General features: G+C 36.1%; 57 protein-coding genes, 2 tRNA genes and 2 rRNA genes (1 of these 61 running past the window's edge). 1 reads left to right on the top strand and 60 read right to left on the bottom strand.

The genetic code is table 11. From position 1 onward, the window contains the following. The 47 genes from lysS to metG form a co-directional block, all read right to left on the bottom strand. Positions 1-745: the start of a lysine--tRNA ligase gene (lysS, locus tag I7822_RS26400; protein ID WP_207982042.1), read on the bottom strand. It extends 755 nt beyond the left edge of the window; 745 of the gene's 1,500 nt are visible here — the first part of the coding sequence; the start codon lies at positions 743-745; its stop codon lies off the left edge, out of view. 134 nt (positions 746-879) lie between these two features. Then, positions 880-1,881 carry a tRNA dihydrouridine synthase DusB gene (gene dusB, locus I7822_RS26395; protein ID WP_207982041.1) on the bottom strand — a complete coding sequence of 334 codons (1,002 nt, stop codon included), beginning with the start codon at positions 1,879-1,881 and terminating at the stop codon, positions 880-882. 27 nt (positions 1,882-1,908) lie between these two features. Then, positions 1,909-2,112, bottom strand: a complete 204-nt coding sequence (locus I7822_RS26390; protein WP_066333393.1) for a helix-turn-helix domain-containing protein — start codon at positions 2,110-2,112, stop codon at positions 1,909-1,911. Continuing rightward, entirely contained in the window at positions 2,064-2,591 is a 528-nt protein-coding gene (folK, locus tag I7822_RS26385; RefSeq protein WP_207982040.1) for a 2-amino-4-hydroxy-6-hydroxymethyldihydropteridine diphosphokinase, read from the bottom strand. The genes I7822_RS26390 and folK overlap by 49 nt, the downstream gene beginning before the upstream one ends. Continuing rightward, complete coding sequence (gene folB, locus I7822_RS26380) at positions 2,588-2,950, bottom strand: dihydroneopterin aldolase (protein WP_207982043.1); 363 nt, start codon at positions 2,948-2,950, stop codon at positions 2,588-2,590. Before folB ends, folK begins: the two co-directional genes overlap by 4 nt. Then, positions 2,943-3,794, bottom strand: coding sequence for a dihydropteroate synthase (gene folP, locus I7822_RS26375; protein WP_207982039.1), 852 nt, complete (start codon positions 3,792-3,794; stop codon positions 2,943-2,945). Before folP ends, folB begins: the two co-directional genes overlap by 8 nt. 15 nt (positions 3,795-3,809) lie before the next feature. Continuing rightward, positions 3,810-4,670 (bottom strand): aminodeoxychorismate lyase, encoded by an 861-nt coding sequence (gene pabC, locus I7822_RS26370; RefSeq protein ID WP_207982038.1) that lies wholly within the window; start codon positions 4,668-4,670, stop codon positions 3,810-3,812. 1 nt (position 4,671) lies between these two features. Next, on the bottom strand, positions 4,672-5,259 hold the full coding sequence (gene pabA, locus I7822_RS26365; RefSeq protein ID WP_207982037.1) for an aminodeoxychorismate/anthranilate synthase component II: 588 nt from the start codon (positions 5,257-5,259) through the stop codon (positions 4,672-4,674). A gap of 10 nt (positions 5,260-5,269) precedes the next feature. Next, positions 5,270-6,688: an anthranilate synthase component I family protein gene (locus I7822_RS26360; RefSeq protein ID WP_207982036.1), complete on the bottom strand. Its 1,419-nt coding sequence runs from the start codon at positions 6,686-6,688 to the stop codon at positions 5,270-5,272. Positions 6,689-7,084: 396 nt separating this feature from the next. After that, positions 7,085-8,008, bottom strand: a complete 924-nt coding sequence (cysK, locus tag I7822_RS26355) for a cysteine synthase A (RefSeq protein WP_207982035.1) — start codon at positions 8,006-8,008, stop codon at positions 7,085-7,087. Positions 8,009-8,115: 107 nt separating this feature from the next. After that, positions 8,116-8,991: a peptidyl-prolyl cis-trans isomerase gene (locus tag I7822_RS26350; RefSeq protein WP_207982034.1), complete on the bottom strand. Its 876-nt coding sequence runs from the start codon at positions 8,989-8,991 to the stop codon at positions 8,116-8,118. A gap of 31 nt (positions 8,992-9,022) precedes the next feature. Next, positions 9,023-9,901 carry an Hsp33 family molecular chaperone HslO gene (hslO, locus tag I7822_RS26345; RefSeq protein ID WP_307847892.1) on the bottom strand — a complete coding sequence of 293 codons (879 nt, stop codon included), beginning with the start codon at positions 9,899-9,901 and terminating at the stop codon, positions 9,023-9,025. A 119-nt stretch (positions 9,902-10,020) separates the two neighbouring features. After that, positions 10,021-10,815 carry a type III pantothenate kinase gene (locus tag I7822_RS26340; protein WP_207982032.1) on the bottom strand — a complete coding sequence of 265 codons (795 nt, stop codon included), beginning with the start codon at positions 10,813-10,815 and terminating at the stop codon, positions 10,021-10,023. A gap of 109 nt (positions 10,816-10,924) precedes the next feature. Next, on the bottom strand, positions 10,925-12,865 hold the full coding sequence (ftsH, locus tag I7822_RS26335; protein ID WP_207982031.1) for an ATP-dependent zinc metalloprotease FtsH: 1,941 nt from the start codon (positions 12,863-12,865) through the stop codon (positions 10,925-10,927). A 108-nt stretch (positions 12,866-12,973) separates the two neighbouring features. Beyond that, positions 12,974-13,510 carry a hypoxanthine phosphoribosyltransferase gene (gene hpt, locus I7822_RS26330; RefSeq protein ID WP_207982030.1) on the bottom strand — a complete coding sequence of 179 codons (537 nt, stop codon included), beginning with the start codon at positions 13,508-13,510 and terminating at the stop codon, positions 12,974-12,976. Positions 13,511-13,531: 21 nt separating this feature from the next. Beyond that, a complete protein-coding gene (gene tilS / locus I7822_RS26325) occupies positions 13,532-14,917 on the bottom strand; it encodes a tRNA lysidine(34) synthetase TilS (protein ID WP_207982029.1) in 1,386 nt (461 codons plus the stop codon). A 133-nt stretch (positions 14,918-15,050) separates the two neighbouring features. Then, positions 15,051-16,094 carry a serine/threonine protein kinase PrkT gene (prkT, locus tag I7822_RS26320; protein ID WP_207982028.1) on the bottom strand — a complete coding sequence of 348 codons (1,044 nt, stop codon included), beginning with the start codon at positions 16,092-16,094 and terminating at the stop codon, positions 15,051-15,053. Next, positions 16,060-16,797, bottom strand: coding sequence for a VWA domain-containing protein (locus I7822_RS26315; protein ID WP_207982027.1), 738 nt, complete (start codon positions 16,795-16,797; stop codon positions 16,060-16,062). The genes prkT and I7822_RS26315 overlap by 35 nt, the downstream gene beginning before the upstream one ends. A gap of 118 nt (positions 16,798-16,915) precedes the next feature. Then, complete coding sequence (gene spoIIE / locus I7822_RS26310; RefSeq protein WP_207982026.1) at positions 16,916-19,387, bottom strand: stage II sporulation protein E; 2,472 nt, start codon at positions 19,385-19,387, stop codon at positions 16,916-16,918. A 251-nt stretch (positions 19,388-19,638) separates the two neighbouring features. Further along, positions 19,639-19,710, bottom strand: a tRNA-Glu gene (locus tag I7822_RS26305). Between the two features lie 110 nt (positions 19,711-19,820). Continuing rightward, positions 19,821-19,897, bottom strand: a tRNA-Met gene (locus I7822_RS26300). Between the two features lie 340 nt (positions 19,898-20,237). Continuing rightward, positions 20,238-20,699, bottom strand: coding sequence for a S1 domain-containing RNA-binding protein (locus tag I7822_RS26295; RefSeq protein WP_207982025.1), 462 nt, complete (start codon positions 20,697-20,699; stop codon positions 20,238-20,240). Positions 20,700-20,786: 87 nt separating this feature from the next. Then, on the bottom strand, positions 20,787-21,155 hold the full coding sequence (locus I7822_RS26290) for an FtsB family cell division protein (protein WP_207982024.1): 369 nt from the start codon (positions 21,153-21,155) through the stop codon (positions 20,787-20,789). A gap of 11 nt (positions 21,156-21,166) precedes the next feature. Next, positions 21,167-21,802, bottom strand: a complete 636-nt coding sequence (gene yabQ / locus I7822_RS26285) for a spore cortex biosynthesis protein YabQ (RefSeq protein WP_207982023.1) — start codon at positions 21,800-21,802, stop codon at positions 21,167-21,169. Then, positions 21,799-22,110, bottom strand: coding sequence for a sporulation protein YabP (gene yabP, locus I7822_RS26280; RefSeq protein ID WP_207982022.1), 312 nt, complete (start codon positions 22,108-22,110; stop codon positions 21,799-21,801). The genes yabQ and yabP overlap by 4 nt, the downstream gene beginning before the upstream one ends. A 338-nt stretch (positions 22,111-22,448) precedes the next feature. Further along, positions 22,449-22,712, bottom strand: a complete 264-nt coding sequence (locus tag I7822_RS26275) for an RNA-binding S4 domain-containing protein (protein ID WP_207982021.1) — start codon at positions 22,710-22,712, stop codon at positions 22,449-22,451. A gap of 17 nt (positions 22,713-22,729) precedes the next feature. Then, positions 22,730-24,190, bottom strand: a complete 1,461-nt coding sequence (gene yabN / locus I7822_RS26270) for a bifunctional methyltransferase/pyrophosphohydrolase YabN (RefSeq protein ID WP_207982020.1) — start codon at positions 24,188-24,190, stop codon at positions 22,730-22,732. Between the two features lie 18 nt (positions 24,191-24,208). Beyond that, positions 24,209-25,786: a putative polysaccharide biosynthesis protein gene (locus tag I7822_RS26265; RefSeq protein ID WP_207982019.1), complete on the bottom strand. Its 1,578-nt coding sequence runs from the start codon at positions 25,784-25,786 to the stop codon at positions 24,209-24,211. Between the two features lie 246 nt (positions 25,787-26,032). After that, complete coding sequence (gene spoVT / locus I7822_RS26260) at positions 26,033-26,569, bottom strand: stage V sporulation protein T (RefSeq protein WP_207982018.1); 537 nt, start codon at positions 26,567-26,569, stop codon at positions 26,033-26,035. A 285-nt stretch (positions 26,570-26,854) separates the two neighbouring features. Continuing rightward, positions 26,855-30,385: a transcription-repair coupling factor gene (gene mfd, locus I7822_RS26255; RefSeq protein ID WP_207982017.1), complete on the bottom strand. Its 3,531-nt coding sequence runs from the start codon at positions 30,383-30,385 to the stop codon at positions 26,855-26,857. A gap of 154 nt (positions 30,386-30,539) precedes the next feature. Next, positions 30,540-30,770: an anti-sigma-F factor Fin gene (gene fin, locus I7822_RS26250; RefSeq protein ID WP_066333502.1), complete on the bottom strand. Its 231-nt coding sequence runs from the start codon at positions 30,768-30,770 to the stop codon at positions 30,540-30,542. A 91-nt stretch (positions 30,771-30,861) separates the two neighbouring features. Next, complete coding sequence (gene pth, locus I7822_RS26245) at positions 30,862-31,419, bottom strand: aminoacyl-tRNA hydrolase (protein ID WP_207982016.1); 558 nt, start codon at positions 31,417-31,419, stop codon at positions 30,862-30,864. Positions 31,420-31,944: 525 nt separating this feature from the next. Continuing rightward, the gene (locus tag I7822_RS26240) at positions 31,945-32,571 is read right to left on the bottom strand and encodes a 50S ribosomal protein L25/general stress protein Ctc (RefSeq protein WP_207982015.1); all 627 of its coding nucleotides are present in this window, start codon (positions 32,569-32,571) and stop codon (positions 31,945-31,947) included. 536 nt (positions 32,572-33,107) lie between these two features. Further along, positions 33,108-34,061 (bottom strand): ribose-phosphate diphosphokinase, encoded by a 954-nt coding sequence (locus I7822_RS26235; protein ID WP_207982014.1) that lies wholly within the window; start codon positions 34,059-34,061, stop codon positions 33,108-33,110. A 19-nt stretch (positions 34,062-34,080) separates the two neighbouring features. Continuing rightward, positions 34,081-35,457 carry a bifunctional UDP-N-acetylglucosamine diphosphorylase/glucosamine-1-phosphate N-acetyltransferase GlmU gene (glmU, locus tag I7822_RS26230; protein WP_207982013.1) on the bottom strand — a complete coding sequence of 459 codons (1,377 nt, stop codon included), beginning with the start codon at positions 35,455-35,457 and terminating at the stop codon, positions 34,081-34,083. 578 nt (positions 35,458-36,035) lie between these two features. Beyond that, on the bottom strand, positions 36,036-36,326 hold the full coding sequence (spoVG, locus tag I7822_RS26225) for a septation regulator SpoVG (RefSeq protein ID WP_046517517.1): 291 nt from the start codon (positions 36,324-36,326) through the stop codon (positions 36,036-36,038). 258 nt (positions 36,327-36,584) lie between these two features. Next, positions 36,585-36,959, bottom strand: coding sequence for a RidA family protein (locus tag I7822_RS26220; RefSeq protein WP_207982012.1), 375 nt, complete (start codon positions 36,957-36,959; stop codon positions 36,585-36,587). Position 36,960: 1 nt separating this feature from the next. After that, on the bottom strand, positions 36,961-37,806 hold the full coding sequence (gene purR / locus I7822_RS26215) for a pur operon repressor (RefSeq protein WP_066333527.1): 846 nt from the start codon (positions 37,804-37,806) through the stop codon (positions 36,961-36,963). A 59-nt stretch (positions 37,807-37,865) separates the two neighbouring features. After that, the gene (ispE, locus tag I7822_RS26210; RefSeq protein ID WP_207982011.1) at positions 37,866-38,735 is read right to left on the bottom strand and encodes a 4-(cytidine 5'-diphospho)-2-C-methyl-D-erythritol kinase; all 870 of its coding nucleotides are present in this window, start codon (positions 38,733-38,735) and stop codon (positions 37,866-37,868) included. 381 nt (positions 38,736-39,116) lie between these two features. After that, positions 39,117-39,305, bottom strand: coding sequence for a small, acid-soluble spore protein, alpha/beta type (locus tag I7822_RS26205; protein WP_207982010.1), 189 nt, complete (start codon positions 39,303-39,305; stop codon positions 39,117-39,119). A 357-nt stretch (positions 39,306-39,662) separates the two neighbouring features. Further along, a complete protein-coding gene (gene veg, locus I7822_RS26200; RefSeq protein ID WP_026562427.1) occupies positions 39,663-39,932 on the bottom strand; it encodes a biofilm formation stimulator Veg in 270 nt (89 codons plus the stop codon). 403 nt (positions 39,933-40,335) lie between these two features. Then, entirely contained in the window at positions 40,336-41,217 is an 882-nt protein-coding gene (gene yabG / locus I7822_RS26195; RefSeq protein ID WP_207982009.1) for a sporulation peptidase YabG, read from the bottom strand. Between the two features lie 355 nt (positions 41,218-41,572). After that, a complete protein-coding gene (gene rsmA / locus I7822_RS26190) occupies positions 41,573-42,457 on the bottom strand; it encodes a 16S rRNA (adenine(1518)-N(6)/adenine(1519)-N(6))-dimethyltransferase RsmA (protein ID WP_207982008.1) in 885 nt (294 codons plus the stop codon). After that, complete coding sequence (gene rnmV, locus I7822_RS26185) at positions 42,457-43,014, bottom strand: ribonuclease M5 (protein WP_207982007.1); 558 nt, start codon at positions 43,012-43,014, stop codon at positions 42,457-42,459. Before rnmV ends, rsmA begins: the two co-directional genes overlap by 1 nt. Before the next feature lie 242 nt (positions 43,015-43,256). After that, positions 43,257-44,450: a G5 and 3D domain-containing protein gene (locus I7822_RS26180; RefSeq protein WP_207982006.1), complete on the bottom strand. Its 1,194-nt coding sequence runs from the start codon at positions 44,448-44,450 to the stop codon at positions 43,257-43,259. Positions 44,451-44,691: 241 nt separating this feature from the next. Further along, positions 44,692-45,462 carry a TatD family hydrolase gene (locus I7822_RS26175; RefSeq protein WP_207982005.1) on the bottom strand — a complete coding sequence of 257 codons (771 nt, stop codon included), beginning with the start codon at positions 45,460-45,462 and terminating at the stop codon, positions 44,692-44,694. Positions 45,463-45,544: 82 nt separating this feature from the next. After that, entirely contained in the window at positions 45,545-47,527 is a 1,983-nt protein-coding gene (metG, locus tag I7822_RS26170) for a methionine--tRNA ligase (RefSeq protein WP_207982004.1), read from the bottom strand. Between the two features lie 711 nt (positions 47,528-48,238). On the opposite strand from metG, the gene abrB reads away from it, so the two are divergent. Beyond that, the gene (gene abrB / locus I7822_RS26165) at positions 48,239-48,520 is read left to right on the top strand and encodes a transition state genes transcriptional regulator AbrB (RefSeq protein WP_066333556.1); all 282 of its coding nucleotides are present in this window, start codon (positions 48,239-48,241) and stop codon (positions 48,518-48,520) included. 242 nt (positions 48,521-48,762) lie between these two features. On the opposite strand, the gene rsmI is transcribed toward abrB, so the two are convergent. From rsmI to I7822_RS26100, 13 genes are all read right to left on the bottom strand, one after another. Next, positions 48,763-49,644 (bottom strand): 16S rRNA (cytidine(1402)-2'-O)-methyltransferase, encoded by an 882-nt coding sequence (rsmI, locus tag I7822_RS26160; protein ID WP_207982003.1) that lies wholly within the window; start codon positions 49,642-49,644, stop codon positions 48,763-48,765. 7 nt (positions 49,645-49,651) lie between these two features. Further along, a complete protein-coding gene (locus tag I7822_RS26155; RefSeq protein ID WP_207982002.1) occupies positions 49,652-49,924 on the bottom strand; it encodes a GIY-YIG nuclease family protein in 273 nt (90 codons plus the stop codon). Between the two features lie 60 nt (positions 49,925-49,984). Beyond that, positions 49,985-50,740, bottom strand: coding sequence for a tRNA1(Val) (adenine(37)-N6)-methyltransferase (locus I7822_RS26150; RefSeq protein ID WP_307847891.1), 756 nt, complete (start codon positions 50,738-50,740; stop codon positions 49,985-49,987). Between the two features lie 195 nt (positions 50,741-50,935). Next, the gene (gene yabA / locus I7822_RS26145) at positions 50,936-51,307 is read right to left on the bottom strand and encodes a DNA replication initiation control protein YabA (protein ID WP_207982000.1); all 372 of its coding nucleotides are present in this window, start codon (positions 51,305-51,307) and stop codon (positions 50,936-50,938) included. A gap of 13 nt (positions 51,308-51,320) precedes the next feature. Beyond that, entirely contained in the window at positions 51,321-52,148 is an 828-nt protein-coding gene (ricT, locus tag I7822_RS26140) for a competence/sporulation regulator complex protein RicT (protein ID WP_207981999.1), read from the bottom strand. 2 nt (positions 52,149-52,150) lie between these two features. Then, a complete protein-coding gene (holB, locus tag I7822_RS26135; protein ID WP_207981998.1) occupies positions 52,151-53,143 on the bottom strand; it encodes a DNA polymerase III subunit delta' in 993 nt (330 codons plus the stop codon). A 15-nt stretch (positions 53,144-53,158) separates the two neighbouring features. Next, positions 53,159-53,599: a YaaR family protein gene (locus I7822_RS26130; protein WP_207981997.1), complete on the bottom strand. Its 441-nt coding sequence runs from the start codon at positions 53,597-53,599 to the stop codon at positions 53,159-53,161. 68 nt (positions 53,600-53,667) lie between these two features. Then, positions 53,668-53,997 carry a cyclic di-AMP receptor DarA gene (gene darA, locus I7822_RS26125; RefSeq protein WP_207981996.1) on the bottom strand — a complete coding sequence of 110 codons (330 nt, stop codon included), beginning with the start codon at positions 53,995-53,997 and terminating at the stop codon, positions 53,668-53,670. Positions 53,998-54,079: 82 nt separating this feature from the next. After that, entirely contained in the window at positions 54,080-54,709 is a 630-nt protein-coding gene (gene tmk, locus I7822_RS26120; protein ID WP_207981995.1) for a dTMP kinase, read from the bottom strand. Between the two features lie 5 nt (positions 54,710-54,714). After that, complete coding sequence (locus I7822_RS26115) at positions 54,715-56,157, bottom strand: aminotransferase class I/II-fold pyridoxal phosphate-dependent enzyme (RefSeq protein ID WP_207981994.1); 1,443 nt, start codon at positions 56,155-56,157, stop codon at positions 54,715-54,717. Positions 56,158-56,323: 166 nt separating this feature from the next. Beyond that, positions 56,324-56,527, bottom strand: coding sequence for a sigma factor G inhibitor Gin (locus tag I7822_RS26110; protein ID WP_243459689.1), 204 nt, complete (start codon positions 56,525-56,527; stop codon positions 56,324-56,326). Positions 56,528-57,218: 691 nt separating this feature from the next. Next, positions 57,219-57,334: ribosomal RNA gene (gene rrf, locus I7822_RS26105) — 5S ribosomal RNA — on the bottom strand. A 211-nt stretch (positions 57,335-57,545) separates the two neighbouring features. Beyond that, a 23S ribosomal RNA gene (locus I7822_RS26100) occupies positions 57,546-57,671 on the bottom strand; the annotation flags it as partial.

The following is a 57,671-nucleotide window of genomic DNA, read 5'->3' as shown; positions in this document are numbered from 1 at the left end:
CTAATCCACCGACAATTAAACGTTTCAAGTGAAGTTCAATAGCTATACGCATGTATAAAGGCATATCCAATGCATTATGGTGAGTAATAAACGGACGAGCAGAAGCACCACCAGGAATTGCATGCATAGTAGGTGTTTCAACTTCCAAATATCCTTGGTCATCTAAATAGCGACGCATCGCTTGAATAATTTTACTACGAGTAATAAAAGTCTTTTTACTTTCAGGACTCATAATTAGATCAACGTATCTTTGACGATAACGTTGCTCAATATCTTTTAAACCATGGAATTTATCTGGTAATGGTCTTAGAGATTTCGTTAACAGTTCAAAAGTTTTAACTTTAATTGATAGCTCTCCTACTTGTGTCTTAAACACAACACCAGTTACACCGATAATATCACCAAGATCTGCTGTATTAAAAATTTCATAGGCCTCTTCACCAATCGCGTCCTTACGAACATAGATTTGAATTTGACCAGATAAATCTTGGATATGTGCGAAACCCGCTTTTCCTTTTCCACGCTTAGTCATAATACGACCTGCTATCGTAACAGAAACAGCCTTTTCTTCTAGTACTTCTTTATCGAATTCGTTATATGAAGCAAGAATATCAGCTGTTTGATGAGATCTTTCAAAGCGTTTACCAAATGGGTCTAATCCTTTTTCCTTTAAAGTATGTAGTTTCTCACGTCTAACCTTTAACTGGTCAGTTAATTCTTCTTGATTCAATTCATCGTGACTCATAATTAACAACTCCTATTGTTTACTAAATAAAAAGCAGAAAACTGCCAGGGGATACTGGCAGTAAAACAACATAACGTTAACCAATAAAGTGAGAATTCATTTAGTGGGGTTTCCCACTGAATCTCGCCTAATACTTATCCAACTTGACTAGCACTTTCTTGTTTCGCTTCAATTTCTAAAACAAACTCATCTAATAGTGTAACAAGTTCGTCTCTTGTATTCATTAAATTAATTTCATTTCTTACTTTCGCATTACCTCTAATACCTTTAATGTACCAAGCAGCATGCTTTCTCATTTCTCGGACTGCTATATTCTCATTTTTAAGAGCTATTAAACGGTCTAGGTGGAGTTTGCAAATCTCCATTTTCTCGCGTACACCTGGCTCATCCATTAATTCACCAGTTTCTAGATACTTAACTGTACGATAAATCATCCAAGGGTTTCCTAATGCAGCACGACCAATCATGACACCATCTACACCTGTTTCGTCAAGCATACGCTTAGCGTCCATCGGTGTCGTGACATCACCGTTCCCAATAACTGGAATATTTACAGATTCCTTTACCTCTTTAATGATATCCCAATTTGCAGTTCCTTCATACATTTGTACTCGTGTACGTCCATGTACTGCTACTGCCTTACCGCCTGCTCGCTCAACTGCTTGGGCATTTCTAACAGCATAAATATGCTCATCATCCCAGCCCATGCGCATTTTTACTGTTACTGGCTTCTCTACAGCTTCCACCACAGCAGAAACCATATCATAGATTTTATTCGGATCTAATAGCCATTTTGCACCTGCATCACATTTCGTTATCTTCGGGACTGGACACCCCATATTTATGTCTATAATATCAGCCGTTGTATTTTTATCAACAAATCTAGCTGCCTCTACTAATGTTTCTTTCTCGCCACCAAAGATTTGTAGGCTTAAAGGTTTTTCACGCTCATCAATATAAAGCATACCCATTGTTTTTGCATTATTATATAAAATTGCTTTATCACTAACCATTTCTGCACAAACTAAGCCAGCACCAAATTCTTTAACCGTTAGACGGAAGGCTGCGTTACATACACCAGCCATTGGAGCTAATACGACTCTATTTTTCAATTCGATATCACCAATGTTAAACATACTTCTACCCTCCTATCCTTTTGTTGTTTAATTCGGAGTTAGCTCTTCTACTGATACATTAAGAGCTTTAGCTACTTCTTCAATAAATTTTTTGTTGGGTTCACGATTGCCTCTTTCTATTTCACCTAGAACAGAAACAGAAACACCAAGATCCTTCGCAAAACTCTCTTGGGTAAAGCCTTTTAACTTTCTAAAAGCGCGAATACGTCTACCCCATTTTTCTGCTTCCATATTCGTACTCCTTCTTTATCTTGTAATTGATCTATGATAGATGAAAGTGGTTCTTCTATAGTAGGAATGCAGATGTTCTTGTTTAGTTCAAACAATGGAATTAAAACAAAGGCACGTTCATACATTCTTGGGTGTGGAACAATAAGATGCTCTGCTTCAATATTTTCATGATTATAAAGCAAAATGTCAAGGTCTAATGTTCGAGGACCCCATTTTACCTCACGTTTTCGATCAAGAAATATTTCGGTTTCTTGCAACACATTTAATAGTTCAAATGCTGAAAGATCAGTGTTTATCTTAATCACCATATTTAAAAATTGATCTTGATCTGTATAGCCAATTGGATCTGTTTCATAAATTGAGGAAATATCTTCTACATGTATCGAAGGGTGAAGATGCAACTTTCGAATGGCCATTTTTAAATATTCTTCACGGTTTCCCATATTTGATCCAAGTGCAACATACGCTTCTATCTTCATGTCCTACCCCTTTTGATTTCAACAGCTACTTCTTTATAATGACCTGGTATCGGCGGATCAGGTTTTATCATTTTTACCGTACAATATTGAACAATGTTAAAATCAGCGAATATTTCCTTGGCAATTTGTTCAGCAACTGCTTCCACAAGCTTGTATGGTTTACCCTCTACAATTTTTTTACAACAATTATAGAGTGATGCATAATTTACAGTATGCTCTAAATCGTCTGATTCCCCTGCATTTTTCAAATCTAATTCTACAGTTAAATCAACTCGAAATCTTTGACCAAGTTTATTCTCTTCCTTAAAAACTCCATGATACCCATAGAACTCCATACCATTTACATGAATTTTATCGATGACCTTGTCCCCCTTTTCCAAGCATTGCATCCATCATTTTAGCCATTCTTGACATCTCTAACACATCATGAATTCGTATAATTTGGCATCCTTTTTCAATTCCTAAGCAAATGGTTGCTCCGGTTCCTTCAAGTCGTTCAATTGGAGGTAAATCTAAAACATGTCCGATAAAAGATTTTCTTGATGTACCTAATAATACAGGATAACCTAACTGAACAAAAGAATCTAAATGTCTCATCACCAGTAAATTATCTTCCATCGTTTTTGCAAAACCTACGCCCGGGTCTAGAATGATTTTTTCATCCTTTACTCCAGCATCCTTTACAAGTTTAACGGACTCCATTAAATCAACAATCATATCTGGAATTAATTGATCATAGTCACGATTATTACGGTTATGCATAAGGATAATTGGTACATCATAAGTTGCAGCTACATTACCCATATCAGGATCTGCCTTTGCACCCCAAATATCATTGATGATTGTTGCACCTGCTTCAATGGCTTGCTTAGCAACCTCAGCTTTATACGTATCAATAGAGATCGGTACATCTATTTCCTTGGCCAGCATACGAATTACCGGTATGGTTCGTTCTATTTCCTGTTCAACTGATACTGGATCAAAACCAGGCCTTGTTGATTCTCCCCCGATATCAATAATATCAGCACCATTTTTAATCATTTGCTTAGCATGAAAAATAGCCTTATCTATATCGACATACTTACCACCATCAGAAAAGGAATCAGGTGTTGTATTTAAAATCCCCATTATTTGAGTTTTTCCACTGTAATCAAGTGTATATTTTCCACATTGAATTGTTTGTTGTTTCGTTGCAAATTTCATTTTTCATCCAGTCCTTTATAACTGATCTATACTTAATAGTTTCGACCGATAATGACAATATAACTCACTGATCTTCTGTACAATTATTCCATTATAGCCCTCGAAAACATATTCATCCACTTTCTTTACTGGAACAACCTCTTGGGAGGAATTTGTGATCATCACTTCGGTTGCATCTAATAATTCTCTTTTCGAGTAAAAACCTTCGCGAATCGGAATCCCAAGCTTATTTAAGCATTTAATGACAAATTGTCTAGTAATACCGTTTAATATACCTGTTTCTATAGAAGGGGTGTACACAATATCTTCCTTCACCCAAAAAATATTTGAAACAATCCCTTCTGCAACATACCCTTGCTCAGTTAAAAAAATCCCTTCCATATCAGGAGATTCTCGTAATTCACGCTTTCCCAATATATTATTTAAATAGTGATGGGATTTTAATCTTTGTGTCCCTTCAGGTGTATTTCTACGCAGCTGTAAAATAGCAGTATTTTTTTCTGCATTCTGAATCGGGGGTGCCTTACGTAAGAAACAAAGAACAGTTGGATGATTATACGGTTGCAAAAGCTTACCTACCTCGCCATTTCCTGCAGAAATATTTAAACGGACAGTAACATCCTCTTCCTCTAGATGATTTAACCGGAGCAGTTGCTGAAGCATTTCATACACATACTCAGCGTCAACCCTATAAGAGATTTCTAACTCATCCAAGGCATGTTGCAGTCTAGTTAAATGGTCATTAAGAAGAAAAGGGAAACCTTTGTACATCCTGAAGGTTTCAAAGGCTCCTAAGCCATAAAGAAAGCCATGATCGAATGGAGAAATCGTGGCTTCAGTATCTTTAATAAACTGTGAGTTGTAATATATATACACGTTACGAACTCTTTTCTACTAATTTATATTGATTGATAAAGTTCTTTAATAAATCTTTACCAAATGACGTCATAATTGATTCAGGATGAAATTGAACACCTTCGATAGGCAATGTTTTATGACGGATCGCCATAATTTCATTTTCATCTGTCCAAGCTGTTACCTCTAAGCAATCCGGCAAGGTCTCATTCTTCACAATTAACGAGTGATAGCGAGTTGCTGTAAATGGATTGTCCATATCCTTGAATAATGTTTCTCCATTGTGGTTTATCTCTGATGTTTTTCCATGCATTAGTCGTTCTGCACGCACAACGTCCCCACCAAATACTTGAGCAATGGACTGATGTCCGAGACACACACCAAATATAGGAATTTTTCCAGCAAAATACTCAATTGCTTCCATGCTAATTCCTGCTTCATTTGGACTACATGGTCCTGGAGAAATCATAAGAAATTGCGGATTTAGCTCTTCAATTTCCGAAATGGTGATTTCGTCGTTACGCTTTACAACCAACTCTTCTCCAAGCTCACCCAAATATTGCACTAAATTAAACGTAAAAGAATCATAATTATCAATCATTAAAATCACTATACTCACCTCAGCCTAATATTTTCTCTTCTTTACTCAACTCAATTGCCTTAATCATAGCTCTTGCCTTTTTTAAAGACTCTTTATATTCATACTCTGGATTGGAATCAATAACAATACCTGCTCCAGATTGTACATACCCATAACCATCTTTAGCCAGTAACGTACGAATGACGATATTTAGCTCCATGTTTTCATCAAAGCCAATCCAACCTATGGAACCAGTATAAATCCCTCGCCTTGTAGGCTCTAGCTCCTCGATTATTTCCATGGTTCTCACTTTAGGTGCTCCTGTTATTGTACCACCAGGAAAGGTCGCTTTGATAACATCTGCATAATTTGCTTCTTTTTTTAAATTCCCTTTTACATTTGAAACGATATGCATTACATGTGAATACTTCTCAATAACCATAAATTCATCAACATGGACAGATCCATACTCACAAACTCTTCCTAAGTCATTTCTCTCTAAATCAACAAGCATGACATGCTCGGCTCTTTCCTTCTCATTTTCAATTAATTCATTTGCAAGTCTCGTATCCTCTTCTTCATTCTTGCCTCTAGACCTTGTCCCAGCAATTGGCCGGGTACTTACGGAGCTACCTTGTTTTTTCACCAATAGCTCAGGTGATCCACTCACAATTTGAAACTCGGGAAAATGCAAATATCCCATATAAGGAGAAGGATTAAGCTTTCGTAATACTTCATAGATCTCGAGTGGATGATTATCTTCTAATTGAAAGTGCTGTCTAATAGACAAATTCACTTGAAACACATCGCCTTGAGAAATATATTGTTTAATTTTTTCAACTGCTTTCATGAATGAGGCTTTAGTGAAGGTAATTGGATCTTTAGTAGCTGCTCTGTGCACTTCATTTACATGTTCGTGTATATTCGGCTCATTGGTCCAATTTTCCTTCATCTTTTGCAACTTTGCTCGTGCAGTCTGTTCTTCCTGCTTATCGTAATAATGTGTTATTAACCAAAGCTTGGATGTGTGATGGTCAAAAACAGCGACATCATCAAAAAGCAAAAAATACAGATCAGGCGTTTCTAAATCGTCAATTGCCACACTAGGTAGCTTTTCAAAATACCTAACACAGTCATAACTCATAAAGCCAATCGCTCCACCTTGAAAATCTGGTAAGCTTGGATCTGTTACAGTTTGAAATTGACGAAACCAATTATGAAAAAGATCAAGTGGCTCCCCTTCTAAAACATTCATACCTTGTTTATCGGTGATGAAAAGTTGATGGTTTTTACCCTTTACAGTAGCAATCGGTCTTATACCAGCAATGCTGTATCTACCACCTCGACCGCTTTCCAAAAATGCATGCTGATCTTCATCTCTTGTTAAATACTTATATTGGTCAAAAAAGTTGCCCTTATAATCAAAACTTATGCTTAAAGATGCCCTTCGTTGCTGCATGACAAATCTCTCCTTTAAAACTCTTACTTACATTTTACATAAATGTGCGGGAGAAACCATAATGATTTTATTATTTTATTTAAAAAGTAGGCTCTGTTAAATTTGGTTGTTGATTTCCGCTGTAGGCGTTCGCTTTCTGCGGATGGTCTGGGGGCCTCCTCGGTGCTTTGCACCTGCGTGAGTCTCCCTTGGACTCGCTCTCCCACAGGAGTCTCACATATCCGCAACAATTCAACAAAGTGCCAATATCAACAGTGAGCTTTAACAGAGCCAAAAAGTAAGACCTAGTGCTTTTAGTATGCTGCAATCCTTAATGCATATAATGATATAAAGAAAAGAGGTTGACCTTTTTAGTCAAACCTCTTTCCAAGCTATTTTACGGGTATTAAACCGATATTAATCGAATTGGTATAATGGAGTACTTAAGTAACGCTCTCCATTACTAGGAAGCACTGCAAGAACCTTCTTACCTTTTCCAAGCTCTTTTGCTACCTTTAACGCAGCGAAAATTGCCGCACCTGATGAAATCCCACCTAGAATTCCTTCTTCTTTAGCTGCTCTTCTAGCTGTTTCAAACGCTTCTTCATTTTTAACAGTAATAACTTCATCATAAATATTTGTATTTAAAGTATCTGGAACAAATCCTGTACCGATACCTTGGATTTTATGCGGACCTGGTTTTCCACCCGAAAGGATTGCAGAATCTGCAGGTTCTAATCCATAAATTTTTATTGATGGATAGTTCTCTTTAAGGACTGAGCCTACTCCTGTAATTGTTCCACCTGTACCAATTCCAGAGATGAAGGCATCTAATTGCTCACCCATTTGTGACACAACTTCCTTACCTGTTGTTAAGCGGTGAATTTCAGGATTTGCTTCATTTTTGAATTGTTGAGGCATAAAGTAGCCGTACTTTTTTGATAGCTCTTCTGCTTTGCGAATCGATCCTGATATACCTTCAGAACCTGGAGTTAGAACAAGTTCAGCTCCATAAGCACGCAACAAGTTTCTACGCTCCATACTCATTGTGTCAGGCATAACGATAATAGCTTTTAGACCTTTAGCAGCTGCTACCATCGCAAGTCCAATACCAGTGTTTCCACTAGTTGGCTCAATGATTGTATCTCCATCTTTTAAATCACCGCTTTTCTCAGCAGCTTCAATCATAGCAAGAGCAATACGATCTTTGACACTACTACCTGGATTCATAAATTCAAGCTTTAAGTAAACATCAGCACTATTATCATCTACAAGTCTATTTAACTTTACAATTGGTGTTTCCCCGATTAATTCATGTATAGAATTTGCTACGCGTGCCATATTCTTCCTCCTCTATCCCGAGTAAATTTATTGGATTTATATGTAATATAACAATTATTTTCATAATTGTCAAAACCTTTTATGCTATTTGAACTATTTTTTGCTACTTACTTTCCATAAAACCAAGTAACATTCAATTCTTCCCACAATGGTTCAACTGTCACAGAACCATCCATCTGCTCTAGAGCAATTTGTCTCCGGATTTGTCCCTTTACATCCTCATAGCTGTAGGATTTCCCTTCAAGCCTTTCATGAAGTAAAATAACTGCATATCCTGTTTCGACCTCGAATGGTTCGCTCCATTCTCCTTCACTTAACTTAGGCGCTATTTCGAGGTACTCACTAGAAATAAACTCATTATCGTTCGAAACAAATCCAATATCACCACCTGAATTAGCAGTAAATTCATCAAGTGATTTTTCCAGGGCTAGCGCTTCAAAGCTAGAACCACCATTAAGCTCCTCAACGATTAAGTCTGCTTCATTTTCTGTTTTCACAATTATATGTGATAAATGATAGGATTCATCTATATTATATAAATCTTTATTCGTTTCATAAAAAGCCTTCATTTCCTTTTCAGGAATAGATACATCTCTAGTAAGGATCTCCTCTAACAAGATGCTATACCGTATCTGATCTCTCCAAGTGCCTTCGTCCAAGGAATTATACATTGATTTATAGACAGCTAACTCTCGTTCAATTACCTCATCAGAAACGGTAATTTTATATTTATCTGCTAGCTCTTCCACTACTCGATTATTAATTAATTCCTTTAATGTATCCTTCCCAAAACGAGACTCAAGCTCTGCCATCCATTGTTCTCTTGTAATGGAGGTTTCCCCAATAGTAGCAATTGTTTCACTTGTCTGGTCATTACTCGAAACAGGAATAACATTCCTTTCCTTCGATAGAAAGTAGCCAACTGTAAAGCAATTTATGATAACCAAACAAAAGATAATACTCCATAACGTTTTTCCGTTCAATTTCTCCACTCCTAGTAATTCACCAGATCATTTATTTCGCTTCTTTCTTTAGTTCCTCTAGATCCTCTCTAGTTAGCTTATAGATCTCATTGCAAAAATGACATTGTGCCTCAGCTTTACCTTCCTCATTAATCATGGACTGTATTTCTTCCTCACCTAAACTTACAATGGCATTCTCAATACGTTCCTTAGAACACTGACACTTAAATTTTACTGGTTGCTTTTCTAAAATTTTGACATTGCTTTGTCCAAGAACCTCTTCTAAAATTTCTTCTGGAGTTAGCCCGCGTTGTATTAACTTTGAAATAGGATCAATTTTGCTAAGCCTTTCTTCTATTTTTGTAATTGTTTCGTCATCTGTCCCAGGTAGTAGCTGAATGATAAATCCACCTGAAGCTAAAATTGTATTATCAGGATTTACTAGGACTCCAACTCCAACTGATGATGGAATTTGTTCAGATGTAACCAAATAATAAGTGAAATCCTCACCAAGCTCTCCTGATACAATTGGTACTTGTCCAGAGAAATGATCCTTTAGGCCGAGATCCTTTACAATTGTTAGATTTCCCTCTGTACCTACAGCTCTAGCAACGTCAAGCTTTCCTTTATTATTTAACTCAAAATGAGTTTGAGGGTTCGTTACATATCCACGTACCTCTCCTTTAGAGTTACTATCTACTAAAATTACCCCTATTGGTCCGCCGCCCTCAACTTTAATGGTAAGCTTAGCGTTCCCTTTTAACATTGAACCCATCATAACCCCTGCCGTCATAGCTCGTCCTAAGGCAGCAGATGCAGTTGGCCATGTTTGATGTCTTTTTTGAGCCTCAGAGATTGTCTCAGTTGTCCTTGCCGCATAAGCTCTTACTTGGTCATTATATGCTAATGCCTTTATCAAATAATCCATGATGTTAGACTCCCTTCAATTTCAAGACCAATATAACGCCTTCAAGTAATGTTTCGTACAAAAGCCCGGTAATATTCTATTTAAAAACTACTTATAACAGTAGTTTTAACCAGAGCCAAATTTCATAAACTGTGTTCTGTTCCCAATTCCTTTAATGTGTTTCGTTCATAAATTAGCTGTAAACCTCTTAGTGTTAAAAATGGGTCAACAATATCAATACAATCTGATTCTTTAGCGATTAATGACGCTAGACCACCTGTTGCAATAACTTTTGGTACTTCCTTTGATTGTTCTTTAATTCTTTTAACAATTCCCTCTACTTGTCCTACATATCCATATAAAATTCCAGCTTGCATCGCACTCACAGTATTCTTACCGATTATGTTATTCGGTCTCGTAATTTCTATTCTTGGTAGTTTTGCAGCTCTAGAATAGAGGGCTTCAGTAGAAATATTGATACCAGGTGCAATTGCCCCACCCATATATTGCTTATGTTCATTGATGTAACAATATGTAGTAGCTGTACCAAAATCAACAATAATTAGTGGACTGCCATAATCTTGTATACCAGCAACAGCATTCACGATACGATCTGCCCCAACTTCACGAGGATTTTCGTATTTAATATCCAAGCCTGTTTTTATTCCTGGCCCTACAACCAATGGTTTAACATCAAAATACTTCATGCACATTCTTTCAAGCGCAAACATAATTGGCGGTACAACAGAAGAAATGATAATCCCCTCTATTTGTTTAAATGGAAGACCTTCGTGTTCAAATAACCCCTTTATTACCATACCAAACTCGTCTTCCGTTTTATTACGACTTGTTTCTATTCTCCAATGATGCTTTAACACATCCTGATCATATACCCCTAATACAGTATTAGTATTTCCTACATCCAATACAAGAATCATCAGTATCACCACTTTATAATATTTCTTTTTACTAGTTTACATATTCCTTTTCATTTTATCAAAAAAAAGATCGATGACATATTAGTTTGCCATCGATCTTTCATCTTTATTATGATTTTTCAGAAGAATCCTCTTCATCTTTTTTCGTTTGAATATTTACTTTCACATTATCTGATTTTGCATCCTGATTTTGGCTTTCGTTCACAACTACCGGACGGTCAGGAAGCTTCCCATGCTCAACAAGGCTTGCTATTTGAGCTGCATCAAGGGTTTCAATTTCTAATAATGTTTGTGCCACCAATTCTAGCTTTTCACGATTTTCAGTTAAAATTTGGCGAGCACGCTCATAGCTTTCTTTAATAAAGCGTTGAATTTCCATATCAATTTCATGTGCAATTGCATCACTATAGTTTTGCTCATTATGAAGGTCACGTCCTAAAAACACTTGACCACCTTGTGATTGACCGAATTGCAACGGACCAAGCTTTTCACTCATACCGTATTCAGTAACCATTTTCCTTGCTATACCTGTTGCTCTTTGGAAATCATTATGTGCCCCAGTACTAACTTCTCCGAAGACAATTTCCTCTGCAACACGACCACCAAGCAAACCAGTAATTTTATCTAAAAGCTCTGGTTTTGTCATAAAGTATCGATCTTCTTTTGGAAGCATGACAGCATATCCACCAGCTTGGCCACGAGGAACAATTGTAACCTTATGTACCATATCAGCTTCATCGAGTACAACCCCAATAATGGTATGTCCAGCTTCATGATAAGCAACAATATTTCGTTCTTTCTTAGAGATAACACGACTCTTTTTAGCAGGACCAGCAATAACGCGATCTGTTGCTTCGTCAAGATCTGTATTATCAATTTTCTTTTTATCCCGTCTAGCAGCAACTAGAGCTGCTTCATTTAAAAGGTTTTCTAAATCAGCACCAGAAAAACCTGGAGTCCGAGCAGCAATTGCTTTTAAATCAACAGATTCATCTAAAGGCTTATTACGAGAATGTACCTTTAAGACAGCTTCACGACCTGTTACATCTGGTCGATCTACAGTAATTTGACGGTCAAAACGTCCCGGACGTAATAATGCTGGGTCAAGAATATCTGGTCTATTAGTTGCTGCAACAATGATAATACCTTCGTTTGCACCAAAACCATCCATTTCAACTAGTAACTGATTAAGTGTTTGTTCACGCTCATCGTGACCTCCACCTAAACCTGCACCACGTTGACGTCCAACTGCATCAATTTCATCAATGAAAATGATACATGGGGCATTCTTTTTCGCATTCTCAAATAAATCACGAACACGGGATGCACCGACACCGACAAACATTTCAACGAAATCAGAACCACTGATTGAGAAGAATGGCACTCCTGCTTCACCGGCAACAGCTCTTGCAAGTAAGGTCTTACCAGTACCTGGAGGTCCAACTAATAGGACACCCTTTGGAATTCTTGCACCTAACTCTGCAAATTTACGAGGATCTTTTAAGAATTCAACTACCTCAACAAGCTCTTGCTTTTCTTCATCTGCACCAGCTACATCTTTAAACCTAACCTTCTTCTTTTCTTCGCTATATAGCTTAGCTTTACTTTTACCAAAATTCATTACACGACTGCCGCCGCCTTGAGCTTGGTTAAGCAAGAAGAAGAATAAAATAAAGATAATAATGAATGGGATAATGGATGTGAAAAATGTAACCCATCCACTTGTTTCCTCAGCAGGAGCAACATCAAGTTCTTTGACGTTATTTGCCTCAGCTGCTTTGTCAACTCGATCTAGCCCTTGTTCTGTTGGTATATATGTTAAAAAGGTTTCGTCTTCATCATAGCCCTTCATTTTACCTCTAACTTCAAATACACCACGAACCGGCTGTACCGTCATCTCTGTTACATTCCCATTATTTAAGTCAGAAATGAAAGTATTATACGTTATTTGTTCCGTTTTAGGATTAGCACCAGTAAAGAAGCTTACAACCCCAATAATGACTAAAAATATTAATAAATAAAATATGGTATTACGGAAGATCCGATTCATTCCTTACCTCCTCCCACAGTAGACACGACTATATTAAATAGTATCATAGAAAATCATGGTAACACAACAATTTAGACTACAGAGAACCTGTGTTTCAATTAATAGGTTTTATTGATAAATTTCAGGCTTTAAAACTCCGATATAAGGAAGATTTCTGTATTTCTCAATGTAATCAAGTCCATAGCCAACAACGAATGCATCTGGAACAGCAAATCCTACATAATCAGCCTCAATATCCGCTTTTCTACCAGTTGGTTTATCAAGCAATGTAACAATTTTAATTGACTTTGCTTTTCGATAGCGAAATAACTTAACTAAATAGCTTAAAGTTAAACCACTATCAATAATATCTTCAATAATTAATATATCTCTTCCTTCAACAGAAGTATCTAAATCCTTAATGATCTTTACTTCTCCTGATGAAACTGTGGATGTGCCATAGCTTGAAACATCCATAAAATCCATTTCCAAATATGTATCAATGTTCTTTAAAAGATCACCCATAAAAGGCATTGCGCCCTTTAGTACACCTATAGCAAGTGGAAAGCGATCTTTATACTCTTCAGTTAGGGCCTTTCCTAACTCCTTCACCTTATCTTGAATTTGTTCTTCAGTCACTAAAATTTCTTCAATATCTTGTCTCATAAAAGTGTGCCCCCTAGAAGATCATTGCTCCTTATAATGTAATACTACGTATTCATCCCCGCTTCCATTTTCAGCTTCAAAAATTGATTTTTTTAAGCCTGGTAACCAAAGGATGTTCCCATCTCCATCTTCTACTATCGGCCATGAATATCGGCTATGTAATGGTATTTTTTCATCAATAAATATATCTTTTACCTTTTTCCGACCGTTCATGCCCTTCAATTTGATTTTATCTCCCTGTTCCCTTGTTCGAACAATAAGCGGTCCAACTAACGTTTTGGGATTTAAAAGGAATGATTCATTTCCTATAGGCTCAATAGAATCATTCTTTATTAATTCACACGTTATTTTATACCCATTTGGAAGTATGACAACGGAAGGGATTTCAAGATCAAAACAGTACTTCTTTACTTCATCTTGTTCAAAAGTAAACAAACAATTTTGATATGATTTAATCACTTTTAGACCGCCTGGGTAATCAAGTGAACCTGAAGGGTGATCTTGTGAGAGTAACGTCAGTAAACTCTCGATATGTATTGAAGATAGAGAAGTTGGAATATTTTCGTATAGATAGTTTAATATTAGTTGAATACCTCTTCTTTGTAAAGGCAAAGGTAGGCTTTTAAACCTATCGATGTCTATCTCGACAGCTGACGTTTCTTTTCTTTTCAATACTGTATTCATATGTTGCTTCGTTAATACCTGTAAATACGTTTCATCCTCTAATAAGGTTTCACTAAAATACTGAAATCTTTCATGTGCCAATGGATTTTCTTTTTTCAGAAAGGGTAGCACATATTTTCTAAAACGATTTCTAGTATAATCAGTCTTTTCATTACTAGGGTCAAACCTCGGCATTAATTGTTGATCCCTACAATACCTTAGGATTTGTTCCTTTGTATACCCAAGCAAAGGCCTAATGATGTATCCATTATGGAATTTACGCTTTAACTGAATACCTGCAAGTGCCTTTCCTGTACTACCTCTTACCATTCTCATTAAGATCGTTTCGATTTGATCATCACCGTGATGACCAAGTGCTAAGTAACTTGACTCATACTTATCTAAAACCTCTTTAAAAAAACCATATCTGCATTCTCTCGAAGCTACTTGAGAACTTAATTTATGCTGAGTGGCGTATGCAGTTACATCAATTTGCTTTGCTTCACATGTAATTTGATGTTCCCTACAGAAATCGAGTACAAACTGCATTTCCTCTTTTGATTGCACACCTCTAAACATGTGATCAACATGTGCAGCAACTAGCTTTAGGTTCCATTTTTCCTTTATTTGAATTAGTAAATGGAGTAATGCTAAAGAATCAGGTCCTCCCGAAACACCAACAACGACTGTTGAATCCTTATCAAATAATTGGTGCTTTTGAATAAGGGTATAAAATTTTTCCACCTTTTCTTCCCTCTTTTGCACAAAATACCTTTTTTATTCCCTCTCTATCCTAACATTATTTCTAAAGGAACAACAAAGGAGAAGAATGCGTTCACATATTCATCATATTTAATGAACAAATTTACATTCATTTCTACATCAAATAGTGATAAGCATATAAAGAATAAATAATAAATACTCCCAAGATAATGATAATTGTTTCAAGAATACCACTCGTTTTTTTTCTTCTTTTTGTTTTCTTTGCTTGTTTTCTTGTTTGATTAGCTTGAGAGTTTGCACTTTTTGGTGACTGACTCTTTGCCTTGTTAGCTGTAGCCATTTGAGTTTTATACGTTTGTGTTCTTGGCTTTGCTTTGTTTGTTTCTACAGAAAGCAGGTGAACAAAGTCTGTTTTCATTTCTAATGCACTTGTATATTTCCCTAAAAGTGCTTTTTGTAAAACTTGCTTATGTTTAAGCAAGTATGGATGCTGCTCAATTCGTTCAAACAATTGAGTTTTCCCATCCACATCCACCTTTTTTGTAAAACGTTTAGGAAATGATGCATTTATAAGAACCATCGCTACTGAAAAAAGATCGTAAGACGGCTCAGCCTTTCGCGTACCTAACCCCCAATATCCTCGGTCAAAAAACTCTGTGAACTCTTTAATAGACCTTCCTTGCTGTGTTGTACCACCAACATCGATACATCTTATTTTTGGGGGCGGACCTGATATTAACAAGTTTTCTGGCTTCAAGTCTCCAAAAACCCACCCTTGTTGATGAAGCTTTTCTAGATTGGATAGTAACTGAAGGATCAAAACATCTGCCCACACTATTCCTCGTTCTTGAATAAATTCAAGGAAATTATTACCTTGTACATATTCCATCACATAAAAAGGAAGGATTTTTTGCGAATCTACTTTCCAATCATCTACATCAAGCAAAGAAGGTCCAAGCGAAGTACCTTGGACCTTAGAAAAACGCTTAAGCACATTTACCTCTGAAGTAATCGCCATACTATTTTCACTCAACTTAAGAGCGACTTTCCCTTTTTTACTATCAGCTAAGTATACGTTGCCTGTTGCACCTTTTCCAAGCAGCCTTATAACGGTGTAATTCTCACCGTTCCACTTACCATTTACTATAGTACCCGAAGAAAGATTACATACCTGATTCATCGTAGTATTCTTCTTCATTTCTTAATAAACCCCTTAAGGAACGTTTATTCTTAAAATGTTGGATTGCATCTCTTATTGCAGGACCAGTAGGTGTAATACCTCCTGTTGAAAGCTTTGGAAAAATGGATGATAGTGATTCAAGCTTAGGCGTCCAATCAAGGACCTGTTCTACCTCATCCTTTTTCCCAGGAAATACTGATACTGAATATTGATTTTCTCCAATTCTTGAATTAAGGCTTATTGAAAGGTCTAGAAGTGCTTCCTTTACTGTGGGAAGCTTCGGCTTCATGCTTGCACTTGTATCAACTAATACGAGGATTTCTAAACTCACAGTTTCCCCTAGTTCATCTACAACCTCCATTACCTCTCCTCTTTTTTCAGGTGGTAACTCTTCCATTGATGTATGCTTCCCAAGAATATGCTGGAGCTCCTTATTAACAACTCCTTGAAGTGTTTGTGTCATAGCCTTTCTTGTTACCATTTGTACAGTTTGAGATAACTGATGCGCATATACGATTTGGTGAACACCACCACCTGACATTGCGATTCCTTCAATTTCCTGAATCGCTTTTTGGTCGATTACGTTCTCTTCTATGACACCAATTACATTTATTGTTATTCCTTGCTCCTGAGCTAATGCAGCCATTGCGATTGGATCTTCCCCATGGTTTGAGCAACCGTCAGTAATTAATAAAATTTGCTTTAAATGACCCTTTGCCATATACACCCTCCTAGAGAGACGCCTAATTTTTCAAATTCAATATTCACACGTGACTTATATGAATTTTCATTAGTATCATCCTCGCCAGAAGGTAGGGTTTTTATACTCTAGTTTATTCTTAACCTATTTTTTTCTTTGTTACAGGAATACTAGCCCATTTCGGGGTATTGTGCTCAATAGATGATACAACCACCGTCATATCGTCTTCGATTTTCCCAGATCTTGTTCTGATAACTTCCTCCATAATAAGATCTGCGACCTCCTGAGGATCAGTTGTCTTAATCTCATTAATTTTCCGCTTCATCCATAAGTCGTAATTCTCAACATGTTTTGGTCCCTCAAAAATACCATCACTCATCATGATAAGCAGATCTCCCGCTTTTAGCTTTTCTCCCACAACATCCACGTCAAATTCATCAATAATCCCCATTGGTAGATTGCTAGCCTGAATTTGAATTATTTTATCTCCTCGTTTTACAAAGCTTGGAGTCGATCCAATTTTCAAAAATTTACTACTTCCATCTTGAAGATCCACAATTGCGAGATCAAGTGTTGAAAAAATTTCATCTGTCGTCCTAAGAGATAGAATCGAATTAATCGTTTTAATCGCAACTTTTTCTTCGATCCCCGATTGTAAAATCTTTTGCAGAAGCTTAATGGTTTCATTGCTTTCAAAATGGGCTCTTACACCATTACCCATTCCATCACTAATCGCAACAGCGTATTTCCCTACCCCTAAATCAATCATAGAATAGCTGTCACCAGATACTAAGCCACCACCCTTTGCTGCATGTGCTACACCTGTTTCAATTCGGAATTTTTTAGCCGATCCAAATGATACATGACAATACCCATTAGGATAATTAGCACATTCCTCACTTTTCACAATAACAGACTCCTCTAAAATATCAGACAACATCGGCGCAATAATTTTTTCACATTCTCCATGACCATTACAGAATGGGATACTCATTTCAATATCTACATTCCCTTGATCTAGGCTATATATATCTACATTTACAATTTCAATTCCGAAGTTTTGTAATGCATCTAGAATTTGTTCTTCCTGTACAAAGTGATTTTCTCGTTCTCTTTTAATTTCCTTCGAAAGATCCTCCATAACATGTGAAACACCTAATAATTGTTCTGCAACCAATCGTCTACTTTCTTGAACTTCTTTTTTAAGCTTCTGATTTGCTTGAAAATAATTAATTTCCTGCTCTATCGCCTCTTCCACTTTATTTGCCTTTGAACAATGACGTGCAAATTCTTTTTTTACTTTTATATTGTTTTGGTACGTATGTTGTTTCGTTTCATGCATAATTGTCTGCATAAAATCATAAGTTTTATCAAAGTTCTCAACCCAGCACTTCTCTTTCTTAAAACAATGCTGACAAGTACTTTCAGTTATACTACTTAGGAATAAATCAGTTTCCCTTTGTTCATCATCCGTTTCTTCTTTATCATAAAAGGTCGCAAAGCTCTCAGATAATGCATGAAAAACTTGAGAAAATTGATCCACACGATGAGCTGTTACATCACGTATTTTCCGAACATATTGCTGTTGTTCCTGGGCATGTTCATTCGTTCCAGGGATATGTCTTGCAAGTCTCCCTGTTATTGCTTTCGGTGTAATCAAGAATAATAAAATAGCGATCATCGACTCAAGTAAAGTTGTCATTAAGTCCGCTGATCCTTGTCCATATAATGATATCAGTACAGAGCCAATTAGCAGCCCAATAGCTGTTCCTATCTTTTGACCTTCTCGCAAAAGGCCACCTAATAGACCTGAAAAAGCCAGTAGACTCATATGATATAAATTTCCTACATTAGCTAAGCTTAAAATCAATCCAGTAACGACCCCTACTGTACTGCCTATACTTGAGCCTCCTATGAATGCAAACAAGAGAACAATATATCGAGAAAATATATGCTCCGCCTGGAGATTTTGATAAGAAACCCCAACAAGGCCTGTCATTACGGATGCTAGTAAAATCATGATGCAAATAATTTCTTCAACCTTTAGTGATTGTTTGTATTTCCGAGCTGATATGAGTGGGATACTTTGAAGAAAAATTAACGTTAGTATAAATGATAAACCAGATTCAACTCCTGCCATCATATAATCATATAATGTTAATGAGGATTTCATCGCCAATGAATAGACAATCCTTGTTATAGCCACAGTCCCAAAAATAACAAAAGGGAGAATTTTTAATTGATCTTTAAACACATACGCCGATAGTCTCTTGATTACAAGAAAGCCTATTATGGACATCGTAATGATTAAGGAAACCTCAAAGGAAACCGTAGACCCACCCGCAATTAACGATAGACCTGCTAAAAGTGCCTTATCCTTTTTCATGAGCAAGACTGCTCCGAAGAATGGTAATGCGAATGGCAATACCTCCGATAAAATAATAGCTCGTCCTAATAAAAACCCAATTAAAACATACACAAGTCCTTTATGTAAGAGGAAGACCTGTAGTTTAGAAGAAAATCGATGAAAGAATCGATTGACCACTTGGTGGGTTTTTGCCATGCCCAAATCCGAAATCGGCTCCATTAACCTTCTTTCCACTTTTTCCATCGCTCATTCCCCCACTAGTTCATTGTTGCTTGTAATTATATCGAAGGTTTGAACAGGATTTTGTCAAATGAAGGTAGTATATTCCAAAAACAGTTCGACTGTTTTTGAAAAATGCGACAAATATCCAAGTGTTTTGAAGTTTTTTATTATGTCTTTCGTCAAAAAGTTATGAATCAAGTCTTGGCTAGTTAGGATTATGTAAGTTAAAGGAGAAAAACAAAAAAAGTTGCTAGCATTAGCAACTTTTTGGATGACCCGTACGGGATTCGAACCCGTGTTACCGCCGTGAAAGGGCGGTGTCTTAACCGCTTGACCAACGGGCCGATTTAGAGATTTAGATGTTTGAGGATAGATATGAGTTGTTAGAGGTTTTTGTATGGCATCGAAGCAATACATCCATCTAACTTTTAACCTCAAATTTCTATTTTTAGAATGGTAGCGGCGGAGGGAGTCGAACCCACGACCTCACGGGTATGAACCGTACGCTCTAGCCAGCTGAGCTACACCGCCATAACTTATCTCAACGTCCTCTTCTGAGGCACAAGATATATAATACAATCGAATTGAATATTCGTCAATACAAAAATTAATTTTTAGGATTTTTCTAAACTAACAGAACAAAAGCGCAAGCGCCTTGATCAGCCTAAGGCAAATAAGATGATTTAGAATAGAAGGCGTTCTTTGCCTTCAATTCTAAATTAGCTTATGACCTCGATGGGCTAGGCGCTGGAGCTAGATGTCGTGCGCTTATCCACAGTTCAAGAATTTTATAATTTCCTAAACGATAAAAAAAGGAAAACATCTAGATGATGTTTTCCTTTTACGCAAAATGTATATGAAAGCAGCAAGCTTAACCTCTTCTAGCTCCACGACCACCGCGTTTAGATTCAGTATTGCGCTTCAATGAAGACAAACGATCTTCACTATCTTTTAAGAAACGACTCATTTTTTGTTCAAAGTTTTCTTTGTTATTACTACGGAAATCATTTCCTCTTTGTCTTGGGCGATCTGAATTCCTTGGACGATCTGTGTTTCTTGGACGTTCTGGACGTTCTGAACGCTCTGGGCGCTCTGGACGATCTATTGCTTTTTTAATAGATAGACCAATTTTACCATCGTTCTCAACATTAATAACCTTTACTGTAACCTCGTCCCCGACTTTTAAGTGATCATTAATATCCTTCACATAATTATCGGCAACTTCACTAATGTGTACGAGTCCTGTTGAACCTCCTGGTAGCTCCACAAACGCTCCAAAATTAGTAATTCCCGTCACTTTACCCTGTAACTTGCTGCCAACTTCAATCGACATAAAAATAATGCTCCTCCTTAAACAGATAAAAAATCATTCGAATCTTTATTATATTATACATAAATAAAAAATCGAGTGTCAACAAGGCTAATCTTTTATATTAAAGATGATCTCATTATCATCCGATAAGAAATAGTCTCTTCTTGCTATCTTGGCAATATACTCATCATCATTAAGCTTAACGATTTCTTCTCTTAATAGTTTTTCTTCTTTTTCTAATCCGGTCAGTTGTTTTTCAAGCTTTTTTTGTTCTTCACGCTTTTCCTCTATCGCACTTGATTGGTTGAAAATGGTGGTTACCATAATAGCAGAAGAAATAATTACCAAAATTCCGATCATTACTAACCTTCTAAACAAGCCTCTTTTGCGCCTTTTTGAAAGCTGTAGTTGTCTCTCCTGCTGCTGCATATATTGTGATTGTAATTCCGTAATTTTCCTTGATCTTTCGAGACTCATACATATCCTCCTTACTTCTTCTTTATCCGTAGCCACCACGCTTTTATTTTACTAGCTATATTCTTGATTTTTTTACTATATCCTGCTAAACGCACAATATTTTTTGTAAGAAAGTTCCTAATTGTAAACGGGACAAGCTTCCATAAAATTTGTAAAAGGAATCTAACTGGTGCTAATAAAATTTTAACCAATGAATATAGAATTTGAAAAGCCCATTTTATTAATCTCCATAAAAAGTTTAATGTACCTAGTATAATTACAATGATTAACTGCACGAGGCCTACTATTGGTTTCACGATCATAATATGAAAAACCTTTAGCATAAAGCGGTAGATGCTGAGGCTTGTCTGTATTAATCGTTCAAGAATACGTATATAAATTCCTTTAAGGAGACTTTGATAGGCTGCATATCCACATAACACAGCTAGGAAGATATAAATTCGTAGTTCTCCTTCATTCACGATCAGCAATAGATAGAAAAGGATAAGTCCTTGAACAACCCAAAACATAAAATCATTGATAAAGACCACCCATCTAGCTCTCAATGGTCGCTTTAAAAAGCGACCATATGTATCGAGAGCTACTCCGATCCAGCCTCCCATACCGACCATTGCTAACATTGTGTAAAACTGTGTTGTAAGCGTCATTTAAATAACTTGCTAAAGAGCCCTTTAGCTTTCTCCCCATGCTGTTCATCTAAGTAAATAAGATCAAAAATTCTGCTTCCTTTTATTGAAACAATTCCCTTATCTACATCGAGGTTTTTCATTTGAAGATTTTGCCCACGAATAGCTAAAGCTCCCATAACTGTATCCAGTAGAAATTCCTCACTGTCAAAGCTTTCTACTTGTTTTACACCCGTGATCTCTAACAATTTTCTCCCTCTCATGATCACATCATGCTCTTGAATTGTACCTTTATGGACAGACGAATTGTTATCATAATATTGATTCATGTTTTACCCCCGCATTCTAATAAAGGATTTTCCTCTACATTTGTATGTAAAAAGAATGCGGTTTAGAACAAGCTATATCGAAAAGCGGAAGCGCCTTGGTCAGCTCCGACAAGCATAAGACGATCAGGAATAGAAGGTGTTCTTTACCTTCAATTCCTGATTGGCTTATGTCTCGAGGAGCTAGGCGCTGGACACTTAGAAAAGCGGAAGTGCCTTGGTCATTACCGACAAGATAAGACGATCCATAATAGAGGGCGTTCTTTCCCTTCAATTATGGAGTGGCTTATAACTCGAGGAGCTAGGTGCTGGAGCTGAACACCTCGAAAAGCGGAGGCTCCTTACTCTTGATTTACCCTCTCTTCCTTAACGACTCGGTAAAGCTCGGATGCTTCTTCTTTTCTTGTTGTTTCCTTCAAGTCAATAATTTCTACTGTCATTAATCTTTGACCAAACCGAATTAAGAGCTCATCACCAATTTTTACATTTGAACTAGCCTTACCCGGTGTTCCATTAATTGAAATTCTCCCTTGATCTGCAATTTCTTTTGCTAACGTTCTTCTTTTGATTATTCTTGATACTTTTAAAAATTTATCTAGTCTCATACTTACCCCTCTTTATCCTAGTTTCTTTTCTTTGCTTCATTCCAATATTCATCCATTTCTTCTAAGGACATGTCTTTTAACTCTTTTTGATTTTCCATCGCTTTTTTTTCTATGTAACGAAAGCGATCATAAAACTTATTATTAGTTGAAGATAAAGCTTCTTCTGGTTCAATCTTGTAATGCCTTGCCACATTTACGAGTGCAAATAGGATGTCACCAAACTCCTTCATCATTAGGAGCTCATCTCTATTTAATTTAAGTTCTTCCTCAAATTCACTTATTTCTTCTTTTACCTTTTCCCAAGCACCATAGGTAGTTGGCCAATCAAAACCGATCTTTGCGGCCTTTTTCTGCAAGTGGTAGGCTTTAGAAAGTGCAGGAAGAGCTATTGATACAGAATCAAGAATTGACTCTTTATCCGAAGTATCCTTTTCTTTGCGCTTAATAGCATCCCAATTAGTTAAAACCTCATCGCTATCTTGAACAATTGTTTCTCCAAAAACATGTGGATGTCTACGGACCATTTTATCTGAAATTCCTTTAATCACGTCATTAATTGAAAACATCCCATCATCTTCCCCAATTTGAGCATGAAGAACAACTTGTAAAAGGACATCACCTAATTCTTCAATAATATGATCAATATCTTCTTTCTCAATTGCCTCAAGTAATTCATAGCACTCCTCAATTAAATACTTTTTTAATGAGTGATGTGTTTGTTCTTTATCCCATGGGCAACCATTTGGTCCGCGTAACTGAGCAATAATTTGACGTAAGGATGTAAATTGATGATGCAACATTTCCACATTTTTGACTGGTGGTATGTAAACACTTGTTAAATTATTTACACTAGTTTCACGATCAAGTTCATAAAGCGCAACCTCTTTAATTAGCTGTTGACTACTTCCTGCTGCAGTTACGACCACAACTTTATAATCATCAGGAAGTTGTTCCATTAACGTTAGCTTTACTTCTGATGCTACCATTTGATCATAGACCTGAGTAATGATAACATGCCCGTTTAATTGAAGTTGTTCACTTTTTAATGTTAATGCATCGACAAGCTGAAATCCTTCAATTGGATCAATTTCTAGTGCTTGGAATGTCGAATCCAGAAAGCTCTGCCCTCCTTGTACAACAATTGTATAACCCTTCTGTCTTCCCTCAGTCAGTAGAAGCTGGACAGTTTTCTCTGCTACAAGTGGATGACCTGGTACGGCATAAACAATGTCAATTTCGGTAGCTTTAGTTAGTAATGTTTCGACAATTTTCCTATACACTTCACCAAAATCATCATTCTCTTCATAAATAAAATCAAAAGCTTCATAGGTTATTTCGCTATTTAATTCTTCAATAATCGGGTGCTCTTTTGTTCTTAAAAACAAATGTTCACTTTTCGTAATTAATTGATATACACCAAAAGGCAATTGGTTTAAGTCACCTGCTCCTAAACCAACAATTGTGATTTGCTTAGCCATCTATGGACCCCATTTCTCTCATTTTACAAGTTTTTTTACTATTGGAATGTATTGAAGCTCATTACGTGAAAATACGTTTAGCCTTAAAATAGCCCATCCATAAAAACTTCCGCCAATCAATACCCCACTAAAGGACGCAATGCTTGCATATAGACGAGTATCCAAGTCAACAAACAAACCTGTAACCTTTATAAACATCATTAATATACTGATCATCAAAATAGTTGCGAGACTAATCTTAATCAAACTCTTACTTTGCTTAAATGCATAGCCCTTTATTACCATAAACAAAATGGTCATTACCGCTATTAAGCTATATGAAAACACCGTCGAAATAGCCGCTCCCACTACACCATACTCTGGTACAAGCCAGATATTCATCATATATTTAACCCCAACACCCACTAAAACGGACAGAGCTGGAAAAAAGGTATAACCTAACCCCTGTAGAATAGCAAACATTGTTAAGCATAGTGAAGTAAACAAAATCGATGCACTTAAAATCATTAATACGATAGAACCTGAGGCATTTGTGAACAGCATAACATTCGTTGGTTTCATGATTGCGATTAACCCTGCTGATGCACCTACACTAATGACAATACAAATCTTTAGAGATAGATTGAGCTTCTCTTGAATTAATTTAAAATTATTTTGAACCTTTGCACTTGCAATAACAGGAACAAGTGACAATGCTAAAGATGTAGCAACAACAGTCCCTAATTGAATAAGAGGTTGTCCACGATCATATACTCCCTTTGTTTCTTTCGCTAAAACCTCTCCCATTCCTTCTCCAATTAAAAGAGAATATAGATTGAGTGCATCAATGAGTTGAATAAAAATAAGCAGTAAACTACTTAAACCAATTGTCAAACTATACTTTATTAAGGAGGCTAGGATTTTCCATGTGTGAATAGGTGCTGAAATATTCCATCTCATTAGCTCCTGCTGTTCTTTTCTCCAAAAAATTAGCAACATCATGAAAGCCGCAAGACTGCCAACAATTGATCCTACTAATGCTCCCAAACCCGCTTCATAAAGATTATAGCCAGCCCTTATCATTAAATAAGAGCTTATTAAAATACACGATACCCTAATTCCTTGCTCAATAACCTGTGATACAGCAGTTGGATGCATATTTTGCTCTGACTGAAAGTACCCTCTAAATAACGAGACGAAGGGCACAATAATAAATGAAATTGATGTTACTTTAATGAGCGCTGTTAAGTGTGAATCCCCCATAATAGCAGCTATTTCATCAGAAGATATGTATAAAAAGATAGATAAAATAATACCAAATATTGTTAAATATAAAAAGGTTATTGTCATAATTTTCGATCGGATTTGCACAGACTTTCCATACCCATAATCTGTCATTACCTTCGAAATCATTACCGGAAATCCTGATGTTGCTAAGATCACACTCATACCATAAAAGGGGTAAACTTGTTGGTAAATATAAAAGCCGATATCCCCTACTATATTTTGATATGGAACACGATATGCAGCGCTTAATATTTTTGTAATTAATCCTGCAATGGTTAGGATAACTGCACCCTGCATAGCCAGATTAATACCATTCTTTTGGACGTTCATGTCCATCTCCTCTCAAAAATCCTCTAGAAGTATTATATAAAAGCGCAAGCGCCTTGAACAGACCCGACAAGCATAAGAGGCTCATGAATAGAAGGTGTTTTTTACCTTCAATTCATGAGTGGCTGTAGACCCAAGAGGGGCTAGGCGCTGGAGCTGGATGCCTAGCGCTTAACCACAGTACTAGAATTTTATAATTTCCTAGACATAAAAAAGGGTAGCGAATTCGCTACCCCCTTTAATTTGGGATCACTGTTCCATTTGACGTGCTAAAAACCCTGCGGCGGTCTCGACAGCCTTATGTTCAACTTCACCAATTGATTGATCTTTGGAAAAGATAATGACAGCGCCAATCGGATCACCGTTTGCGACAATTGGCCCAATTGTATATGATTTAATCTCTTCATTCAGTCCATCGATAATCTGGGTTTCTCCACCATCTGTTTGTAGCACGGAATTTCTGTCTTCCATTACCTTCTCGATTACATCACTTATGTTCTTATTTAAATATTCCTTTTTAGAACCACCAGATACTGCAATAAATGTGTCTCTATCACAGATTAAAACTGGATGACCTAAACTATCGTAAAGGGCATCTGCGTATTCCTTAGAAAAGTCACTTAGTTCGCTAATAGGTGAATATTTTTTTAAAATTACCTCACCATCTCGATCCACGAAAATCTCTAAAGGATCTCCTTCACGAATTCGAAGTGTTCTCCGAATTTCCTTTGGAATAACTACGCGACCTAAATCATCAATGCGACGAACAATACCAGTTGCTTTCATCTTATGTTGCCTCACTTTCATCGGATGATAGGAAAAAAGATGATTGTTTTATTTCCTGTTCATTGGCAAATTGAGTTGTGATCAACTCTTACCTTCTGATTAAATGTTTTTATTAAAAAACTTTCTGACAGGAGCTTTCTTTTTATGTAACAATCACCATTTGTTGAAATTAGTATCCTTCACAAGAGATGTAATATACATCATGAAAGTGATTTTTTAACATTTTAAATGAAGTAGCAACTAATAAGCCTTTCCTTAAACTATTCCTACTAAACCTACTAAACCTCAATTTAGGGTCATTTCCTCTTTTTTCACTTGTGCTAAGCCATTAAGTAACTCAGTAATAATGTCTAACCATTTTGGGACAGTAAGTCCTTTCGTAGCGACAGTTAGCTTCAGTCTGCTACCATCCATACCTAGTCCTACGATTCGGTTATATTTATTGCTTAATTCAAAAAGCCTATGACCATCTATTTTATTACTTGCTTCCTCTTCGATGAGTATATTAATAACATCTTTATCTTGTTTAATAAGCTCCACTCTTTCTTGAATAGCAAATACCTTTATTTTCGCTATTTGGAACAAATAAGAAACCTCAACTGGATATTCTCCGAATCTGTCAATGATTTCCTCTTGGAGCTCTTCTAATTCTTCAAGAGATGTAATAGCTCTAAAGCGCTTATACATATCAATTTTTTGACGACCATCTGTAATATACTCTTGTGGTAAATAAGCATCCACCTGCAGGTCAATTTCAACCTCAATTGCTTTTTCTTTCGTTGTATCTGTTTGTCTTTCTTCAATTGCTTCTTTTAGCATTTGTGAATAAAGATCAAATCCAACTGAATCGATAAATCCGTGCTGTTGGGCTCCTAACAAATTACCTGCCCCCCTAATAGATAGGTCACGCATCGCAATTTTGAATCCAGAGCCTAGTTCTGTAAATTCTTTAATAGCTTGAAGCCTTTTTTCAGCAACTTCTGTTAGAACCTTATCTTTTCTATGTGTGAAATAAGCATAAGCAACACGATTTGAACGTCCAACCCTACCTCTAAGCTGATAAAGCTGTGATAACCCCATCTTATCTGCATCATTAACAATTAATGTATTTACATTTGGAATATCTACACCAGTCTCAATAATTGTTGTACTGACGAGAACATCAAACTCACCTTCAAGGAAATTGAGCATAACAGATTCTAGTTCATTTTCTGTCATTTTACCATGTGCATATGTAACCCTTGCATCAGGTACAAGCATAGAAATTTCTTCAGCCTTTCTTTCAATATCCTCAACCCTGTTATATAAAAAGAAAACTTGTCCGCCACGTGCCATTTCTCGTTCAATTGATTCTCTTACTAGAGCACCGTTGTATTCAACAACATATGTTTGCACTGGAAAACGATTTTCAGGCGGTGTTTCAATAACAGATAAATCTCGAACCCCTAGCATTGACATATGTAAGGTTCTAGGAATTGGAGTAGCTGTTAATGTAAGTACATCAACATTTGACTTTAACTGCTTTATCTTCTCTTTGTGTGTTACACCAAAACGTTGCTCTTCATCTATAATAAGTAAACCTAAATCTTTATATAAAACATCTTTTGATAATAGTCTATGCGTACCTATAACCATATCTACTGTTCCATTACTAAGCCCTTTTTTCGTTTCGTTAATTTCTTTCCTCGATCTAAAGCGACTTAGTAGACCTACCTTTATTGGGTACTCATGAAACCGCTCACGAACTGTCTCAAAATGCTGTTGTGCCAGGATTGTTGTTGGAACTAATAAAGCGACCTGTTTTCCATCAGCAATAGCTTTAAATGCTGCTCTTATTGCCACTTCTGTTTTCCCATAACCTACATCTCCACATAGAAGTCGATCCATTGGACGTAGGCGCTCCATATCCTTCTTAATTTCTTGAATAGATCGAATCTGGTCCTCTGTTTCTTGATATGGGAAGGCTAACTCAAATTCCTTCTGCATTTCTCCATCAGGTGAAAACGCATACCCTTCACTCGCCTCACGCTCTGCATATAGCTTAATTAAATCATCGGCTATATCTTGTACAGATGATTCTACTTTCTTCTTTACTCTACGCCAGTCACTTCCACCAAGCTTATAAATCTTTGGTTCCTTACCTTCTGATCCTACATACTTTTGTACTTGGTCTATTTGCTCAACCGGTACATATAATTGATCGCTACCTTGATATCTAATATTTAAATAATCCTTATGAATTCCATTAATCTCAAGTGTTTCAATACCGAGATATTTACCGATCCCATGATTAACATGTACGACATAATCACCAATCTCTAATTCGGAATAGCTCTTTATTCGTTCAGCATTAGAAAGCTTCTGTCTTCTAACCTGCTTTTTAACTCTTTTTTTGAAAAGTTCTTCTTCAGTGATAACAGCAAGCTTTTGCATAGGTAGCTCGAAACCAGTCTGAAGGTCTCCTTCAATAATGCAAACTTTCCCGCTAACTAATGCTTCCTTATCGCCTAGAATAGTTGCATTTATTTCATAGTCCTCTAAAACTTGTTCTAGTTTTTTAGTACGTTCCTCGTTAACCCCTAAAAATACCACAGCATAATTTGATTTTTTCCAACGATCAAGTTCATTTTTTAATACATGCATTTGACCGTGAAAATTTTGCATTTGCTTACATGATAAATTTAAGATATTTTGAGGACTTGTATAAGGGACATGCCTCAAGAATAATGATAGATAGATTAAAGGATGCTTGGATTTTGTCACAACATCCACATAGGAATGTGACATTTTAACATCTTGAAAAATCTTGCCATCTTCAAGTAAACTCGTATACCATTCAGCCTCTTCCCTATCTAACTGGTCATATGTTTCATGAATTCTACTTATTTCATCAAGGATTACAATAATGTTATCTGAAAAATAATCTAGTAAACTAGTAGGCTTATCATAGATAAGTGAGGAATATTTAAAGATATCTTGGCTAAATTGTCCATTACGTAAGCGTTCTAAATCATATTGAATATTTTCAATAAGTAATTCCTTTTGCTGTTCGTTTTTCATTTTTTTAAGACTTTTTGCTAAACCGGCTTCGACTGCTTGTATGCTTCGATTTTTAGCATCTTCATTTACAATCATTTCAATCGCAGGTCCAATAGAAATCTCATTCAGCATATGTATCGAACGCTGATCATCAATATTAAATGAACGAATGGAGTCAATCTCCGTATCAAACAGTTCTATACGAATTGCATTTTCTTCGGTAAGAGGGTAAATATCAATTATGCCACCTCGAACACTAAATTCCCCCGGTGAGCTAACCATATCAGTTCTTTCGTAGCCTAGTGAAATAAACTGTTGAATATATTCCTCTAGGTCAATATCTTGTCCTAGTGTCATTTTCAACTGCTTATCCTTCCAAATCTCTTTAGGTGGAAGCAAGCGTCTAACTCCTGCCACTGGTGCGACAATGATTGATCGTTTTCCTTCAGCAAGTCTATTAAGAACCTCAATTCTTTGAGCCTTTAGCTCTGGACTAGCAATGGCAATTTCAGAAGCAATTAAATCATTCACAGGATAAAGATAAACATCTTCCACTATTAAATGGACTAAATCCTCATATATTTTTTGAGCCTGGTAAAGGTTATGTGTAACAATTAACACTGATTTCTTTAAATCATTATAAAGAGCTGCAGTAAAAACAGTTCTTGCTGAGCCAGACAAACCAGCTACAAGCTGTTCCTTTAACCCCTCTTCAATTCCTGAAACGATCGTTTTAAAATCGTCCGTATCATAAAAGTATTGTTGCAAACTATTCAAGCTAAAGCCCCTCCTCTCAAAATAAATTCATAGATTCATCTATTATCAGGTAATGTTGGTTTTAAAAATTCGTAACCATATTTGTATCTATACATTCTTATTCCATAATGAAAAGTCAAAACAGAAAAATGCTTTGGGGTTGTACCCAAAGCTCTTACTGAATAAAACTCTCATATTGGTGTAAATCTGGATTTCTATTTAGAGCATCCTGACAATCCTCACAAATTGTTTTTATGTGAATATCACCATTTTGCTGGTATGTGATCATCTCTTGGCGTTCATCATTTGTTAAATGATCAAACCCTAGCTGTTCGCTTGAAACAGAGATGTTATCAATGCTTCCTACATTCACACCACAGTGTCTACAATGATAATGCAGAGCCATAATTGCCTCCCCTAAAAAGGTTTGTTTTAGTGATAGTATGTACCTTTTAGAGGCTCAATATACATGCATTAAATGCGCTCTTTAGCTTTTCTTAATTATATTCATTCATAACTTGGGTAAAAGAGGTTGATAACCATTTTTCACATGCATTTGCTGAACGTTCAATTGCTTCATTTATCCCCTGTTCTTCATCCGAAGAAAACCGGCTTAATACATAATCTGAAATTTTCATTCCATTTGTCGGACGATCAATACCAACACGAATTCGATTAAATTCTTGTGTCGCTAAGTGTAGTATCATTGATTTAATCCCATTATGACCTCCAGCACTACCTTTTGTTCTTAATCGAATTTTTCCAACAGGTAGATCAAGGTCATCGTAAATAACGACTAGTTCGTCATCATTTATTTCATAATAATCCATTAAAGGTCGAATGCATTCCCCTGACAAATTCATGTATGTAAGTGGTTTTAATAATATGACTTTTTCTCCAGAAATATGTCCTATTCCGTATAGCCCATTAAACTTGTGACTATCAAGAGGGATAGATAACTCTTCTGAAAGCTTATCTATTATCATAAAACCTACATTGTGTCTTGTTTGATCATACTCTCTCCCAGGATTACCTAACCCGACTATGAGTTTCATAACTTGAAACCCTCCCAACACAAATCATCTTAGAAAAGCGCAAGCACCCGTTTAGCGACGTAGAAAAAAGAGCACTCCTTATGAGATACAGCGAGACTTCCATCAGTGGTTTTCTGATGGATAGCGAGACTTATCGGACATTTATGGGCAGTTATCATTTACTGCCCGTTAACGTGCGGCAAAGGAAACACGAAGAGCACGAGCGTTCGATGTTGACTTAGCGTATAAGGAGTGTGAAATTCACTAGGCGCTGGGCGCTGGAGCTAGCCACCATAAGTAAAAAGATTTTATTACCTTATTATCAACTTAAAAATGCATCTGACTTTATTATATACTTATCATTAAACTTTTACATTTTATTTTCTATTATTGAGACTATTTATATAACAATAGCACAAAAGTTGCTTCCTCAAAAGTAAAGTGTCAGCCCTCACCAATGGCATTTTTAAAGAAAAATGAGTTTTCTCTAAAAACAATTGGTTACAGGCTGACACTATATATTAAATATGATCTTTCCCTCTTGTATTACTCAGCGTTATGCTCACGACCCTCTTCATTTTCAGGAGTTCCAGCTTCTTGCTCTTCTCCACTATCAATTTCTTCTTCTTGTTGAGGAGGGAGAACGGATGCAATTACCTGTTCCTCATCTTGAACAAATGAATAGTTCTCATTATTCGGAATATCCTTTATCAATAGTGTCTCATTTACTCCAAGGTTCGTAATATCAACATCAATCGTCTGTGGAATATTCCCTGGTTTCGAAGTGATTGTTACTTCATGAAGTGGTTGCTGTAAAACACCACCATCCTTCACTCCTAGTGCTTCACCTGTTAAGTGAATCGGTACTTCAACTTGTACATCTGATTTCATGTCCACTATATGAAAATCTGCATGGACAATTTCATTTTTTAATGGGTCTTTTTGCATATCATAGAGCATGACTGCATGTGATGATCCATTAACATCTAGAGTAATAATTGAATTCTTACCTTCTTCTCTTAATGTCTTAATTAGTTCAATACTATCTAACGCTACTGATTTATTTTCCGAAGCCTTTCCGTAAATAACTGCGGGTATTTTACCTGATTCACGAATCTTTCTTTTAGCCGAGTTTGTGAATTCCGTTCTTTCTATTGCTTGTAATGTTGTCATATTAACACCTTCCTAACGAATTTTACCTATATCTATTGTTTGCCCATAACTAGGAAGGTATAAACATTTTTTTAAGAAAGGCATAACAAAAGCGCAAGCGCCTTGAACAGCCTAAGGCAAGCATAAGGCGCTTAAGAATAGAAGGTGTTCTTTACCTTCAATTCTTAAGTGGCTGTAGACCCAAGAGGGGCTAGGCGCTAGAGCTGGATCCCAAGCGCTTATCCACAGTACAAGAATTTTATAATTTCCTAGACGATAAGAAAAGCGCAAGCGCCTCGATCATCGCCGTACAAACTGGAGGAGCATCGACTGAGATAAAGGAAACATGGTAAGCGTAGCGAACCGATGTTGACTTATCGTAGGGAGATGATCTGAAGTTTGATAGGCGATAGGCACTGGAGCTGGATCTCAAAGTCCTATCTACGGTAGAAGAATTTTTTTCGAAAAACAAAAAAGCCTAACCTTAAACAAAACTTCTCAGGTGAATTGTATGGTTCACTCACCGGAAAAATGTTTAAAATTAAGCTTTAATTATATCAATCGAAAAGTAAACTTACTGATTGCTTTTCATGTACACGTATAATAGCTTCACCCATTAATGGAGCCACAGATAATTCAACTAATTTATCAATACGCTTCTCTTCAGGTAATGCAATTGAATTTGTAACAACTAGTTCTTTAATTTTAGAATTTTGAATACGCTCAATAGCTGGACCAGATAAAACTGGATGTGTGCAACAAGCATATACCTCTTTAGCACCATTTTCAACAAGCGCGTTAGCTGCTAGGGTAATCGTTCCTGCAGTGTCGATAATATCATCGATTAGGATTGCTGTTTTCCCTTCGATATTACCAACAATATTCATCACTTCTACAACATTAGGTCTTGGGCGTCTTTTGTCAATAATCGCAATAGGAGCTTTTAGCTTATCTGCCAATTTACGAGCACGTGTAACACCACCATGATCAGGGGAAACAATGACAATATCATCTAATTTCTTACCCAGGAAATATTCCCCTAAAATTGGAACTCCCATAAGATGATCAATTGGTATATCAAAGAATCCTTGAATTTGTGGTGCATGTAAATCAAGCGTGATAACACGAGTTGACCCTGCTGTTTCTATAAGGTTCGCCACAAGCTTTGCTGTGATTGGTTCTCTAGCTCTTGCTTTACGATCTTGTCTAGCATAACCATAGTAAGGAATAACGAGGTTAATCGTTTTAGCTGATGCACGCTTTAAAGCATCTATCATAATTAATAGCTCCATTAAGTGTTCGTTGACAGGACCACTTGTTGATTGGATAATATATACATCACAACCACGAATACTTTCTTCGATATTAATTTGAATTTCTCCATCACTAAAGCGAGTTACAGAACTCTTCCCTAAATCAACCCCAACAATTTCAGCGATTTCTTGTGCTAAAGCAGGATTAGAGTTTAGCGTAAATATTTTTAAATTAGAATCTCCATAGCGATTAGACATGGTAAAGTGAAAACCTCCATTAGGAATTTTTATTATTTAAACGATCGACATAATTCTCTTTATTTACTTGTCTTGATCGCGCAACCGATAACGCCTTTTCTGGTACATCATCTGTAACTGTTGATCCAGCAGCAACATATGCTCCTTTACCAATCGTTACAGGTGCAACTAAGTTAGAATTACAGCCTATAAAAGCACCATCTTCAATCTTTGTTAAAAACTTATTCTTACCATCATAATTAACAGTAATAGATCCACATCCAAGGTTTACATCTGCACCGACCTCAGCATCTCCAATGTAGCTTAAATGAGATGCTTTACTTCCTTTACCCATTGTCGACTTTTTGATTTCAACGAAGTTCCCAATTTTCACTTCATCAGAAATAGTAGATAAAGGACGAATATGAGCAAATGGCCCAATTGCAACACTGTTACCAATATGACTATCATGGGCAACAGATTGTCGGATTGTCGTTTCATTTTGTACTGTGCAATTTTTTATTTCTGAATTTGGGCCAATAATGCAATTTTCACCGATTACAGTTTCACCAATAATCATTGTTCCTGGATAGATAACTGTATCACGTCCAATAACGGCATCTGCTGAGATATACGTGTGATCAGGATCAATTAACGATACACCATTTCTCATATGCTCTTTATTGATGCGTTGCTTCATAATTTTTTCTGCCTGTGATAACGCAATTCGGTCGTTTACTCCCAAAGTTTCATCAAAAGAAGCAGTTTGATAAGCTGAAACGATCTTGCCTTCTTTTTGGAGGATTTCAATTACATCTGGTAGGTAATATTCTCCTTGAACATTATCATTCGATACATTTGATAATGCTTTAAATAATTCCTTATTATCAAAGCAATATGTACCTGTATTAATTTCCGGAATACCTCGTTCTAATTCAGTAGCGTCTTTATGCTCAACTATTTTTTCTACCGTTCCCATTTCATTACGAACGATGCGACCATAGCCAGTAGGATCATCGGCTTTTGCAGTTAAGATCGTTGCCATTGCATTTGTTTCTTGGTGATGAGTTAATAAAGAATTAAGAGTGTCTGGCGTGATAAGGGGAGTATCACCGCAAATAACAATCGTTGTTCCTTCTTCATTCTCTAAGTATGATGCAGCTTGCATAACAGCATGAGCAGTCCCTAACTGTTCACTTTGCAAAGCATACTCACTAACATCTCCAAGTTCTGATTTTACTATTTCAGCACCATGACCAACAACAGTAACAATCTTTGCTAAGTCTAATTTAGATACATGATCTAAAACATGCTGTACCATTGGTTTTCCACATACAGGATGTAGAACTTTATATAGTGAAGATTTCATCCGTGTGCCTTGACCTGCAGCTAAAATAACTGCGAACCGATTATCCATTTACTAGGCCTCCATTTTAATATTTAACCTTTTTCAAAAAACATTTATACGTAAATACCTATTTATCCATAAAAAAATATATCCTAAAACAACGAGCATTTCAAGATAGCATTTAAAAGTACATGATATTTCTAATTTTATCATAGTTTTATTTTTTAGTACGAAACTACAGAACTTTAACAAATACTGAGGAAAGAGTAGCACCCGTTTAGCGACGTATAAACTAGAAAGAGACTTAAAAGGAAACACGAAGACGATGTTGACTTAGAGAATAAAGAGTGTGAAGTTCACTTCCCTTTAGCACTGGCGCTGGATAACATAGTGTTATCCACAGTACAAGAATTTTATAATTTCTTGAACAAGAACAAAAGCGCAAGCGCCTTGAACAGCCTCGGGCAAATAAGACGCTTAAGAATAGAAGGTGTTCTTTACCTTCAATTCTTAAGTGGCTTATGACCTCGAGGGGCTAGGCGCTGGAGCTGGATGCCAAGCGCTTATCCACAGTACTAGAATTTTATAATTTCCTAGACGACAAAAAAAGGACTCTGCACACTATATGCAAAGTCCCTTTTCATATTTTATGAAGCACCTGCTTCTTCAAATTCTACTTCTAGCTCACCTAAACGATGATATTCAGCTAATACAGCATCTTGAATCTTTCCGCGTGTATTAGAGTTAATAGGGTGTGCAATATCTCTGAACTCTCCATCAGGAGTACGCTTACTTGGCATCGCAACAAAGAGACCGTTATTTCCATCAATAACACGAATATCATGAACAACAAATTCATGATCTAGTGTGATAGATGCAATCGCTCTCATACGACCTTCGGTATTTACGCGGCGTAATCTAACGTCTGTAACTTCCATTCTGTTCACCACCTTTTCCCCCATATGAAAAACTTTAGTTACTAAATTCAACGTTTTTTTGTTTATTCCTGCATTATTTGAAAATTTTTTTAATTTAGCCTAATAAATTTTAGACGATTCATAATAAAATACATTACTTCCCTTACATAATGGAGTGGAAATCAAAAAGCTAGACACAAAGGCAAAGTAAAATTACATATAATTTTTAGCAAACAAAAAACCAACCGCATATTATACGATTGGTAATTAAAAGGATATTTATTTAATTAATGCTATAACTTCAATTTCTACAAGAACATCCTTCGGAAGACGTGCAACCTCAACACAAGAACGTGCCGGCTTATGCTCTGCAAAATAATGGCCGTAAACATCATTAAATGCAGCAAACGAATTCATATCCTTAAGAAATACTGTAGCTTTAACAACTGATTCAAGTGAAGCTCCTGCCTCTTCTAGTACTGCTTTTAAATTTTTAAAAACTTGGTGTGTTTGTTCAGCGATATCTCCTGTAACCAACTCGCCCTCAGCAGTTAAGGGAATCTGACCTGAGCTATAAAATAGGTTACCTGCAATAATACCTTGAGAATATGGACCAATAGCAGCTGGTGCCTGATTTGTACTTACAATTTTCATACTAATCCTCTCCAATCTCCTTATCCTTCACAAACTGTAAATATGTTCCTGCCATAACCTGAATGTGTTTTTCACGAGTATCTACATCAGTTAATTTCACGAGAGAGACGTATTCGTCTACCAATCTCTCTTCTACTCCCTCAGTTTCTACAAGAACACCGATACCTGCCACATTAGCCTTGAACTCTTCCAATAGGCTAATCATGCCATTAATTGTACCCCCAGCTTTCATGAAGTCATCAATAATTAATACATTTGAACCTTCTTTTAAACTTCTTTTTGCTAAGAGCATCGTTTGTATACGCTTAGATGAACCAGAAACATAATTAATACTTACTGTAGAGCCCTCTGTTACCTTACTATCTTTTCTTACCATAACAACTGGCACACCAAGCTGTCCTGCGACTGCATAGGCGAGTGGTATACCCTTAGTTGCTACTGTCATAACCACATCAATTTTACGGTTACTAAAAACCGTTGCAAATAATCTTCCCAACTTGTTTACAATAGAAGGGTTACCTAGGATATCCGTTAAATACAAATAACCTCCTGGAAGTAACCTTTCTGGTTTAGCCATTAATTCACAAAGCTCGTCAATGAACTGTAATGCTTCATTTGCCTCGACTTGTGGGATAAACTTCACTCCACCAGCAGCACCAGGTACGGTTAGTAAAGTTCCAATTCCGTGTTGCTCAAAAGTCTCTTTAATAATCGTCAAGTCTTCGCTTATGGAAGATTTAGCTGATTTATATTTCTCAGAAAAGAATGTTAATGGCACTAACGAATGTGGATGATGAAGCATGTAGTTTGTCATATCCACAAGACGACCACTACGACGAAATTTCATGAAATGGTAACCTCCAAAATCCGAATATTATTAAAGTAAATATAACTTAATATCCGTATTTAATCAAGGCTGTTTCGTTCTCCAAGCATTCTTACTGCAAAAACTTGGTCACAAAATCCCCTTAAGCCATTATAAACTCTTGGCAAGCGTGATTCATATTGCACAAGACCAAAAACTGTTGGTCCGCTACCACTCATTAATACTGCGTCAGCGCCAAATCGTTTCATTTGGTCTTTGATATTTGCGACTTCAGGATACATATGTAATGTTACACTCTCTAATACATTTCCCATAAGATTGCATATTTGATCATAATCACCGATTTTTAACGCTTCGATCATCCCCTCTACATTAGGATGTTGAATAGAGTTGATGTTTAAGTTCTTATATACGTCAGCTGTAGAAACACCAATTGTTGGCTTTGCAAGTACGATCCAACAATGTGGTGGTGGAGTAATATGATGAATGATTTCACCTCTACCAGTAGCTAACGCAGTCCCTCCATATACACAAAAAGATACATCTGATCCGATTTCTGCTCCTAGATTTGCTAATTCATCTAGAGTTAAACCTAAATTCCATAACCGATTTAGCCCTCGTAAAGTTGCAGCCGCATCACTACTTCCTCCTGCTAAGCCTGCAGCTACTGGAATTGTCTTTGTAATTGAAATAGATATCCCTTTTCTAATCTTAAATCGGTCTTTTAATAATTTTGCTGCCTGATATGCTAAGTTCCGTTGATCATCTGGAACAAATCGATTATGAGAAATAATCCGTATTTCATCATATGGTAAATCAACTAGCTCAACACGGTCGGCTAGATCTATTGTTGTCATAATCATTTTCACTTCATGAAAGCCATCCTTACGTTTGTGAAGGACATCTAATGATAAATTTATCTTCGCTGGTGCTTTTTCTAAAACACGCATTGTATTCACCTACTTTGACGATCTGAAATTTTATCAACATTGTACCACAAAAGCAGGTAAAGTATTTCCTTTTTCGACAATCTTAGAAAAGTGGACACGCCTTGCTTTGCTACGTAGTAAAAAGAGCACTCCTTATGAGATAAAGGAAACATGAAGAGCACGAGCGTTCAACTTTGTCTTAGCGTATAAGGAGTGTGAAGTTCACAAGGCGCTAGGCGCTGGAATTAGATACAGAAACTTAGTCCTGATATTTAAATTCTGAATTTGTAATGTTTTAAAACTCATTAACATATGTTTAAATCCCTATAGAAAGAAAGGGCTGACTACAAGAACAGTCCTCAAAATGAGAATACTGAACTTACTAGTCAACCCTGCCGCTTTTTATTTATTCCTACTGTTCTGTTTAGCAAGCTGTGATTGAGCTAATTCAACTGCGCGCTTAACCATATTACCAGCATCACGTGACCGAATTGCTCCCCAGCCTTCTTCTTTAACTGTATCGTAAAAACCTAAGTCTTTTGCCAATTCATATTTAAAGCTTTCAGACATAATTCCACGACGTCTGCCCATGCTAAAACACATCCTTTCAAAGGATAAGCTTGGATTTGAAAGAAGAAATTGCACTACGGCATTTTATATCATTTGTATTAAAACAACATATTATGAAGATAATTAATTGTTAAATTCTGCCTTTTATGCATAAAAAATGGCATAAGCTTATTAAATCTATGGCTCTGTTAAACTTGATTGTTGATTTCCGCTGCAGGCATTTGCATTCCGCGGGCGGTCCAAAAGCCTCGTCGGTGCTTTGCACCTGCATGAGTCTCACGCCTTACGCTCCAAAAATCAACAGCGAGCTTTAACGAAGCCAAATCTATAGTAATATTCCTTTTTTTCCAAAAGAAAAAACAGTAAACAATTCGCTGTCTACTGTCCACTAACTGCAAATGAACCTGTTGTATCTTCAAAAAATGTTAATTGTACTGTTTCAGTTAAAACATCAGCATAGCTGTAAGATACACGTTCAAAAGAATTTTCATCTTGATCAAGCTCAATAACAAAGACAGATGGATAGGTTTCTGCAAGTACACCACAGCGTTCTATCGTTTTTCTACGACCACCGTTTGCTTTAAGAGTTAATCGTCTGCCAAGATTACCATCCAAGGACTTTTTAATATCCGTTAGAGTTTTTCCCATTGCATCCACCTCACTAGTATAATTATACATCTTAAGCCTATGTAATGTCAAATAAAATTTAAATTATATCAATAACTTTTCCCTACTGTCAATAAATTATTTTCAACAAAATTCTCACTCTACCTACATGTAGTTTGATCAAAGTCGGGCACTTTTATGTGTAAAAATGAATGTTTTTTTTATTTCTTAACTAATTGTTCATTTTTTGACTGAAAACAACTTAAATCATAGGGTTTTTTGGGATTATTAATAAGAAATAAACATTTGGAATAGACACTCCTCTAAGAATAAATAACCATGATTTTTATCAAAAAAAATAGATTTTTTTTTAGAATTACCTCGAAGTTCTTGCTCTTACACAAAAAAAGCCACTTACATTACTTAAATGATAAGCGGCAAAATATTATTGAAGATCATGTTTTCTATATGGCATACCTGTTCGAAGTACGCCCTTTGTTTCTACACCACCAAGTCCTTTTTCTCTTGTTAGGGTATTTCTAAGAACATCCCACACATTAATTCTCTCAACAAAAGGTGTAAAACTTATTTTTGCAACAATGTATACCGGGTCTAATGCATGAATATTAACTCTTGAAGGCGAGCTGGCAAAATTAGCACCTGCACGAATTAAAGATTCAAAGTGAGACTGACATGCTCCTGCAAATATGACTAGCTGGTCAAGGTGTGGAACTTTATTACGGGCATTTCTTACTGTTTGAACAAACTGTTTAGAATGCCGATATGCATTTAAATCATCTATATTTCCTTTATGTTTTGAATAAGCATCATGGCCCGTCACCACTAATATATCTGGACGGTATTTATCTAACAGCCCGATTATTTTTTCTGGCATCTCTTTTTCACTTACATGTATTCCATTTACTGGGACCCCGATCTTTTCATATAAGGATAAACACTTCTGTAAATAAAGTGGATCTCCATCAACATGAAGAACTCTTCCTGGTATATGAAAAAACTCTTCATTATGACTATAGCTAGATGTTGCGTAATATTCCTGTTTTTCTCGCAATAGTTGATAATCCTGCCTAAATAAATAATACGATTGATCAATGATTTCCTTTTCCTTTTGCTTACGGCTATTTTTTTCCTTTTCATCAACAACAACTAGGTCATTACATTGTGCATCTGCTATTAGCCTAAATTCATCACCATATAAAATTGCAACCTGCTCACCATTAGCAGATGTTTTTACATCAATCACTCTAAATAACAGGTCAAGCTTATAGGATTTTCTTGCTACTACATCTCCAATTTTCACCTGCATGTTTATCACTCCAATGTTTAAAAAGCGCTAACGGCTTGCTCAGCCTAGAGAGAAAGACGCTCATGATTAGAAGGTGTTCTTTTTACCTTCAATTTATGAAGGGCTTAGCGCTGCAGCTATATACAAAAACTCCGTTCAAAATCTAATTCCCTCTAATAAGGTATCCTCCTCTAGCCTATGTTGATTTTATTAATTTGTGATATCACATCGTAAAAAACATAAAGGTGTCACTAACTCCCTAAATTTCTGATTCAACTAAACGGCAAAAAATCTAGACTTAGTCAAAAATAGACTACATCTAGATTTCTATACTTTTTATTTATGCTGTTATCTTAAAATTTACTAAGGTGAAACACTAAGCATTTGTGAGCATTTTATCTAATGCATCACTTAGCTTAGCAAACTCTTCAATGGAAAGAGACTCTCCTCTTCGTCTTCCATCGATATTTACTTGTGACAATGTTTCTTCTATCACCGTTTTTAATTCTTTTCCATTTGGTAAGAAATGAACCAAATTATTTAGCAGTGTTTTCCTTCTCTGTGCAAAGCTAGCTCGGACAATTTTGAAAAAGAATGATTCATTTTCCAATTCAACAATTGGCTTATCTCTTACTAATAAGCGTATAATTGCTGAATCAACATTAGGCTGAGGAACAAATACTGTTTTAGGAACAGTCATAACTGTTTTTGCATCCGTATAATACTGTACAGCAATAGATAACGAACCATATTCTTTTGTAGATGGTTTAGCTGAAATTCGATCTGCCACCTCTTTTTGAAGCATTACAACGATCCCTTTAAGTGGTAATTGATCTTCTAATAGCTTCATTATGATTGGCGTTGTTACGTAATAAGGTAAGTTTGCTACAACCATAATTTCTTCACAGTCGCTAAAGTTATCCTTTACCGCTCCTTTTAAATCTGCTTCTAAAACATCTTGGTGAATAATTGATACATTAGGATATGGAGCTAATGTTTCATTTAAGATTGGGAGCAATCTTTGGTCGATCTCATAAGCGACAACCTTTTTTGCCCTTCTAGCAAGCTGTTCTGTTAACGCACCTATTCCTGGTCCAATTTCAATAACACCCGTTTTATCAGTTACATCAGCATGATCAACAATTCTTGATAATATATTTGGTTCTATAAGAAAATTTTGACCTAAACTTTTTTTAAAGGAAAAGCCGTACTTTTCTAATATTGCCTTAGTTCTAACTGGTGTTGCAATATCCTTTATCATTAATTATTCTCCTCCTGTAAGATCGTGGTTACTGCTTTTATGTATTCTTCTCTACTTATTTGAAACATTTGCAGTCTTTTATGAAGTTGTTTTCCATTTGTATAGCCGATTTTTAATAAAGTGCCTAATTTTTCACGTCTAGCCCTTGCTCGATTTCCACCCACTAGACCAGCTTCTAATAAATCATCCAAAAATATTTCACTAATGAATTCATCCATTTCTTCTTTTACTGACTGTAAAGCAGTACGTATTGATTCAACAGACGCGTGTTCAACCCCTATACCCCTGCCATTTTTCGGTCTTGCTTCCTCTTTAGGCAAGAAAGCATGTTTACAGCCAGGGACTTTCTCTGAAATTGTATTTCTTATCTTTTCACCAGGAAAATCCGGATCAGTAAATAAAATGACACCTCTTGTTTGTTGAGCAAGCTTAACTTGCTCTATAACTGACTCACCAATTGATGATCCATTCGTTTCAATTGTATCTGCATCAACAGCTCGTTTAATAGCTGTTGTATCATCTTTTCCCTCAACAACAATAATTTCTTTTATTTTCATTTTTTCCTCCAAATGATGAAACTTTTTACAGAGTTGAATCGTCTACTATATAGAAACTAATTAAATATCCTAGTTAGTTTTGTATCTAGCTACAGCGCCTATACTCTCGAATCTGAAGCCACTTTTACTTTCAGGTAAATAAACATCTTCAATTCAAAAGCATCTTATGTTTGTCGTACCTGTTCATTGCGCTTTTCTATTATAACGCAAAAAAACAGAGGGATAAAAACCCTCTGCCAGTTCTAATCTAATATTTTTATTTTTACTTTTTTCGAACCCCATCGATAGGCAGCTGATTTTGATGGTATGAACACGTCGATTTTGTTTCCCTTTATTGCTGAACCTGTGTCAGCAGCAACTGCATATCCATAGCCCTCGACATACACTTTTGTACCTAGTGGGATCACATTCGGATCAACTGCAATCACCTTAGCATTAGGATTTGCCCGTAAATTGACTCCTGTAGCTGTTGTTCCTGAACAACCATTACAATTTGCCGTATAAGCTGTTGAGCTAACATAAAATTCTTTTGCAACAGAATCATTTCCGCGTGAAACAGTAGCAGTACTTACTGGGCTGGCAACCTTTGTACCTAAAGCGACAACACGATCTTTACTTTCTTCAACAGTTTCTGTTTTAAGTAGTTTCCTAGAAATCTCTTTCCCATTTTCAACAACAACTTCATAGTGCTTCTTTTGTTTACCTTCTTTTCCAGAATCAATAACTTTCTGCTTCCCTTTATCAATGCTGCTATCGTTTTTCGTAACAACATCAAAGGCAATTGGTTCTTCCACTACATCGGTGACTTTTTCTATACGTGTAACCGTTATGGCGCTCTTTTCATTGATTTTTGCTGTAAGAGCCGGTTGAACTTCATCTAATTTGTTTAATTTAACGTTGTGTTCTTTTAAAAAGTCAGCGACAGTAGTCGAAGTAGTCCAAACTTGTTGTTTTTCTTCGCCAACATTTAGTGTAAGCTTGAATGCTTTATCAATGGTTAGTGACAAATCTTTTTCAATCTTTGTGTCTAATGCTGGTTCAATCTTATCATGCTCTGTAACATCTAGGTTCTCTTGCTGTATTAATTCTTTCACTGTATCCGCTGTCGTCCAGATTGTCCTTCGCTTCTCGCCTATTGCAACATTTATTGGTTTAGAAGCTTCATAGACTATTTCCATGTGATCTTCTATCTTTTTACCTGCTGCAGGTGAGATGCTATCTTCTTTTCTTGTATCTATTTCTATTTCTTTTAGTAATGCACTCACTGTATCCGCATGAGTCCGTATCTTCTCTTCTTTACCGTTTACAGTCAATGATACAGTATCCTTCGTTCCCTCATATGTACCATAAGCGGTACCTGACCCTAATACTAGTAAACTAGCAGCAGAAAGGACAACCTTATTTTTTATTACTTTTTCGGAAAACAGCTTTTTCATGTTTTGAATGAAAATGAAAAACGCCTCCTTCTTCCTCGTGGATTATATAGAGTATCTGTCATCTTGTCAACCCTCTCGACGTTGTCTCAATTTTCCAACGTATTCATAATTATGCGCAATAATAAGACAAAAGTGAAGAAAGAGTTATCGACAAATATATCCTATGAAGGAGATGAGACATGTAGAACTTTTAGATATTGTAACCAGCAGGACAAGCTATTCCAAAACTCGACATGTTTCCTTATCGAGTTATGCCGAATAATTTCCTCGCATTGTCGGAAGTTTTTGTTGCTACTTCCTCCAAAGTAACTCCTCTTAACTCTGCAATTTGTTCAGCAACATACTTCACATAGCTTGGCTCATTGCGCTTTCCTCTAAAAGGATGTGGGGTCAAATACGGGCAATCGGTCTCAATTAAAAGCCGATCCATCGGTATTTCTTTGACGACTTCCTTTGGTTTTTTCGCATTTTTAAAGGTTACAGGTCCCCCAAAAGATATATAGAAGTTCATATCCATACACTGCTTAGCTACCTCGAGGCTACCTGTAAAGCAATGCATAATACCGCCTACTTCACTTGCATTCTCTTCCTGCAGAATTCTTACAACATCTTCTGTAGCATCACGGTTATGAATAATAATTGGAAGCTTAACCTCTTTTGCTAATTTGATTTGTTTACGAAAAACTTCCTTCTGTATATCTTTAGGGGATTTATCCCAATAATAATCCAGTCCCATCTCACCTATTGCAACAACCTTCGGATGTGAAGCTAACTGTTTAATCCAATTTAGATCTTCATCCGTCATATCAATTGCATCAACTGGATGCCATCCTACAGCTGCATAGATCATGTCATATTGATCAGTTAATTCCATTGCTTTACTAATCGTATCCCTATCAAAACCTACCACCACAATATGTGTTACTTTTTCATCTTTTGCTCGCTGAATGACCTCTACTATATCTTCTTCGTATTGAATCGCATTTAAATGAGCGTGGCTATCAAATAGCATTATTTACCTCTTCCTTTCCATTCGACAAATCAAAGAGGTGTTCTACAAAATGTTACACGTGGAACACCCCTTTTTTATTTTGTTATTTTACTCTTGAACCATTAGGTAGACTAGCATCAACCGTAGCAACTGACAGGACATCATCCTGTGAACCTGCTAAAATCATCCCTTGAGAAAGCTCACCGCGAAGTTTTACTGGTTTAAGATTAACAACACAAATGACTTTCTTACCGATTAATTCTTCAGGTTTATAAAATTTTGCAATTCCAGAAACTACCTGTCTTTTTTCGTAACCTAAGTCTAATTGGATTTTCAATAGGCGATCTGCCTTTTTAACTGGCTCTGCATGGATTACCTCTGCTACACGTAAATCAACCTTCATAAAATCATCGATTGTAATTTCTTCTTCTATTGATGGAGCTTCTACTTGCTTCTCTTCTTGTACAGGGACAGACCCCTTCATTTGCTCTTTAATATATTGGACTTCTTCCTCAACTTCTAGACGTGGGAAAATTGGCGCCTGTTTATTCACCTGTGTTTTATTAATTTGACCAAAGCTTGTAATACTATCCCAAGCTTTAAGACTTTCATCTTCAATCCCTAACTGATTAAAAATATGATTTGGTGTTTCTGTTAGAAATGGCTTTAATAATACAGCCGTAATACGTAATGACTCTGCCAAATGGACCATAACTGAGGCTAACTTATCACGATTAGCTTCATCTTTTGCTAACACCCATGGCTGTGTCTCATCAATATATTTGTTTGTTCTGCTAATAAATTGCCATAAAGAAGAAAGAGCAATTGAAAATTCCATTTTATCCATAGCATCCTCGTACTTTTTCACAGTATTTTGTGAAACTGTCACAAGTTGCTCATCAAATTCTGTTTGGACTCCATTATACTCAGGTACTTGTCCATTAAAGTATTTATCAATCATTGCTACAGTTCGATTTAATAAATTCCCTAAGTCATTTGCTAAGTCATAATTTACACGGTCAATAAAGCCTTCAGGTGTAAAGACTCCATCTGAACCGAATGGAACCTCTCTAAGTAAATAATAACGAAGGGCATCTAATCCATATTTATCAATTAATGTGACTGGATCAACAACATTGCCTTTAGATTTTGACATTTTGCCATCTTTCATTAAAAGCCAGCCATGTGCAAATACTTTCTTAGGTAGAGGTAAATCTAAAGCCATTAACATAATTGGCCAGTAAATAGTGTGGAAACGAACGATCTCCTTTCCTACAATATGAACATCTGCAGGCCAATACTTTTTATATTTCTCATCATGATCAGTCCCAAACCCTAGTGCTGTAATATAGTTAGAAAGTGCATCAATCCAAACATAAATAACATGCTTTGGATCTCCTGGGACTTTTACTCCCCAATCAAATGTTGTACGTGAAACAGCTAAATCCTCAAGACCTGGCTTAATAAAATTATTAATCATTTCGTTTTTTCTTGATTCTGGCTGAATAAATTCAGGATTTTCATCATAGTAGGCTAAAAGACGATCAACATATTTCCCCATTTTAAAGAAATAGGATTCTTCTTTTACCAATTCAACAGGGTGGCCACTATCAGGGCTTTTCCCACCAACTATTTTCCCATTCTCTTTTATAGGATCTACAAGTTGAAGCTCTGTATAATAGGTTTCATCTGGGACAGAGTACCAGCCCTCATATTCATCTAAATAAATATCGCCTTGTTCAACAAGCTGTGTAAAAATTTTCTCTACAACCACCTTATGTCGGTCTTGTGTTGTTCTTATAAAATCATCATAAGAAATATCCATCTTACCCCATAAAGTTTCAATACCTGAAACAATATTATCAACATATTGTTGCGGAGTAACATTGCTTTCCTCAGCTTTACGTTGAATTTTTTGACCATGTTCATCAGTACCAGTTAAATACATAACATCGTATCCACGCATCCGTTTATACCGAGCCATTGCATCCCCAGCTACTGTCGTATAGGCATGTCCAATATGTAACTTTCCACTTGGATAATAAATTGGAGTAGTAATATAAAATGTTTTTTGACTATTCTCCATTATGTAACCTCCTCAATATTCGAAAAGCGCAAGCGCATGTTTAGCGACATATGAACTAAGAGCACTCCCTATGAGATAAAAGAAACACGTAGAGCACGAGCGTTCGATGTTGACTTAGCGTTTAAGGAGTGTAAAGTTCACTTCTGCTTTAGCGCTGAAGCTAGTCACTAAAACTTTGTCTATAACCTTATACTTGGCTTTTCATTTCAAAAAACGCTCTCGCCCCTAAGGACGAGAGCGTTATGAAAAAACTAATATTCAAATCGATCAAATTAAATAGTGACCTAGCATTACGAACCTATCCATCCTTGATCATTTCATACTCTTTATGATACCATCTTGGCCCCTAATATCAAGAATATATACATAAAGATTTTTGATTTCTACAATTCGACATCTATTTCGACACAAACATAGAAGATTTGTCGAAAATTCTGTAGTTCATTTAGAAAAATATAAAGGTATTTAACAATATAAAATTTCCATTTTCAGGTTTAGATTCCATGTTTTGAGGGTATATATTCAATAAAACCTTATACCTACAAGGATAAAAAACCTCCACCTATTTTTTTACATGGGAAAATAAATAAAATGATTGACGATTATTGGAAACATTGATATGCTTAAAAAGCAAATCAGTTTTTGTCGAATATTGACGAAGTTTAATTTAAAAACATAGAGAATGTCAAAATTGAGAGGAGATTTATCATTATGAAATCTACTGGTATTGTACGTAAAGTTGATGAGTTAGGCCGTGTGGTTATTCCAATCGAACTACGACGCACATTAGGTATTGCTGAAAAGGATGCTTTAGAAATTTATGTGGATGATGAAAAAATCATTTTAAAAAAATATAAGCCAAACATGACTTGTCAAGTTACTGGAGAAGTTTCTGACGACAATCTTGCATTAGCTAATGGTAAGTTAGTTCTTAGCCGTGAAGGTGCAGAACAAATTTTAGCAGAAATTCAAAACCAACTAGTTCAAAAGTAATTAGTTAAAAAAGAGGGTTCTGACACTCATATTTTGAGTAATCAGAACCCTCTTTTCATTAGGCTCTTTTCTAAAAGATTGTTGTTCTTTAAATCGCTTCTTGAACAAAACCGTTTTAGGTTGAATAGAACAGATATTCAAGACTCCTACGGAAGCAGCGGGACAGGTGAGACTCATGCAGTCAACCATTCCCAAATACTTATAGCAACAAAGTTGGCGGAAACAGTCTTTCATTAAGACATTTAATCAATATGATATGCTTGATAAACTTCTCTCTTTTGGATGCCTCTTTCAATTGATACTCGTTTAATTGCCTCTTTAGAAGGTACATCTTGCTCAATGTAATGTTCCACATGATCCATTATGGTTAATTCACTCCACCACATATTTTCATCAGTTGAAAACTCATCTTCATCTGTTCCTTCAACTATAATACAAAATTCACCTCGTATCTCATTTTCTTCAGACCACTTAATTACCTCATCAATATTTCCTCGTATAAATTCTTCAAATTTCTTTGTTAATTCTCTTGATAAACAAATCGAACGATTTCCTAAATACTCTTTCATGAGCTGTAACGTTTCTTTTAATCGATGAGGAGATTCATAAAGGATTATTGTTTCAATCCTTCCTCGTAAAGATTCAAGCTGATTTTTCTTTTCCTTTTTTTGACGATCTAAAAAGCCAAAAAAGTAAAAGGGCTGTGGACTAATTCCTGAGGCAATTAATGCTGTTAATGCAGCATTTGCACCAGGTAGAGGGATAACACTCCCCCCTAATGCAAGTACTTGTTTAACTAATTCACTACCTGGATCAGAAATTGTTGGCATTCCCGCATCACTAATAAGAGCAATATTTTTCTTTTGTTGTAACAATTCCAGCACTCTGTTACCACTTGTCTCCTTATTATGCTCATGATAACTAAAAATCGATGTTTCTATTTCAAAATAATTACATAATTTTCTAGATTGACGAGTGTCTTCAGCAGCAATTAAATCGACTTCCTTGAGGATTTTTATTGCACGGAATGTCATATCCTCTAAATTTCCAATTGGAGTGGGAACTAAATATAAATCTCCTATTTCCTTCTCTCCATTATGAAAGCTTTTTTGCCTTTTTAGCATGTTCCCTTCACCCTTCTATTTCATATGTTTCACTGCTTATGTATTTTTCTTTAGCCTTTCTTGGTAGCTTTTTAAAGGATATTTCCATTTTTAAAGCTTCACTTTTTGTTTTAAATTCTTCTGAATACAATAACTTAACCGGAGTTCTTCCTCTTGTATATTTAGCACCTTTACCATTATTGTGTTTTTTTAATCTTTCGCTTATATCGACTGTATATCCTGCATAATAACTCCCATCACTACATTCAAGTACATAAAAATAATGATTTGTTTGTTCCATATAAACTCCTTATGGCCTATTCCACGCAAGCATTTAGCATATAATAATGTCACTCGTTAATTAGCGAGTATCGTCCTCTTTATCTCCATATAATATCGTCCGGATCTCATTTGTATATTCATTTTCTCCATTATAAACAAATATTGGGGGCAGCATTTTTAAATCTGAATTGCCTCCCTTGATCCCTTCAATTAACAATGTATTTGCATCTTTCCCCAGTTTAGGAAAAACAAATTGAATTCGTTTTGGTTCAACTCCATATTTCCTCATTAATTCTACAATATCAACAAGCCTACCAGGTCGATGTACAAGTGCAATCTTCCCACCTTGCTTCACAAGCTGACTACTAGCTCTAATAACATCCTCTAATGTACAAAGGATCTCATGCCTGGCAATTGCAAGATGCTCATTTAAATTTTGTTTATCCCTCTGAGGGGTAGCGAAATAAGGAGGATTACATGTGACAACATCGAATTTCCCAAACCCTAGCTCCTTCGGCATATCTTTAAGATCACCATGAATCATTTCTAACTGATGTTCTAGTTTATTATAAGCAATACTTCTTACTGCCATATCATACAGTCTCTCCTGAATCTCCACTCCAATTACTTTACCCTTTGTTCTTGTACTTAGTATTAATGGAATGATCCCATTCCCTGTACACAAATCAATAATATTCCCTTTTTGAATGGGCATATAGGTAAACCTAGAAAGTAAGACTGCATCTAAAGAAAAAGAAAAGACTGTTGGACTCTGAATAATCCTAAGATCCTCAGCTAATAAATAATCTAATCTTTCATCACCTATTAATTTCACCATAAATGTATGACTCCTTTTAGAAATAAAGAACAAAAGCGCAAGAGACGGTTAGTGACGCGAAAACGGAATACTCCGTATCTAGCTGTGGCTCCTAGCAATAATCCTGAAACGATAAAAAAAGACTGACACATATCAAAGGGTTTTGTCCCTCCATGGTTCTTCTAGAGGGCAAACCATCATGAGTCAGCCGCATTACTTCTTATTTAGGAATGATAAGCAAAATAAACAATCTCCATCTTTACGAATACTGCCATAATGTAAGTTACAAATATGAAAACCTTCTTGATACAATCTTGCTAAGTTATCATACCCTTCACCTATATCAATTTGATTATGTTTCGTTTGTTGCTTTTCCTTTGATTTTTTTTCCTTTGTTTTCACACTAGTTGGGTTAATTAATGTTGAATCTAATCTACGGCGTAAATTCTCATTTTCGATTATTAAATGGTGATTTTCTTCAATGAGTTCACCTAGATATTGCTTCAACTCACCCAATTGAGTGTATAAAGATCCTATTTGTTGTTCCATGCTGTTTATAGATTCAAATATCTCTTTTTTATCCACTTGTTCCACCTCATCAATCTGTGGATTGCATTGGAACTACGCCTTCTTTCTGCAATTCATCCCAAGTGTATTCTACCACGCGTTCCTGTTCTACTAGATTTACCTGTATAATTTGCTCTAATATATTTAGGCCAATAACCTTACCTAGTCCATTAGGAGTACCAATCATTTCGCCTAAATCCGGTAAAAGTTCTTTAGCAGATTCATACTCATCGTTTTCATACTTTAAACAGCACATTAAACGACCACATAAGCCCGAAATTTTTGTTGGATTTAAAGACAAGTTTTGATCTTTAGCCATTTTAATCGAAACAGGCTCAAAATCACCTAAAAATGTAGAACAACATAACATGCGGCCACAAGGTCCAATTCCACCTAACATTTTTGCTTCATCTCGAACACCAATTTGTCTAAGCTCAATTCGTGTTTTAAAAATAGCCGCCAAATCCTTGACAAGCTCACGGAAGTCAACGCGACCATCTGCTGTGAAATAAAAAATCACTTTATTACGGTCAAATGTATATTCGACATCGACTAATTTCATATCTAAACCGTGTTCAGAAACCTTCTTTTGACACACATCATAAGCTTCTTCTGCTGCATCTTGATTTTCCTGAACCATCAGTCTGTCTTTATCATCTGCAAGTCGGATGACCTTTTTTAAGGGGAGTACTACGTCATTCTCCTCAACCCTTTTATTATTTAATACGACTTTACCGTATTCAATACCACGAATTGTTTCTACAATTACAAAGTCGTCATCCTCTATATGAAGACCATTAGGGTCGAAATAATATATTTTGCCCGCCTTTTTGAAACGAACACCTACAACATCATACAAACTTATCCCTCCTGCAATGTTAAAACCAATTTTTCCATCAATAATTGTGGATTTACATTGGCATGAAGCCTTTTTTTAGCCTCTAAAATAGAAGTAATCTTCTCAGTCACACTTCTTTGTGTCATTTGAAGGGCATGCTGCTTTATTTGCTGAATCAAGTCTTGATAAATGACTTGTTCCTCGTTTCCTAATTGGACCGATAAAACATCTTTATATATATATAATAACAAGTCTAACCCTGTTTCTTGCTTATCTTTATCATTAAAGTGGCTCATCCAATCTGTATGAACATAGATTGGTGCCTGTCCTTTTCGATTAACGACTATTTCATATAATTTTATCACTTTCAATCTTCCTTGCGCAAACCAATCATCTTGTGCAATCTCAATTGCTGCTTCCGTATCATTCGTTAGCTGTGAGACGAGAGCTGCTAAATGCTTAGGAATGCTTGATTCAATAAGTGCTTCTTCGATAAATTTTGGTTGTAAAGGTTGAAAAGATAATAGCTGACAACGAGATAGGATCGTATTCAAGATTTTATGATACTGCTCAGTCATTAGAATTGCAATTGTATTTGCATTCGGTTCCTCTAAAAACTTCAATAAACTGTTTGCAGCATTTACCGTCATTTTATCAGCGTGAATGATCATATAGAGCTTTCTATTAGATTCAACACCTGATTTTGAAAATTCCTCTTGTAGCGCTTGAATCTGTCCTTTCTTTATAGAAAGACCATCAGGCTCAACAATATGAACATCTGGATGGTTACCAGATTGTATCCTCTTACAATTTTTACAACTATCACACGGCTTATAATCTTGGAGATTTTCACAAAAGAAACTTTTTGCTAGAAGGATCCCTATGTCCTTTTTCCCTGTACCCTTCTTCCCCTCAAATAGATAGGCATGCGCTAACCGATGCTTTTGAATACTGTTCGCTAGTAACTTAATAACACGCGGTTGATATGACGCTAATTCTTGCCAATTTTTCGCCATTCCTATTCTCACTCCCTACGTATATAGGTTGATAAGCAATCCCTTAACTTCACCTATTTTTGCAAGGATATCGATTGTTGAGCTTTCCTTGTTCACAATTTCGTCGGCTAATTCAACAAGTGATTTATCTACCTGTTCAATAATTTTTAAAGACCGACTATTTCCATTGTAATCCCAACTTCTTGACTGTTTCATTGTCATGCCATATTCAACAGCCTCATGTATAAATTTCTTAACCAATAATTTATATTTTGAGAGATCACTAAAATTCCTTGATTTAGAAACGCGACGTCCTGCATCTTCAATATTTACTAACAACTTATTTAATTGTTCCATCTGAAGCTTGTTCCCTTGCTTCGAAATTAAATCTTGAAACCCTTTAGAAGTTGTTTGTGCAGCTTTTTGCTCTAAACCTCGTTTATCCATTGTTGAACGAATATCTTGACTAATTTTCATAAAAACCCCCATGGCGTTGTATCGCCACCATCTGTTATGAAAAAGATTATTAATCCATCTATATCACATTAAAATTGATGAAACTGCTCCACAGGAATAACAAAAACTGTTGCACCGCCAACCTCTACTTCTACAGGATATGGGATAAAGGAATCAGCATTTCCTCCCATAGGTGAAACTGGTGCAACTAGTTGATCTCTCGATTTACAATTATCCCTAATGATTTGTAAGGCTTTATCAACTCTTATATCTTCTGTCCCTATCATAAATGTCGTATTACCAGACTTTAGGAATCCACCTGAACTAGATAATTTTGTTACACGGAAATTATGCTCCATCAACGCATTCAATAGTTTATTACTATCTTGATCTTGTACAACGACAATAACTAATTTCATAATGAAAGGCCTCCTTATATTGTAACATGTTCATCTATGTGATTCATTGCTTGTTTAATAGTAATTTAATGCCAACTGGAGATTAAAATTGAAAATGCTTTTTCAAAGCATTTCTTACGTCAGAAACTACTTCTTCAATTGGTTGCTCAGCATCAATTACAATAATTCTTTCTTTAAACCTAGTAATAACCTTCTCATAACCCTCCTGAACTTTTTTATGGAATGAAAGGTCTTCTAAATCGAGACGATTTTTCTCTCTTTCCTCACTTTTTGCAATTCTTTTAAGTCCATTTTCAGGATCAATCTTAAAATAAAAGGTTAAGTCAGGCATGAACCCATTAATGGCAAATTCATTTATTGAAAGGACTTCATCAATACCTAACCCTCTTGCATACCCTTGATATGCTAAGGAACTATCGATAAATCTATCACAAAATACAGTTTTTCCTTTGTTTATTGAAGGTATAACCTTCTCGACAAGATGCTGTCTTCTAGCAGCAGCATAAAGAAGTGCTTCTGTTCTTGAATCCATCTCTGTATGTTCTTTATTTAATATCACTTCACGAATCTTTTCTGATATGCTAATACCTCCAGGCTCTCTAGTAAAGATAGCATCAATGCCAGATTGCTGTAATTCTACCATTAGCAATTCTAAAACCGTCGTCTTACCAGCTCCTTCTGGCCCTTCAAACGTTATAAATTTCCCTTTCAAAATGCTCACCTTCTTTTCATAAATATAGCTAGTTTTCCTTGTTGTATATTACGATCACCTTGAATACTTACTCCAGATTTTATTAGTTCTGTTAATTGTTCAATTAATATAGTAGTTATTGTCTCACCAATCATAATAAATGGTATTCCAGGTGGATATGGAATAATTGATTCTGCTGAATAATAGCCAATTGCCTCATCAAATGCTACCAGCTTCCTTTCACATTCATTCAAATATGAATATGGCTTTTCTAATGGTTGGATACTATTAGATTGACTAATTTTAGAATGGACTAGTTGTCTGTTAAATGTAGAGTGAGAGGGATTAGGAAACTTTCCTTTTATTTTTTCTAGTTCGTCTATTCTTACTATCGTGTTAGCGAGTGGTAAGATAAACAGCAAGTTAGTAGGATCAGCTAGTTCCGCAAAAATATTTTGTGATTCAAAGTAGTCTTGAAGTTCAAATCCTGTTAAACCATTTGTTGAACGTATCGTAACCTTTAATGGATCAGTCCTCACTAATTTATCAGTAGATCGGACGATGTCTATTTCATCAATAGAATGTATTTGCTGCTTCACAGACTCTATTGCTTGTAATATTTCGCCCTGTTTTTTATCTTCCTTTATACCTTTAAGATAAGCTCTAGCTAGATCTAATGATGCCATTATCGGATATGATGGACTACTACTTTGCAGAACTGATAAATAAAAATCAAGCTTTTCCTTATCAATTAACTTACTATTAAAATGAAGGAATGAACCCATTGTCATTGCAGGTAATGTTTTATGGGCAGAATGAACAACAATATCTGCACCTGATTCTATTGCTGAAGTAGGAAATTCATTCCCTGCTATAAAATGAGCTCCATGTGCCTCATCCACTAGTACAGGGATCCTGTGTTTGTGAGCAAGCTGAATAATTGCAGTTAAATCTATTGTTAAGCCGTAATAATTTGGATTTGTTAAAATTAATGCTTTTGCCTTTGGATAACGTCTTATTGCTTCCTTTATAGTCTCTATCTCAACATATGAAGGTACTTGATACTCATTATCCACTTTAGGTGACAAAAAAATCGGACTAGCCCCAGCTAATTGAATTCCATTGATGATTGATTTATGAGAATTTCTTTGGACTAGAACCTCATCATTTTTACTACTGGAAGCTAAAATCATCGCTAAGTTTCCAACCGTTGACCCGTTCACTAAGAAGTATGTATTCTGCACACCGTATAATGTTGCCGTTAGCTGTTGCGCCTTTGCTATCGCTTCTTTAGGATGGTGCAAATCATCCAATCCAGTTAGCTCTGTAACATCGAAAGGTAAAATTCCTCTATAGATCTGTTCTGCTTGATTCATAAAGATAGTCCCATTTTTATGTCCAGGAACATGTAAGGACAGAGGGTTCCTCTTCGTATGTTGCATTAATGCTGTAAAGAGGGGTGTTTCCATGCATATATCAGCGTCCTTTATTTTATATAAAATAATTATAACAATACTTCACTTGATGAGTATATACTTAGTCTCAATATAAAAATTTATGTATGACTTATTAACTTAAGTAAACATAAAAAAGACTGATTGAAGTCAGTCCTTTTTAATAGGTTTTAGTTTTTTATTATGAGTATAGTGGCGGGTTTTTTACCCTTCTTAATTTTTCTAAGTAATATTGGTATTTAGGATCAGATGTTTGTGTACTAGTCATTTTTTTTTCACAATCTACACAAATAAAACTCGTATAGAGATGAATTCCTGCCATTTTTTCTATATCACATATTATACAAGTTTCCCCTTTAGAACTTTGTAAACTATTAGAATTCATTTTCTCCACCTCCATACTTTATAGTTTGCCCAAACCTCTACATTGTATACACAATTTAGAATTTAATTAATATTGTTTTCTTTACTCTATGTACGGATAACTTCTTTTGTGTTTGTCTTGAATAAAAACTTAAAAAACGTCATGTATTTTATTTTTATACTTCTTCCCTAGCCTTAGGTTAGTAGTTCAAATTTGCTCATTTCAGAATTTAAGCATTTCACTTTTAAAATACACCGACAAAAAAGACCAGTATCTCTACTGATCTTTTTCTCTCTTACCTACTCTCACAGGACTTGAACAGGATGTGCTGACTTCTGCGTTGCCACAGGACGTGGCGCTTTTAGCAGAAGATCCTTATTATGTATCCATCGGCGCAGAGAGCTTAACTTCCGTGTTCGGATATCGGCTTGCGATAAGCGGCGAATCTCTTCGTCAGCTTGTTCATTCAGATCCTCATGTGCCAAGAACGCACATTCCGGTCTTCACTCTCTGCGCTTCCTTACTTGCACAGGATGTGCTGACTTCTACGTTGCCACAGGACGTGGCGTTCTTAGTAGAAGTTCCTTTATATGCTTCTCCCAAGCCTCAGGCTAGTAATTTAAATTTGTCTTCATTTCTAAATTATTAAACCTTGCGGTTTATAAAAAAATCTACAAAAAAGACCAGTATCTCTACTGATCTTCTCTCTCTTATCCGGCAACGTCCTACTCTCACAGGGGGAAACCCCCAACTACCATCGGCGCTGAAGAGCTTAACTTCCGTGTTCGGCATGGGAACGGGTGTGGCCTCTTCGCCATCATTACCAGATAATTTATTAAGTTGAAGGGATATTCCTTCAAAACTAGATAACGATTCACAATTCAATTCACTTAACTGAGTTTACGCTCTTACTTTGTCCAGCTACAGAAGCCAAATCCTACGGTAATTTCACTCTCTCGTACGAAGTCAAAGAACGACTTCTTCTAAGGTCGCTCCAATTCCCTATGGATAAAAGCTAAGCTTCTTCCGCTTTTCTATTTAGGTTAAGTCCTCGATCGATTAGTATCTGTCAGCTCCACACGTCACCGCGCTTCCACCTCAGACCTATCAACCTGATCATCTTTCAGGGATCTTACTAGCTTACGCTATGGGAAATCTCATCTTG

It is taken from the genome of Metabacillus bambusae, from assembly GCF_017497975.1.
In the GTDB taxonomy this organism is placed as follows: Bacteria; Bacillota; Bacilli; order Bacillales; family Bacillaceae; genus Metabacillus; species Metabacillus bambusae.
This window is presented reverse-complemented; position numbering and strand designations above follow the sequence as displayed.

Excerpts from the sequence above, each read along its gene's own strand:
- darA (WP_207981996.1), bottom strand. The coding sequence starts at position 53,997 with ATGAAATTAGTTATTGTCGTTGTACAAGATCAAGATAGTAATAAACTA.
- I7822_RS26235 (WP_207982014.1), bottom strand. The coding sequence starts at position 34,061 with ATGTCTAATCGCTATGGAGATTCTAATTTAAAAATATTTACGCTAAAC.
- rsmI (WP_207982003.1), bottom strand. The coding sequence starts at position 49,644 with ATGCTAAAAAGGCAAAAAAGCTTTCATAATGGAGAGAAGGAAATAGGA.
- folP (WP_207982039.1), bottom strand. The coding sequence starts at position 3,794 with ATGAAATTTGCAACGAAACAACAAACAATTCAATGTGGAAAATATACA.
- I7822_RS26290 (WP_207982024.1), bottom strand. The coding sequence starts at position 21,155 with ATGAGTCTCGAAAGATCAAGGAAAATTACGGAATTACAATCACAATAT.
- cysK (WP_207982035.1), bottom strand. The coding sequence starts at position 8,008 with ATGGCACGCGTAGCAAATTCTATACATGAATTAATCGGGGAAACACCA.
- holB (WP_207981998.1), bottom strand. The coding sequence starts at position 53,143 with ATGGCGAAAAATTGGCAAGAATTAGCGTCATATCAACCGCGTGTTATT.
- I7822_RS26130 (WP_207981997.1), bottom strand. The coding sequence starts at position 53,599 with ATGAAAATTAGTCAAGATATTCGTTCAACAATGGATAAACGAGGTTTA.
- I7822_RS26340 (WP_207982032.1), bottom strand. The coding sequence starts at position 10,815 with ATGATTCTTGTATTGGATGTAGGAAATACTAATACTGTATTAGGGGTA.
- yabP (WP_207982022.1), bottom strand. The coding sequence starts at position 22,110 with ATGAATCAATATTATGATAACAATTCGTCTGTCCATAAAGGTACAATT.
- I7822_RS26115 (WP_207981994.1), bottom strand. The coding sequence starts at position 56,157 with ATGGAAACACCCCTCTTTACAGCATTAATGCAACATACGAAGAGGAAC.
- purR (WP_066333527.1), bottom strand. The coding sequence starts at position 37,806 with ATGAAATTTCGTCGTAGTGGTCGTCTTGTGGATATGACAAACTACATG.
- I7822_RS26205 (WP_207982010.1), bottom strand. The coding sequence starts at position 39,305 with ATGGGCAGACGTCGTGGAATTATGTCTGAAAGCTTTAAATATGAATTG.
- rnmV (WP_207982007.1), bottom strand. The coding sequence starts at position 43,014 with ATGAAAATAAAAGAAATTATTGTTGTTGAGGGAAAAGATGATACAACA.
- rsmA (WP_207982008.1), bottom strand. The coding sequence starts at position 42,457 with ATGATAAAGGATATTGCAACACCAGTTAGAACTAAGGCAATATTAGAA.
- I7822_RS26240 (WP_207982015.1), bottom strand. The coding sequence starts at position 32,571 with ATGACAACATTACAAGCAATAGAAAGAACGGAATTCACAAACTCGGCT.
- abrB (WP_066333556.1), top strand. The coding sequence starts at position 48,239 with ATGAAATCTACTGGTATTGTACGTAAAGTTGATGAGTTAGGCCGTGTG.
- metG (WP_207982004.1), bottom strand. The coding sequence starts at position 47,527 with ATGGAGAATAGTCAAAAAACATTTTATATTACTACTCCAATTTATTAT.
- I7822_RS26360 (WP_207982036.1), bottom strand. The coding sequence starts at position 6,688 with ATGCAGCAACGAAGGGCATCTTTAAGCATAAGTTTTGATTATAAGGGC.
- hpt (WP_207982030.1), bottom strand. The coding sequence starts at position 13,510 with ATGAGACAAGATATTGAAGAAATTTTAGTGACTGAAGAACAAATTCAA.
- I7822_RS26180 (WP_207982006.1), bottom strand. The coding sequence starts at position 44,450 with ATGAAAAAGCTGTTTTCCGAAAAAGTAATAAAAAATAAGGTTGTCCTT.
- veg (WP_026562427.1), bottom strand. The coding sequence starts at position 39,932 with ATGGGAAAAACTCTAACGGATATTAAAAAGTCCTTGGATGGTAATCTT.
- I7822_RS26315 (WP_207982027.1), bottom strand. The coding sequence starts at position 16,797 with ATGGCAAAGGGTCATTTAAAGCAAATTTTATTAATTACTGACGGTTGC.
- I7822_RS26265 (WP_207982019.1), bottom strand. The coding sequence starts at position 25,786 with ATGAACGTCCAAAAGAATGGTATTAATCTGGCTATGCAGGGTGCAGTT.
- spoIIE (WP_207982026.1), bottom strand. The coding sequence starts at position 19,387 with ATGGAAAAAGTGGAAAGAAGGTTAATGGAGCCGATTTCGGATTTGGGC.
- I7822_RS26220 (WP_207982012.1), bottom strand. The coding sequence starts at position 36,959 with ATGAAAATTGTAAGTACAAATCAGGCACCAGCTGCTATTGGTCCATAT.
- yabN (WP_207982020.1), bottom strand. The coding sequence starts at position 24,190 with ATGGCTAAGCAAATCACAATTGTTGGTTTAGGAGCAGGTGACTTAAAC.
- ispE (WP_207982011.1), bottom strand. The coding sequence starts at position 38,735 with ATGCGTGTTTTAGAAAAAGCACCAGCGAAGATAAATTTATCATTAGAT.
- fin (WP_066333502.1), bottom strand. The coding sequence starts at position 30,770 with ATGGCTCTGCATTATCATTGTAGACACTGTGGTGTGAATGTAGGAAGC.
- yabG (WP_207982009.1), bottom strand. The coding sequence starts at position 41,217 with ATGCAGGTGAAAATTGGAGATGTAGTAGCAAGAAAATCCTATAAGCTT.
- dusB (WP_207982041.1), bottom strand. The coding sequence starts at position 1,881 with ATGTTTAACATTGGTGATATCGAATTGAAAAATAGAGTCGTATTAGCT.
- spoVG (WP_046517517.1), bottom strand. The coding sequence starts at position 36,326 with ATGGAAGTTACAGACGTTAGATTACGCCGCGTAAATACCGAAGGTCGT.
- glmU (WP_207982013.1), bottom strand. The coding sequence starts at position 35,457 with ATGGATAATCGGTTCGCAGTTATTTTAGCTGCAGGTCAAGGCACACGG.
- I7822_RS26275 (WP_207982021.1), bottom strand. The coding sequence starts at position 22,712 with ATGAGACTAGATAAATTTTTAAAAGTATCAAGAATAATCAAAAGAAGA.
- ftsH (WP_207982031.1), bottom strand. The coding sequence starts at position 12,865 with ATGAATCGGATCTTCCGTAATACCATATTTTATTTATTAATATTTTTA.
- I7822_RS26390 (WP_066333393.1), bottom strand. The coding sequence starts at position 2,112 with ATGGAAGCAGAAAAATGGGGTAGACGTATTCGCGCTTTTAGAAAGTTA.
- I7822_RS26110 (WP_243459689.1), bottom strand. The coding sequence starts at position 56,527 with ATGAATTCTAATAGTTTACAAAGTTCTAAAGGGGAAACTTGTATAATA.
- I7822_RS26175 (WP_207982005.1), bottom strand. The coding sequence starts at position 45,462 with ATGCTATTTGATAGCCACGCTCATTTAAATGCGATTCAATACGAAGAA.
- I7822_RS26155 (WP_207982002.1), bottom strand. The coding sequence starts at position 49,924 with ATGGAACAAACAAATCATTATTTTTATGTACTTGAATGTAGTGATGGG.
- yabQ (WP_207982023.1), bottom strand. The coding sequence starts at position 21,802 with ATGACGCTTACAACACAGTTTTACACAATGTTAGCAATGGTCGGTATG.
- I7822_RS26295 (WP_207982025.1), bottom strand. The coding sequence starts at position 20,699 with ATGTCGATTGAAGTTGGCAGCAAGTTACAGGGTAAAGTGACGGGAATT.
- folK (WP_207982040.1), bottom strand. The coding sequence starts at position 2,591 with ATGAAGATAGAAGCGTATGTTGCACTTGGATCAAATATGGGAAACCGT.
- prkT (WP_207982028.1), bottom strand. The coding sequence starts at position 16,094 with ATGAAGAAGAATACTACGATGAATCAGGTATGTAATCTTTCTTCGGGT.
- spoVT (WP_207982018.1), bottom strand. The coding sequence starts at position 26,569 with ATGAAAGCAACTGGTATTGTTCGTCGCATTGATGATTTAGGTCGCGTA.
- pth (WP_207982016.1), bottom strand. The coding sequence starts at position 31,419 with ATGAAACTCATAGTCGGGTTAGGTAATCCTGGGAGAGAGTATGATCAA.